The sequence below is a fragment of the Sporolactobacillus sp. BBK16-2 genome (assembly GCF_059878335.1).
In genome coordinates this window covers 1,208,779-1,266,449 of sequence record NZ_CM187611.1, presented here as the reverse complement: position 1 = coordinate 1,266,449, position 57,671 = coordinate 1,208,779, and the positions used below count along the sequence as shown (strand labels likewise).

The following is a 57,671-nucleotide window of genomic DNA, read 5'->3' as shown; positions in this document are numbered from 1 at the left end:
GGAGCATCGTTCATCATTATATAAAATCGATTACATGGGGAGATGATTTACCAATGTTAAAAAAATGGGGCAAACTATTCTTTACCGCTTTTCTATCATTGATGCTTGTATTCAGTTTACTTCCTTCTTTTGCAGCTGCAGCATCGAGTAAAGCAGATCAAGAACTGACATCTGTAAAACAAGGAACCGGACAATCCGTATTGGAGAATGCTGATTATTTCGGAGATCTTCCAAATGAAACGCCGGTTTCTGTAGATATTGTCTTAAAAGCCGGAAATGAATGCCAGCTGCAATCCTATATAGAAAAAACAGTTGATCCTAGCAGCGCATTCTATCACAAGTACCTGAGTGTCACTCAATTTAAAAAAGCATTTGGTGCACCTGATATCACTGTTAAAGCCCTCACTCAATATCTGAAAAAATACCATATTCATTCAAAAGTATACGATAATAACTTGATTGTCTCCGCAAGTGGGACAGCAGGAGATTTCAACAAAGCATTCAGCGTCACCATTCGAAAAGCAAAGTTCAGAGGCAAAAGCTTCCATGCTGCCAAAAAAGGACCAAAGCTGCCACGCTTTCTCGCGACTCATGTACTGGCGGTTCTTGGCTTAACCAACTATTCCGAACTGACACCTCGTGCAGTAAAACGGCCGCTTAAAATGACACCGAATTCAAGCGGCGGGCCGCTTAATCTTGATCCTTCCGATTTAATTAAGCAGTACAATGTCGGTCCATTATATGATCAAGGGGCCAAAGGCAAGGGACAGACGATTGGCATCGTTACCTTAGCAGATTTTAACACTGAAGATGCCTATAGTTTCTGGAAGCAAGAAGGTATTGATGTTAAAGCAGACCGTATTCACAAAATTCTTGTCGATGGCGGATCCGATTGGAACGGATATGAGGAGACATCGCTCGACGTTGAGCAATCCGGGGCACTCGCACCGCAGGCGGACGTTAATGTCTACGTTGGACCGAATACAGATGCAGGCTTTGTAAACGCATTTGCTACGGCGATTAACGAAAATAAAGCCTCTCAAATCTCTGTAAGCTGGGGACTCAGTGAATCAGCCATCAGCGCCGCGATTAAAGACCAAACGGAAGATCCGGCTTACGCACTTGTCTTTAATCAGTTATTTGAACAAGCAGCAGCACAAGGCATCTCGATGTTTGCTTCCGCCGGTGACGCCGGTGCATATGATGCAAGCCGCGATATGGGCACCTACAACTTAGCTGTTGACAATCCTGCCGACAGTCCTTATATTACCGCTGCCGGCGGAACAACATTGCCATGGTCCTACACAACGAAAACGGGTGTGCAGCTTAATGTATCGTCTGAACGTGCCTGGGGCTGGAATTACCTTTATCCATACTTTGATTCACTCGGACTCAGTACACCGGAAGGATGGGCAAACTATTACTTTGTCGGCGGAGGCGGAGGATTCAGCCAGCTATTCCGAACTCCTGATTATCAAAAAGGAGTTTCCGGTGTGAATCGATTTACAGCCGTTCAGCAATGGCAGCCAAGTACTGATTTTGGTTCAGTCACTCCGCTCAGTGATCCAAAAATCGTTTCAGGAACGTCAAGCGGTCGAAACATGCCAGATGTGTCGCTTAATGCAGATCCATATACAGGTTATAAAGTGTTTCTCTCCGATCCTAATGCGCCAGGCAGTAATTCCGGTTTTAGCACATTTGGCGGAACAAGTGTCGTATCCCCTCAACTTGCCGGCCTGACTGCATTAATGAACAGCAATCAAAAAGGTCGCATCGGATTTTGGAACAGCCAAATCTACCGATTCGCAAAGCAAAAGAGTTCTCCGTTCCATCCGCTGAATGCGACGGGAACGGAAAATACCAATCTCTATTACACCGGTACGAAAGGAACCATTTATAACCAGAGTACCGGACTCGGAACAATTGATGTCGCTTCACTTGCGAAACATTTTAAATATCCTTATACGCGCTAATCCTATTTTCAAATAGACCCGCGAATAATCAAAAAAAGAACAATACCTTACTAGAAAAAACGGCTCGACCATTCATCCAAACAATGGTGGAGTCTTTTTTTTATTCATTACTGTACACTGATTTTCTCCAATACAAGCCAGCGAACCCTAAAAAGAAATCCTCTAATTTTGAATAATTAGAGGATTTCCTTTGAATTCTGTTATTGATCAAGAATATTCACATTGTATGTTTTAAGCCATTCGTTCATTTGCGCCATATGGGCAATCAGCTGAGGACCGGACATCAGCTGACCGAACCATGGTGTTTTAAATGAATCGCCTTTCGTATCAATGAGCGCCTGCAATTTCTGTTTGTCTACCAATTCAAGTAATGGCGAACTTGGCGTATTAATAACTTTTTGCAGCCATGCCGAGACAGCTTCCGTATACTTTGGATGATACGTTTTTGGATACGGGCTCTTCTTACGATAAAGCACATCATCGGGCAGATAGCCTTTGAGTGCCGCTCGCAAAATACCTTTCTCATGACCGTCCAGCATTTTCATCGCCCACGGAACATTCCACATATATTGTACGATACGATGATCGGCAAATGGCACACGTACCTCAAGGCTGGCACCCATACTCATACGGTCTTTTCGATCAAGCAATGCAGTCATAAACCAGTTCATGTTAAGATAGAACAATTCGCGCCGTTTTGCATCGATTACCGATTCACCCTCGAGCTTAGGTGTTTCGGCAATCGTTTCATTAAATCGTGCCATTTCGTATTCTTTTAGATTTAATTTACTTCCCCATTTGTCATTGAGCAAATCCTGTCGCGCACCGATTGAACGCATCCATGGGAAGCCTTCCTTAGCTGATGTTTCCGGGCTGTGAAACCAAGGATAGCCTCCGAAGATTTCATCGGCGCACTCTCCGGAAAGTGCGACAGTAAATTCTTTGCGAATTCCTTCGCAGAGCCAGAGAAGTGAAGAATCGACATCAGCATAACCAGGCATATCGCGAACGACAATCGCTTTTTTTAGATAAGAAACAAGGTGTTCATTATCAATGATAAGATTATGATGTACCGTACCAAGATATTTGGAGACCTCTTCAATAAAAGGCGCGTCACTGTTTGGCTGAAATTTACTTGTTTTAAAGTAGTGATCATTGCCAACATAATCAATTGAAAAAGTGTGAAGCGGCGGACGTTTCTGTTCTTTAAAATATTCGGAAGCAATGGCCGAAATACCGCTGGAATCCAGCCCACCAGACAGAAAGGTTGCCACCGGAACATCCGCATAAAGCTGACGTTTAACCGCGTCAGTAACAAGATAACGCAGGTTGGCAATCGTATCCTCCAAACTGTCAGTGTGAACATGACTCTCCACATTCCAGTAGCGCCAAATCTTCATACCGTCTTTTGTATACGTGAATGCATGAGCCGGGCGCAGATCGTCCATTCCTGCATAGACACCATGCCCCGGTGTTCGCGAAGGACCGAGTCCGAATACTTCATAGAGCCCCTCGCGATCAATTTCCGGACGTACATCGGGATGTGCCAGAATCGCTTTCAATTCAGAACCAAACAGCAGCCTGCCTCCCGATTTCTTATAGAAAAAAGGTTTAACACCCATGCGGTCGCGTGCACCGAACAAGGACTCTTTGGCGGCATCCCAAATAGCAAAGGCAAAAATACCATTAAAATGATCGACGCAGTTTTCCCGCCATTCAATGTAAGCGGTCAGCAGCACCTCAGTATCCGAATGTCCTTGAAAGGTGTACCCTTTTTTTAATAAATCCGAACGTATTTCTTCAGTATTGTACAATTCACCGTTATAAACGAGCACATACTCGTTATGATTCACCGTTTTTTTCATTGGCTGACAACCGCCTTCCGGATCGACGACAACCAGACGCGCGTGTCCAAGCGCTGCATGCTCCGACAGCCATGTATTCAAATCGTCTGGCCCACGATGATCCATCGTCTCAGCCATTCGTTTCATTGTCTTTCCCTCGCCGCGTAAATCCTGCCGCCAGTCAATCCAGCCTGTGATTCCGCACATTTTTCATGTCATCCTTTCTTGCCGCCATTGGGCATTAACCTCAACACATCTTATGCAGAACTGCTGGGCACGTGAGAAATGATGCCATTCAGGTATTATCTGACGCCTATCTGACCAGTCAATAAACGATAGAATCATTCAATTTTTAATCAGACGGACGAAAAATGCGATTTTCATTGAAAAATATAATGAACGAAATGAAAAGGCAGAGGAATAACGGATGACCAAAATCATTAAATTAATCGTCTCTTCTTCACTGATCATCGGTATTGCTTTTGTGCTCCTCTATATCATTTCAAGCATGTATAGTCCTCAAGCAGATCATGTACCGCTTCTTAATGACCAGCGAGTCATCAGCCCTGAGGTTGAACATTATCGCCCGATTATTGCTCAAACAGCCAAAGCGAATGGTGTCGGACAATATACAGATATCATTATGGCGATTGCCATGCAGGAGTCAAAAGGAAAAGCTGCTGACGTGATGCAAGCCTCTGAAAGCTTGGGGCTGCCCAGGAATGCCATAAATTCCCCGCAAAAAAGCATTCAGGCAGGAACGCACTATTTTAAAAAAGCATTGACACGATCAAACGGGAATCTTGAGCTTGCTCTCCAAAGCTATAATTTCGGCCTTGGCTTCGTCGATTATGTTGAGGCACACGGCGGTAAATACACGCCAAAACTTGCTCGCCAATTTTCAGAAGAGAAGTCTAAAGAACTCAACTGGAGCAGCTACGGCGATCCTAAATATGTCGAACACGTCATGCGTTACTACACCAATGAAAAACAAAAACGCGCATTAACGAAAAAAAAGGATTAAAAGAATCCCGCGAGTTGGCATTCATCTCGCGGGATTTCTCTATTGGTTTAACGAGTATGTGCGGATTCTGAAAAATGTTCTTCCTTCGTCAGTCGACCGTTCTGAAGCCAGTAAATTTTGCTAAAACATTTGGTCAAAAAATAACGATCATGGCTCACTGCAAGTACTGTTCCCGTAAAATGGTTCACAGCTTCTTCCAAAACTTCGCGCGATTCAATATCTAAATGGTTTGTTGGCTCGTCAAGTACGAGCACATTGATCTTCTTCATCATCAAGTCAGCCAGGCGAATGCGTACACGTTCACCGCCGCTCAGTGAACCGATCTTGCGGAATACATCCGAACCGTAAAACATAAACTTTGCAAGTTCGTGTCTCGCCTCCCCTTCGGTCAAACGGGCATGCTCGCGAAAGACATCGATCACACGCCGCTCCTTTTCTGTTTCCTGCTCAAACACATGCTGTGACAATAGCCCAATATTTAAGTTGGTTCCTTGATGAATATTTCCGTGGCTTGGCCTTAATTTTCCAAGTAAACAGTTTAATAAGGTGGTTTTCCCGGCTCCATTTGGTCCAGCGATCGCTACTCGGTCTTGATAACGAATATCCATGCTTACATGTTCAAATAAAGGGTTATGATTAAAACCTGCGGACAGATCAAGACAGCTGAGCACGCGATTTCCAGTGCGGCTGCCACGTGCGAAATCGAGCGCCATTTTATCAGTCTCCATTTTTGGACGCTTCAGCCGGTCAATTCTGTCCAGCGCCTTTTCCATGCTCTTTGCTCGTCGATGCAAGGCAGCATTTGGCGGCTTTGCCTGATTTGCCCATTCTTTCAGACGCTTGATAGCCTCCTTCATTTTTTTGATTTTCTTCTGTTGATCTTCATAAGCAGCAAATTCATTCAGCAGTCTTTCTTGTTTTTCCTTAACAAAATAAGAGTAATTTCCATTGTAAGCAACCATTTCGCCCTCATCCAGTTCCAGCACCTTAGTCACCGTACGATCCAGAAAAAAACGGTCATGCGAAACAAGTAAAATGGTTCCTTTGTATTGCTTGATGTACTGCTCCAGCCATTCTAAAGCAAGAATATCCAGATGGTTCGTCGGTTCGTCAAGTAAAAGCAGATCGGGTTCAGATAAGAGCTGAAGCGCAAGCCCGACTTTTGTTCGCTCACCACCGCTCAGCGAGGCAAATGAACGTCCCAACAATCCCTTAATTTCAAGGCCCTCGGCGACTTGGTCAATTTTGTAATCCATCTCATAGCCGCCCATTTCCTGAAACTGTTCTTGAACACGTGCATATTCAGTCAGCAGCTTTTCAAGCCGTCCTTCGATCGTACCCGCCAATTCCCTTTCCAGCGCTCTCATCTTTTTCTCAACCTTTATGCATTCCGCGAAAGCATGCATCAGTACTTCGCGCGCCGTACTTTCCTGCCCGTCCGGAAGCTGGCGCAAATAACCGATTGATGCCCCATTTTTTATCGCAATAGCGCCTTGATCCGGGGTATCAATTCGTGCGAGTAAATTGAACAAAGTCGTTTTCCCGCTTCCGTTCGGTCCGACAACCGCAACTTTTTCATTATCCAGCACTGAAAAACTGACATCCCGCAATATTTCATTTCCCGCTATATTTTTTCGTACATGATCTGCTTGACATATCATCATTTTCTCGTCACTTCCTTATTTTTTGCATGCAAAAAAATCCACGGGCGCTCATTTACCCATGGATGATTTTGATCTTGATTCAATTAAAAAAACAATTGAGTTCCGCTTCAGTGGGTCACGCGTCCATTCACAAAGCTATGCTGTTTTTTAAAAAAGGGCAGACTGATCCCTTGAATAAAAATGCAGCAAAAATCGCGCGAACTGTGTACAAGAATGATTCCAATGTTGCGCGATACTTCGTGAATAGTGACAATAGACCCACCTCCTTTTCTGCTTTACACAAAGTTTATCAGATCGATCGGTTAAGCGCAATAACCTAGTCAATTCCTTTTTCAAAGCTGTTTTTCATTCCGCGATCATAGAAGGAGTTCGGCCACTTGAGCACTTCTTCACGGATATCCTCGCTTATTTCATTCATTGTTTGCCTCAAGCTCAGTGATCTCTTTGTTGCTTAATCCTGTCCACTCACTGATTTGCCCATGACTTATTCCATTTTGCAGCAACTTTCGCGCGAACTGCTTTTTGGCATTTAATTCACCTTTTTCAATTCCTTTTTTAATTCCTCTTTCCATGCCGTCCTCCACTCCGCGATCATAAAAGGAGTTCGGCCACTTGAGCACTTCTTCACGGATTTCCTCCGGGAGTTTTTTCGCTTGATCCATCAATTGATTCACCTCTTTCTCGTTTAATTGAAGATAGGTTTCAAAAAATCCATTGATCATGCTTTCACGCGCTTCTCCAAGATGCATGCCGATCATCTGCCTGATAAAGGCGAGCCGAACCTGCACACGTTCCTTTTTTGAGTAGTTCATCCTGCTCATGAGCGCGGCTGCAACCGGATTATTGCTGCGCATAAATTTTCGCCAATTCATTTGGGCAAGCTCAAGCTTCAAAAAATGGAATTCACTGATAATCATAAAATGAGGTACTTCTACCACAAATTCATCCGGTTCATCTCTTACTCCATCATAACTGAAAATGGCAATCGGTAAAACAGGTTTTCGAAATTTCAGATAGATCATGATGTAGTAGAGATACATCCGTTCAGAAAAATCATCTTGATAATAGTTTTGCGCCTCGATATGGACAATCAGGATGACATCTTTTTTGGATTTAAGCTTCGTTTCCGCAATGATGTCCGCCCTCTTCTTGTCGCCCTCGATTAGATCCGGAAACAGCTCCTCCGAAAGGAATGTTTTCTCAGACAGATCAAGCATGTGATAAATCTTTGGGAAAAAGGCTTCGAGAAACTCATCAAAAAATTCGTGAAGCAACACTTTGAAGCGCCGATCGTGGTCTGTAGGCATATGAGGCCTCCTTACGCGGTATGGTTGTCGTTGTGCAAGAGGGATTAGGAAGAAAATTTGGAGATAACAGAGAACAAGTGATCGTATACATAAAGGATAACCGAATCCGATTCATAATGTCTAGATAATTCACCAGAGTTTAATCCACACAGTATTAAAGCGCAGATTGGGAATTTTGCATCCCATCTACGCTTTTTTGTGCATTTACTGTATTAGTTCACATCAAAACTGACATGCCAATTGGCTCACATGACAGCCCATTCTTGGTCACAGATTGGTTCACACTTTCCGATTTTAATACAGCAGCGGAAGATTCACCAACATAAAAAAGAAACGGATTTCTTCGCCACTTCATTCACGCATTTTCCCATCATGCATCCTTCTTACGCACAAACAACCCGAAAACATCCGTCGTCTCGACAATATTGGTAAATGCGCGCGGATCGACTTCTTTGATGATCTGCTTCAACCGATACAGTTCATAACGAGTGAAAACAATCATCAGCAAGTCCTTATCCTTGTTCGTATAGCCGCCCTTTGCCGATATTTTCGTAATCCCCCGGTACATTTGAACGGAAATCGCTTTTTGAAGTTCGCTCGCCTTATCGGTGACAACCCAGGCAGTTAGTTTCACATAACTTGTGTGAATGGCATCGACAACACGAATGCTGACGTAGAGTTGAAGAAGCGTATACAACGCACGCCGCCAACCAAACAGAAAACCGGCGGAAAGAATAATTACTCCATTAAGTGCGAACATGTAAAAGCCGATCGGTCGATCCTTGACTCGCGTCAAAATCATGGCGATGATATCCATTCCTCCGCAGGATGCACCGAATTTCAGTGTAATCCCCGAACCGATCGCCTGCACCACTCCTCCAAAGACCGCATTCAGTAAGATATCATTGGTCAGTGGATGAAGCGGGATAACCGCCATAAAAAATGTTGTTAAAGCCACACTGATTGTACTATATAAAGTAAAACGGCGCCCGACTTTAATCCAGCCGGCATAGATAACCGGGATGTTCATCAAGAGAAGCAAAATCCCAGTACTGATATGAAAAGAGGTCGGCTCCAGCATTGAATTAACGAGCTGAGCAATACCAGTAATTCCTCCGGCCAGAACCTTTGCAGGTATGAGAAATAGGTTTAGGGCAGCCGCATTCAGCAGCGCGCCCGTAATAACGACCAATAATACTTTAAATTCTTGATAGAGTGATACTTTCATATCGCCGTTCCTTTCAGAATGGCAGCTCATATTCATCTCGTTCACAAGACAAAGCTGCCGATTCACCATGTATTATTAACAAATTAACACATGGACAGCCAATGCTCAAACCTTTTTATGAATCATTTTTGTAAAATCTGCACAAACTAAGCAAAACTTAATTTGGAGGCTCATTTATGAAACTGACACGTTTGCTTATTCTGCCTATTCTGATGCTTACTATGATCATCCCACAAGCAGGACATGCCGCATCCGGACATAATCCTATGGGTATGCCAGGCCATGATTTTAGGCATCAGTGGCTCTCGCAGATTATCGATCAATATGCACCTGCTGACCTTAAACAGACAATGAAAAAAGATATGGAGACACATCATCATCTGATGAGCGAATGGCGTCAAAGTGCAAATTTCAAAAAAGGTAACCGAGACTGCCAGAATACTTGTGAAAAGCAGGCAAAAAAGATCCAAGCCATAAAAAAAGATCAGGCACAAGGAAAAATTTCAGCTGAGGATGCCCATCAAAAAATAGCACAGTTGTTCCACCATGCTAAATTTGGCGGTCACCATCAAGCATTCGGCCAGTTAAAAACCGCAGTCAAACAAAATGATCGGACAGCAATTATCAAAGCTTTAGAACAGATTGATCAACACATTCAGCAATCCAATAACCGACTAGTCAAAAAGCTTGGCAAAACCGGATGATCGTGTAGATAATAAATGCCATTAGATTGAGTCTTAAGCATCGCAAATTCATTAATTGAGTTTGCAATGCTTTTTGTTTACCGTTTGCCCAGCCCACTAATGGAATAATGCTTTTTCACCGAGGGAAGCACGGTCACCGCTTGGATGGCAAGCCCAAGAAAGATGTAGAAGACATGGATAAACACAATGTCGTGCATAAGATAGGCCTCAATCGTTATCCATCCGATCAGGAGGAACCCAATGTAAAGTGAATGGTTCCACGCACCGGAAGCTGAAGAATCAAATCGGATACGTTCTCCAATAAGCATCGGTTTTTCAAAGATCAGCAGGAATGCGATATAGATCGGATAGAGACCGAGAACAGAAAACAGGATGATACCCGGAATCAGAAATGAATCGAAAGCCGTGTATTTCAGCAACTCAAGCGGCATATGCAGCAGTGTTCCATCTGGCGATAGAATTAATGCACCACCGCCAAAAACTGCACCGACACCAAGAAAGAAATGCAAGATGATCAAAATGAAGCAAGAAATTGTCTTTCCATTGTTCGTTTCGGTCATGATAAATCCTCCAATGAATTAATTTTTAGTCGTACATTTCAAGTCCAGCAAATAAATAGTCGGCGCTTGCCATCATCACGGCTGCGAGTTCAGCTCGTTCTGTGTCCGATGTGCAGTGCGCGTATTGCATACTGAGCATAAGCTGCTCATTGTTGAAAAGCGTTGCAATGAGTTCTTTCCTGCATTTCTTGATTTTCTTTCTCTGCTCCATAATTGTTAAAACTGAAACGTAATAGGCGATATTTTCTTGAATGAGCTCCTTCTTAAATACCTCCCCGGCTGTTTCATTATAAAAATGTTCGGAAAAAATGATTCTTGCCATCTGAGTCCAAGTTTTATTGATCTTCTCGCCATATGCCCTAATTAAGGATTGAAAGAGTTCAACTGCGTTCATTTGATCGAGCATCTGATCAATTTGCGATAAAGGTGGCCGGGACACATCCAGTGTTTGAGCAAATGTTTCACAAATATCATCCATGATTGCCTTTTTTCCGTTGTAATGATTATAGATCGAGCTTCCTTTGATTCCGACTTTTTGCGCAATGTCGCGCATGGATACCCCATTGAATCCGCTCATCGAAAAAAGCTCCAGAGCACAAGCAAATATCTTCTGTTTTGTTAACATATCCATCACCTAACGATCGTTCGTTACCTTCATTATATCTGTTTATTCGTCTTTCGGTCAATTCTGATTTGAAAGATTTACATTCATTTAAAATTTGACAAATAAAAAACCGTCCGTTCGCTATGAACAGACGGTTAACTATCAATAATTATTTTTTCAATGCGGCGAGACTCTCTTTAATTTTTTCTTCCTGTCCGGTTAAGCGGGCATAGTGAAAGAATCTTTTTTCTGCATCTTGTTTCGTTTTTTCAAATAACCGATCAGCGATTTCAGAATTAACCTTTTTCAAGGCAGAAAAACGTGTTTGTTTCATCATAAAATCAGTTAATTCATCAAATTGCGGTCGTTTGAAATCAAGCTGCATCGGCGGTTCGCCTTTGACCTTGCGCTCGGGATCATAGCGGTAAAGCGACCAGTATCCGGATTTCACGGCATCCGTCGCTTCAGCAAGTGCGTTGGTTAATCCACCTCGCAGACCGTGTGATATACAAGGCGTATAAGCGATGACTACAGAAGGTCCCGGATAGCGTTCCGCCTCCGTGAGCGCCTTGATTGTCTGCATCTTGTTCGCTCCCGAAGCGATTTGCGCCACGTAAACATGGCCATAATTAATCGCCATCATGCCCAAATCCTTTTTCGCCGTCCGCTTACCGCCTGCGGCAAACTGAGCAATAGCCGCTGCCGGGGTTCCTTTTGACGATTGTCCGCCTGTGTTGGCGTATACTTCATTATCCGTGATCAGAATGTTGACGTCCGCCCCGCTGGCAATGACATGGTCGATTCCGCCAAAGTCAATATCGTACGCCCAACCATCGCCGCCAATAATCCATTGGCTTGTTTTAATAAAGAGATCGCGTTCTTGGTAAATGGTTTCAAGCAGTGGCAGATGATCCTTCTCCTGAAGCAATCCGAGCTCGAGTTTTTCCGCACGATCCCTTGTTGCTTCGCTTTCCGTCATCTTTTCGATCCATTCGTTCATCAAGTCCTTTAAGCCGTCACTGACTTCATCACATTGCACTACGTCCTTCATTTGATCAGCAAGCCGTGTACGCCTTGTATCACGCGCAAGCTTCATACCGAGACCGAACTCGGCATTATCTTCGAAGAGTGAGTTTGACCAAGCAGGTCCGTGGCCCTGTTGATTTGTCGTGTAAGGAACAACGGGATTGGATGCTCCCCATATTGAGGAACAACCGGTTGCATTTGCGATCATCATCCGGTCGCCAAAGAGCTGCGTTAATAGTTTTATATAAGGCGTTTCGCCGCATCCGGAGCATGCGCCTGAGAATTCCAGCAGCGGCTGTTCGAATTGTGATCCTTGAATGGTCGCTTTCTTCACCGGATTAGTCTTTGCCTTAAGTGTCATCGCGAACGCCCAATTGACCGCCTGATCCTGCTGTGACTCCGCCGGTTTCATAAACAGCGCTGTTCCAGCCTTCGGGCAAGCTTCAACACATAATCCGCATCCGGTACAATCCGCAACGGAAACTTGAATGCGATAGTTCAGTCCGTCTGCACCGCGCATCGTCCGGACAATAAAGCCTTCCGGCGCCTTCTCCATCTCTTCTCCATTGGCAAGAAACGGCCGGATCGCTGCATGCGGACAGACGAACGCACACTGATTGCAATTGATGCAAAACTTCGGGTCCCATTCCGGAACCTGCAGCGCAACGTTTCGCTTTTCATAGGCAGATGTGCCCAGCGGCATACTGCCGTCCGCCATATTTTCCTTCAGCAGTGTGCTTACTTTAATCTTGCCGCCTTCCTCGCGGTTCATCGGCTTTAAGATATTCAAGACATAATCCGGCTGCTTTTTAACTGAATTCATACTCATTGGTTTTGGCTTGTCATCCGCTTCACCCCATTGCTGCGGAATCGTTACCTCATGAAGCAAATCCACCGTTTGATTGATTGCGTCCACATTCAGCTGTGCGATCGCCATCGACTTGCGGCCGTAGGTCTTTATTGCAGATTGCCGAAGCCACTCAATGGCGTCAGCAAACGGTACAATATTGGTCAGCTTGAAAAAGGCGGTTTGCATGATCGTATTAATTCTGCGTCCCAGCCCGATTTTACCGGCAAGGCCGATTGCATTGATTGTGTAAAAGCGAATCCTATTTTTTGCTAAATAACGCTTCATTGACTTCGGTAAATGGGCTTCCAAGTGGTCGTCATCCCAGATCGTGTTCAGTAGAAAAGTTCCGCCTGTTTTCAAACCCTTGAGAAGATCATAGGAGCGCAAATACGACGATGCATGGCAGGCAATAAAATCCGCATGTTCAACCAAATAGGCCGATTTAATCGGTTGATCCCCGAAACGAAGATGCGATACCGTGAGGCCGCCGGATTTTTTCGAATCGTAGGAAAAATAGCCTTGAACATTAAGATCGGTATGGTCGCCGATTAATTTTATCGACGCTTTATTTGCGCCGACCGTACCATCAGACCCAAAGCCCCAAAACTTCGCTTGGAAGGTACCCTTTGGCGTCAAATCCAGACTTGGAAAAGCCGGAAGCGACAGGTGTGTTACATCGTCATCAATGCCGATTGTAAATCGTTTCTTCGGATGCGCGCTGCCAAGATGTGCGTATACGGCTAAAATGTCCGACGGAGTCACGTCCTTAGAACCGAGCCCATAACGTCCGCCGATCACTCGCGGATGGCGGTCGCTTTCATACAGAGCACTTTGAACATCAAGCAGCAACGGTTCTCCTGAAGCTCCCGGTTCCTTTGTCCGATCCAGAACAGCAATATTTTCAACCGTTTCAGGAAGCTTTTCCAACAGCTTTTCTGTCGGAAACGGGCGGTATAAATGGACGGACAGCAAGCCGACTTTCTCGCCTTGTTCAGTCAGATGATCAATTGCCTGTTCAATCACCGAGGTTGCCGAGCCCATGGCCACAATCACACGCGTAGCATCCGGTGCTCCATAGTAATTGACGAGATCATAATTCGTGCCTCTCAACTTATTTATTTCTTGCATATAGTGAGCGACAATTTCAGGCACTCGGTCATAATAGCTGTTAACCGCCTCCCTCTGTTGAAAGAAGAGATCCGGACTCTGGCTCGATCCGGTTGCTGTCGGGTGATTCGGGCTCATGCCTCTCCGACGAAACGCAGCCACCGCATCATGATTCAGCAATCGCTTAAAATCGTCATGGTCGATCACATCAATTTTTTGAATTTCATGACTCGTACGGAAGCCATCGAAAAAGTTTACAAAAGGAATCGATGCCTCAACCGTAGCGAGATGTGCAACTGTCGAAAGATCCATAACTTCCTGAACACTGCCTTCAGCGAGCATGGCAAATCCGGTCGCACGTGTTGCCATGACGTCCGAATGGTCGCCAAAAATGCATAACGCATTAGAGCTCACTGCGCGTGCTGCAACATTAAAGACAGCCGGAAGCAGTTCCCCGGCAATTTTATACATATTCGGTATCATCAGCAGCAAACCTTGCGATGATGTATATGTAGATGTAAACGTTCCTGTTTTTAACGAACCGTGAACCGTGCCGGACGCACCTGCTTCAGATTGCATTTCAACAACACGGACCGGACTTCCAAAGATATTCTTTTTGCCTTGGGCGGACCACTCGTCGACCATTTCGGCCATGGGCGAGCTTGGAGTGATCGGATAAATGGATGCTACTTCGGTGAATGCATAGGATACATACGCAGCCGCCGTATTGCCATCCATCGTTTTTTTATTGGTCATTTTCTCTTCCTCTCCATCAAATCGCGTATTTAGAACACGCCTCTATTAAATCTACTTATCTCTATATCAATCCTTTTCTATTTTAGCGCTTCAAAAGTACAAGCAACTATGTATGCTGTGATAAAAATCGCACAATTTATACAAAAAAAAGACTGTTTCCCGAAATAGTTCCGGAAAACAGCCTTTCTTGCAATTTGTATCGAACCGCATGCTAGTCCATTAATCGTTTTCTTTTGCCGATCACAAGAGAAAGTGCAGCGAAGGCGACAGCGAAAGCAATCACCACAGTCATGCTATAAATAATAGATGAAAGATCAGACCATCCAAATTGAGTGAGCTTAGCGATATGAGCATTGGCCTGCACATACCAATACGTCGGTGTGAAGCTGGCAAGCTTAAGCACCGTATCATTCAAGAATTCCTGTGGAACGAACACCCCGCTTATAAAGCAAGGGCCAAGCGTAATCACATTGCAGACTGCGGACATCGCCTCAAGATTTTTCATCAAAGTACCGATCAAATAACTCATACTGGTCATACAACCCGTAAATACTAAGGAATTAATTAGGAAGTAAATGATATTTTGTGTACTGTAGCTGCCGGTGTCCAGCAGAAAATCAAATGCAATCAAAATGACCCAAGCGATAGCCGCAAACAATAGATTCGCCATAATCAGCTGAGCATTAACGCTGCCGGCGGAAAGCGGCGAGCAGCGATGCCGGCGGCTCAAATCCTGTTTGTTGAAAACAATCATGATCGTCGAAATGCCCATGATAAGAACGGCAGATAAAGCATAGGCAAAATAATTGAAATAGTATAAGGAAAAACTCCCCGAGGTTTTTGCACTCTGATGTGCTTTAATCTGTACAGGTGTCTCGCCGGATAAATTTTCTTGGAGGCGTTCTGCCAGCTCCTCTTGGCTTATACCTGGTTCATGCTTCGCGTAGAGTCGCGCCAAGTTCCAATATTGGTCGACATTAATGTCGACATAGGCATTCTGAATCGATCCGGGCACAACGGTTTTCTTCATTTGCGCCGATCCTCCGTTCAGCACACTGTCCGTGAAGCCCTTAGGAATGCGTAAAATATAAGTGACCTGACGGAAAAACAGGGCGTCCTGGAGTTCTTCCGTACGATCGGGCAAATTGACAAACTGAGCGCTGCGCGACAACTCATGGCGAAAAGCTTCAGTCAGAGGGGTCTTTTCCTCCGAAATGAATGCCACTTTAGCTTTCTTTTGAGAATAACCGTTACTTAGTTCTGACGTGCCATTCGTTGCCAGTGCAATCGAGATGGCTAGAAAGATAACGATATAAATAGAGACTGAGATCCAGTTGTGCAGGAAAATTTTCAAACATAGCTTAAAGACTGGCATATTTCCGCCTCCTGACGATCAGATAGGTCGCGGCGCTGAATAGAACGATAAAAAGGAGCATTGCGCCTACGTTCAAGGCATACCGATTTAAAGAATCATAATAATAGAGCGCGTAGAATGCGTCGGTCAGCAGGTTTACCGGATTCAGCCAAACGAGTGGCGGAAGGTATTCGGCAATTAGTCGAGTAGGACAGCGATTCACATCTTCTGTCCCCTCACGGAACCGTGCGTGCGCTATTTACGCACACGGCTCTTCTTGTTCATGGTTCACAGAATGTAGCTCAGCTCCGACCGAAGTTGATAAATATTGACCTTGATTCGCGGTTGCGGCAGAGGGAAGCGTTTGAGAAATTGATTAAATTTTTCCCATGTGAACGATCGTTTCTGGCTCCTTCTGTTTAACCATTTATACAACAACCGAATCACCTGCAATCGAAAAGCGCTCACGCTTAGACTGTTATCGGTGATACAATAGTAGTTGTAATAGCCGGTCAATGACCTCTTGAGCCGATCCATGATGAAGTCAATCTCTTGGGTCCGATGGCCTTTCAGCCACTGCGAATAGGCTTTGAGTTTGGCACCCACTTTCTTTCGGCTGCTTTTCCTCTTGACTCGAAAATGTCCGCTTTTACTTTGCCCACAATAGTGGGTGAATCCCAGGAAGTCAAAAGTCTTTGGCTTCCTGTTTCCATTTCTCTTGGCATTTTCCTGAGCGAATCGTCCGAAAGGGATGATCCTCGCTTTCTCCTCCGCAAGCGCCAAGTTAAATTTTTCTAGGCGCCGCTTCAGATCGCAATAGAATCGTTGGGCTTCCTGTTTATACTGAAAACAACAGACAAAGTCATCGGCATAGCGCACCAGATAAGCCTGTCCCTGGCACTGTTTCTTCACCGCTTTCGTAAACCATAGGTCAATCACATAGTGCAGATAGACGTTAGCTAGGATCGGCGAGATCAGTCCGCCTTGCGGCGTCCCTTGTTCGCTTGCGTGCCAAGTTTCCTTCTCCATGTAACCCGCTTTTAGAAAACGGGCAATGAGCCTCAGAAAGCTTGGATCCTTGATCCGTAGCTTGAGAAAACGCATCATCCATTGATGGTCGACATGATCGAAAAAGCCCCTGATGTCCACATCAACAATGTAGTTCGTGTACTTCTTTTCAATGAAGACATTCAGGACTTTAAGTGCATCATGGCAGTTCCTATTTGGGCGGAAACCGAAGGAACAGTTAAGAAAGTCTTGCTCATAGATGGCATTAAGGATCTTCGCCAGACCCCGCTGAACAATTTTATCCTCATAGGCAGGGATGCCCAGTGGGCGTTTCTTCTTTGTTCCCGGTTTATCAATATATGTCCGCCGGACAGGGAGCGGCCGATAGCTTTTCTGCTTCAGGCGCTTATCCAGATCGGCAAGGTGTTCATCAAGATGTTCTTGATAGCTTGCCTTCGTCATCTGATCGATGCCCGCTGCTTTGTTTCCCTGCAGTTCCCGGTGACAGACCCTCAATTCCTCTACGCTCAATAAATGAGCCAGAGAGGTGAAGGCCATCTTCGGATTTTCCTTCGCTAGCTCTGCTATTCTTACCTGTTTTGTAGTCATCTCTACTGTCACCTCTGTGTGTGCCGATGTGTCCCAGATAAGATTCATAAACAAGGGAAAACACCTTCCCTCAACCGGCATTACCCGATATCATGGGTACTATGTGCTTCCTCCGACTTCCCAGCAGACATTTAACGTCCTTACATTTGATTGCTTGGTTCGCTATACTTTCTTTCGAAAGACCCGCTGGGATCTCCCGAGTTGCCGTACCTTATTGATGCTCAGCGTGCCATGGTCTCTGACCCCGGGGAACCCCCAGACCTCTTGCCTTAACGATGTCTGGCGTGTTGCCTTCTGGAAGTATAACGCCATCGGCATTCCCATTTCATAAGTTTTCGAGGCTCAATCCCTTCAACCACTTGGCTTACGGCCCACTGGCTCGCTGTCTACGCTTAAAAACCAAAGTTGCCTTTCGTTCTCCAAGACTCGCTACGGATGAGTGGCTAGCTCTTTTTCCGACGGGCTTCCCACCCGCTATAAGGCACGACCTTGCTCGGTCGCTCTATACTTCATATCTAAGAACATCATTCCCGAGAGAAACGAGCCGACCATGGTTACAACCATTAAAATAGCGACTTTCAGTCCTCCGCCTTTTTTAATGAGCGCACTGATAAATGCCCCGAATGATAGGCCGAGCACGCTGCCGACGAGCGCGGTCAATAAGACATACCCTGTGCGCGGACCGAAGCTGATGTTCAATCCGAAGCGCAAATAAGTAAGCAAAATGAGAATTTCTGTGTAAAGAATGACCAGAGCGGCTGAACTGCCGGCAATAAATGCCTTAAGTTTGTGTACCGGCGCCATATTTACACGTGCGGCGCGGTCAGTGATATTCGCCTGAATATCGCTGACCTCTTTCATGCCCCAGAAACTTCCATAGAGACAGGCCATCGCAATTAAGGAATAAAAATAATTCAATATATTATTCGGTTCCGCGCTTCCACCCGAAATCTCCTTGACATAATTTTGACGGTTGCCGACATCATTCAACAATCCGTTCTGCAAGGCTTCAGGATGATCAGACGCGATTTGCATGACAGCGGAGTTACTGGAACGATATTGATCGGCAAAGGTTGTCATTATGCTCTGATTGAATCCGGATTCCTTTACGGTCAATTTAATCGTCTTTCCGCTTGTATAATAACCGTCAATCTTCCCCTGCTTCAGCCATTCAGCTGCCTCTTCCTGATTCGACGCCGCCTTCATATTAAACAAGCGATTTTTCCCTTTCGAAACACTGTTCAATGCTGATTTAAACGGGGCATCGTACTGATTGTGACCGCTGACAACAACTGCTGCGTCAATAGGATGAAAGGCCTCATCGTCATTCAAGTTCATAAAGGCTAAGTAGAAAAATGTAGCAAGCAGAATGGGGAAAAGGAGTGTCCAAAACACCAACTGTTTGTCTCTGATTAAGCACTTAAATCGATAACGGAACACATGCGCAAACATTTGATTCATCTCCTCTCAGTCGCGAAGCTGCTTCCCGGTTATTTCAAGAAAAACATCATTCAGAGTCGGCAATTCAGAATAAATACGACCAAATCCAATTTGATTGTTTTTCAAAAAGTTAAGGACAGACTCGAGATTGTTCGTTCCCTTTCCTGATTTGATGATTAAACGTTTATCAATCTTATCAACCGAAACAACACCGGGAAGCGCGCGCAATTGACACAGCTGCGTTTCTTCAATCGAGAACGTTTCTACGGTGATCTTTTCACCTAGCGTAATCATTGCCTTCAGCTCCTCCTTAGTTCCTGAGGCAATGACCCGGCCCTTGTCCAGGATGACAATTTTTGAGCAGATCTGCTCTACTTCCTCCATGTAATGGGAGGTATAAACAATGGTCGCTCCCTGTGCGTTTAGTTTCTCGATACCCTCAAGTATTTTATTTCGACTTTGCGGATCAACGGCAACAGTTGGTTCATCTAAGAAAATGAGCTTCGGTTTATGAGCGATTCCACAAGCGATATTCAATCGGCGCAAAAGGCCGCCGCTCAATTTCTTCGGATAAAACTTTCGAAAATCCTCAAGCTCAACAAAAGCAATCGCTTCTTCGACCAGCTGCTTTCGCTCTGCCTTGTCTCGAACATAAAGGCCGCAAAAATAATTGATATTTTCATACACCGTTAATTCGTCGAATACCGCGACGTTCTGCATAACAATACCGATATCGCGTTTGATAGCGTAAGCATCCGGCGTCATTTTCTTACCGAAAATTTCAATTTCTCCTTTGTCATAGCTCAGCAATGACAGAATGCAGTTGATCGCCGTGCTTTTACCGGAACCGTTCGGACCAAGCAGACCGAAGATTTCTCCTTCTTTAATATCTAAAGATAAATGATCCAGAGCGACAAGGTCTCCGTACCTTTTCACCAAATTCTTCACATGAATCATCATTTTCGTGTCTCCCTTCCTATCTGTATTCAGTTTAGCTGCTTCGTTATATCGATGTAAGTGCCGTTCATCATCGATGTTCATGACAATTGTCATCATTCCCCATTTGGAATTGTGCGCACAGAGAAAAAATGGTTAAATGAAAACATAAAAGGAATGAACGAAGACGGACGGTGGCTATGAATCATATTATTGATAAATTAATCCTTCTTATTTGCTGTCTTGCCGTATACCTGTTCGGCCGGACGTTTGATAGTGATGTTGTCCCGATTCTGCTTGCTGTCATTTTCACCTGTCTGCTCAGCTATTTTGATCAGAGTCGTTGGCAAATCATTCTGACTGCATTCTTTTTGTTCATCGCACTGCTCTTGCCGTGGGCTTGTGTTTTTCTGCCATTAGTCTGCTATGATCTGCTTTTTTCAAAGAAACAATGGTTTTGCTTGCTAGCGCTGCTGCCTTTAACACTCTTTTTCCCGAATGCTCCTTTGGCTGCGGATACAGCACTCTGCGCACTTTTTGTTTTTTCCGCTCTATTAAAATACAGAACGATTGCATTTAACCAACTTGCAGAACGTTATTATAATCTGCGTGATACGACAAAAGAAATGTCTTTGCGTTTAAAGAAACAAAATCAGGATTTGCTGAAGAAACAGGATACCGAATTAACAATGGCAACGCTTGGCGAACGCAACCGAATTGCGCGTGAAATCCATGACAGCGTGGGACATCTGCTGTCGCGTGCACTGCTGCAAATTGGCGCTTTTCTCGCTGTGAAGCAGGATCCGCAAACGAAGGAAGCACTCTCCACTCTGAAGGATACCCTTTCAGAAGCGATGACGAGCATCAGAGCAAGCGTTCACGACCTCCATGACGAGTCCATTGATCTGCGTACTCAGCTCGTTGATCTGAATCATAAATTCACCTTTTGTCCGCTAGCCTTCGATTATTCTGTCCAAAACACGCCGGGAAGCAAGTTAACCTATGCGTTGATCTCGATCGTAAAAGAGGGCTTATCCAACATCGTCCGGCATTCTGCTGCCACACGTGCGGCAATTACGCTCCGCGAACATCCTGCATTTTATCAATTGATCATTTCCGATAACGGGCGGGTGCGAAACTATGATCCGAATAACGGAATCGGTTTAAAGAATATAAGAGATCGTGCCGAAGCATTTAACGGTCTTCTCAATATCGAAACAAAGAACGGATTTGAACTCTTCATATCGATACCTAAGGAGGAAGAAGGATCATGAATGTACTGATTGTCGATGATGATCGGCTTGTCTCCTCATCGCTCAAAACGATTCTTGAGGCGGATTCTACGGTTCATGTCTCGGGAATCGGCAACTCTGGGACCGAAGCGGTTGCCCTTTATCGCGAACTTACCCCCGACATTTTACTCATGGATATCCGGATGGACGGAATGACAGGGATTGAAGCGGCCAAGGTCTTGCTAGGAGAGAATTCTGAAGCAAAAATTCTTTTTTTGACCACTTTTTCGGATGACGATTACATTGTCGAAGCTCTTCGTATAGGTGCCAAAGGCTATATTTTGAAGCAGAATTTTGAGAGTATCGTTCCGGCTCTGAAGGCTGTTTTCAGTGGTCAGCGTGTATTCGGCGATGCCATCGTCAGTAAAATCCCCTCATTGATGAAACAAAAAGAACAGCCGAATTTCAGCCAGTTTAAACTGAGCGAACGCGAACTTTCTATCATTAAACAAGTAGCAAACGGCAAATCCAACCGTGAAATCGCGCAAAACCTTTTTCTCAGCGAGGGTACGGTACGCAATTATATCAGCACAATCCTTGAAAAGTTGGCGCTGCGCGACCGCACCCAGCTCGCCATTTTCTACTACAAACAGCTTTGAGTAAAATGAACATCTTATTTGGGCAGTGTTGCGTATGATTGCGAATACAGGTCTGCTGCATTAATCGTTAAAAAGGCGGTTCAGCATTCAATTAATGAATGCTGAACCGCCTTTTTTCGGCTTTAATTGATCAAAACACTTTATTTAGATTTCAGAGCATTTCCATGTGCACGCGACTTCCTCTGCCCGATGGGACCGCAGGCGAAACAATTAATCGTCGCGGCAGTCGCTCACGCATCTCAGGCACGTGGCTGATGACACCGATTGCTAAACGCCGCATATGCAGCTTTTCGAGTGCGGTAACCACTGTATCAAGAAGCTCGGGGTCGAGCGAACCAAAGCCCTCATCAAGAAAAAAGAATTGAAGCGGAACATTGCCCCGGAGCTGGATCTGTTCTGAAAGAGACAAAGCCAGAGCAAGCGAGGTTAAAAACGTTTCTCCTCCTGATAAAGACGAAACCGGGCGATAAACACCGCCGTTCCCATTGTCTCGAATAACAAAACCGCCGTCCTCATCTACTTCAAGTACATAACGGTCATGTGTCAGTTCACCAAGCCGTTTCGATGCGGCGGCGCAAACCTGTTGAAGCTGCTCTTCCGCAACGAATTCGACAAATGCATTGCCGCGAAAAACGCGTTGCAATTTTTCATACTGATCGGAAGCCTTCTGATTTTTCTTTCGTTCCGATTCCAGCTTAAGGAACAATTTATGATCTTTCTCTAGATTTTCTCGTTCTTTTGAAGCGGCGCCAACGCGTTCTATCAGTGACTGCACCTTCTCCTTCAGTTCCATCCACTGCTGTCGCAATTCATCCAGTTGATTTTTAGAAACCGATTGATCACCGAGTTTTTCAGAGATTGACTGAATTTCAGAAGAAAGCTTTGTTGTCTTTTCTTCATAGCTTATCAGATTTTCAGAAAGCTTGACCCGCACGTCATCGCTTAAGTGAGCCTTTTGTACTTGATCACGCTTTTCAAATTGGGAAGCAGCGAGCCGTTCCTCCCATTTTGCACTTGCTGATTGATATGTCTTTTCCGCCCGTTCCTCTCGTGCAGAAGCATTTGTACAGTCCTTATCAACACGGTGATACGTGTCTATTGCGGCTTGAGTAATGCGTTCGGCAGATTCCATTTCTTGTTTCAATCGGACCATTTCCTGCTCAACATCGAGTGCCAATTGTTTCAGTGCCATATCTTCGCTTAATTCCAGCGCGTGTAATTGGTCGCGCCACTGAAGCAACGATCTCTCTGCCGCTTCCTGTCTGCCGACCCCTTCGCTCCATTGCTCGTCAAGGCTGCCTAAGGCCTCCTGATCTTGACCAGCTTTTTGTTCAAGTTGGCCAAGGTCTTTTTTCATCCGCTGTACCTCCAAGCGCAAGTGCTCCGCCTTTTGATCAGATTCACGGATCGCGTTAGCCTCTTCCTGTACTTTTTTGAATGAAGAAAAGCGGGTATTCCATTCATTTAACCGCAGATCACGTTCCCGTTTTCTTTCGATTGCTTGGTCTTTAAGGGACGACATCTTTTCTATGTACATGGCAGATCGAGCATCACATGTCGAGTGTTGTGATTCGATAGTACGCGCTCGGTCCAGCTGCGTCGCCAATTGATCCGCAACCTGCAGCTGATCCTGTTTCTCCTCTTTAATCGCGAGCGTGATTCGATTGAGCAGATCCTTTATACCGGAACGCTCCCATTCTGCGAAATCAACTGATTGATCCATGTCATGATTTTCTCGACTAGACGGTGATGCTGCCTGCACAGAAGCGGGAAAGGCTTTCGCCTGCTGCTCTAATTGTGCTGTGCAGATTCTGGTTTCCTGAAGTTGATTCATTAAGAATTCAGTTGTTTTCTGATAAAAAGTTCTCTTTGCATCAATTTCAGTCTCTGAAAGCATTTCATCTCCTGCCACCGGAGTTGGATGGTGAAGCGCGCCGCATACCGGGCACGGCTCGCCGTCACGCAGTGCAGCAACCAATTGCAACGACAGATTATGGCGATTGATCCGGTCGCGTTCTTGCTCAATTCCTTTGTTTTGCATGTCAACAAATGTCTGCGCAGATCGAATGAGCCTGCTTGTATTAACAGCGCGGTTATAAATTTCCTGATTTTGATTGAAAAGCGATGAATCTTTTTTATTAATCTGCTCCTGCTCACTTTCAAGATGCTTGATTTCCTGTTCGCATTTTTCAAGTGTGTCGCGCAGTTGAATCCATTCACCGCGTTTCTCGCTAAGATAAACATCTAGAGTATCGATCTCTTTTTTTTCTTGCAGAGCTTGTTGAATGAGCGTTCGTCTGTCGCTTGGCACTTCCAGTGCCGTCAGTTCACGCTCTTTCTTATCCAGGCTCGCCTTCATTTCATTAAAGTGCTTCTGCTCTTGCTCTAGTGCTGTTCGCGCCTTGCCTCGTTTTTGCTCGAGCGATTTTTTTTCTGTTTGGAGCTCTTGCAAAGCGTTCAATTCACTCTTAAGCTGATTTTGAATCGATGCGCCTTGGAGAAATTTTTGTTTACTCTCATCAAGCTTCGGCATTTGCTCATCCAAATTTTTCTTTATGCCTTCACGTTTCTTTTTTACCGCTTCAAGCTGTGCCTTTTCAAGATCAAATCGGCGTCGTGCTTCCACGTGTTCATTTTTTGCCTTTGTCGCTTCCAACTCTGTATCGCTCAACGCCTCTAGGTAAGGCATCAACTTATCCGCTGCCTCATTACGATCAAGCTTGATCCTTATTGTTTCATAGTTGTCCTTTTCCCGGATCAACTCCTGAAGTACCTGAGTCTTTGCTTCCTTGTCTTCAATCATGCTGTAGATCTGCTCAAATAATTGCTTCTCAGCTTCCACGTGCTCAAGCTTAGTCCGCGATAAAGTGAGTTCATGCTCAATCTCTGTGCATCGTTTGATTGCCGCGTTGACCGCCTCTATAGATGCATCACCAAGCATTGCCTGCTTCTCAACAATAATCTGGAGCTGCTGTTTCCGTTCGTCGAATGCTCGTTTCAGACGTGCAGATAATTCATCACCATATTTTTCAAGATGAAAGAGCCGTTGGAGCATCTTGCGACGATCATTACCTTTGAGTGTCAAAAATTCAGCGAATTTACCTTGAGGCAGCACAACCGCCCTTGTAAAATCATCATGTGTCAATCCAAGAATCTCTTGTACGGAACGCGTCAAATCACGTTCTTTATCAGCAATCACCTCATTGACGGCGTCAAGCTTCAGCAAACGGCAGCTTGCCAGACGCAAACCGCCGTCCTTTGTGCGCTTATAGCTGCGTTCCGCGCGGTATCGTTCCGTTTTATCTCCGGAAAGTTCAAAGGTGAAACCAACCGACATCTGTTCTTCAAGCTGATTTAAGATCCCGGATGTGTTATTTGCCGCACGCTCCACCGTTCCATAAAGTGCGAGCGTAATTCCATCCAAAATCGTCGATTTTCCGCTTCCTGTCGGACCGAAAATGCCGAATAATCCGTCCGCACACAACGCTTCAAAGTCAATATGCTGTTCCTCACGAAAACTATTCAATCCGTTTAAGGTCAATTCAATCGGTTTCATTCGGAACCCTCCCCGCCGCAACTTCACGCGCGGCTTCATCCTCGTCAATCAGCTGCATGAATAGACGAATAAGATCGGTACCAGGCTCAGCGCCATCTGTCTGCTTTTTATAAAATCGAACAAAAAGTTCATCAATAGGCAGATTAGAACGTTCAGAACGTTCTTTGTCTTCTTCAACACTGTTGTATATCGGTCTTATGGTGACGATCCGCGGACGTGCTTTACGTAGTGCTTGAATGTCATGCATGCTCATGGCTTCATCCAGCCGGATTTCCAAATCAATCCATGCTTCAGGATCACGTGCTTCATCAATCCACTGATGCACTTCATTTAAGCCATTCTCCGCATGCCATCGAGTCAGCGGACGACCCGATTTAAGTTCAATCTCTCTTAATGCAAGCGGTGCACCAGGCATACCCTCAAGAATACTAATTGATTTAGGCCTGCCGGCTTCTGAAAAACTATAAGCAAGCGGCGATCCGGCATATCTTGCCGGAACCGGTGAGTCCAATAAGTTTTGCGGTCGGTGCAGATGTCCGAGCGCAACATATTGAGCAGAACGAGGAAAAGCAGATGGATGGACTGTATAAGCACCGCCTACTTGAATCGGCCGTTCAGAATCAGATTCTTTGCCTCCTGCTGCAAAAAGATGAGTCATCAAAATGTTCACTGCATCCTTATTAAACGACTTTGCCTGCTCACGAAAAAGCGCAGCAAGACGTTCGTTATATGCAGCCTTAATCATGTCTTCATCATTGATTTCACTGAGACATTCATTTAAGCGGGATTCGGAAGGATAAGGAACACACCCGAGCACGAGTGTCTCGTCTGTCCTTTTGATCGGGATGACCAGGGGCTTAAGCACTGGCCGACCGACAATGGTTATGCCCTGCCTTCCGGCGAGTGGCCTGGAAGCCTCCAGCCGCTCCGGACTGTCATGATTACCGGCAATGATCAGAACAGGACGTTTTCCGCCGAGTGACAAGCGCTGCGCGGTTTCGTAAAAAAGTGCTTCGCTAGCAGCAGGAGGATTAACCGTGTCAAAGACGTCGCCCGCCATCAGAATCGCGTCGACATTTTCTTCGTCCGCAATGCAGCAGATTTCATCCATAACCTGCTCCTGTTCCTCTGCTCTTGAGCGGCCCTCAAGACTGCGCCCAAGATGCCAGTCGGCTGTGTGCAAAAGTTTCATGACTGATTCCCCCCGCTTGTCAGATCGATAAAGCAGCCAATATCAAAAGCATAAAGACCGACAAGTGCTACTTTCTGCTTCCAAATTTGTTCAATGGCTTGTCTGTACAGATCGAGCTGCACTTCATAACGACGTTTCAGTTCAGCTGCAGCAGTTTCCTGATCAGGAAAACGACCGGAAAGGTGATCGGTTTTATAATCCAAAAGAATTAATCCGTCTTTATCTTCAATAATGCAATCAATAACGCCTTGAACGAGCACCGATTCTTGATGATTTGATCGTTTCCATGTTGGATAAACATCATCTGTCGATAAAGCAAGACTGAACGGACATTCTCGGACAACTTTACTCGCTGCTCGCATCTTTTCTCCGATCGGTGTCTGGAAAAATTGATATACTGCTTCATAATCGAAACTCTGCTCCTGCACGTCAGTAATCACTTCATTTTCTACAAGCACGCGGCCTTGTTCCTGAAGCTGCTCCTGATCATCGACTTTATTTAAATTTAGATGCTGCATAAACAAGTGAAGTGCGGTACCTCGCTCAGTTGCAGAGAGTGCAGATTGCTGCAGGAATTGTGGACGGTCTCTGCCGATCGAGGAAAAATGTTCCGGGTCGCTAAGCAGGCGATCATCGGTCCCATCGCTGAAGTAGTCTTGCTGTGCTTTAATTTCCGTAACCGTCTGTTTCGCCATTGATGTGGTGGCCGCAAAATCGGGATACGACCACTCGAGACGCTTTGCGACCTCATCCTGAAATCCGGAATGGGAAACGACAGCTTTACCTTGATGAAGTCTCTGCAGACGTTCCCGATTCACGGCCTGACGATGATCCTCTGCTTGAGTAAGTCCTGAAGCAGCAATAATCTGTACGATCCATGAAGAGGGGTCCATTGATACTGCTCTCTTATCAGGCTGATCATCCAGCAAGTCATGAAGTGCTTCAGCTGCGTGATGACGCGCAACTGCCGGGAGAATCCAATCAAAGAAGGTTACGGCAGACGCACGCGCATCTTCCGGAAGCAGCCACTCCCTGGTTTGCAGAACAGGTCTGAATTTCTCTATTTGTTTTTTCGCGTCTTTAACGGTTCCAATCAGAATCAGTTTTTCTTTTGCCCGCGTAACCGCGACATATAAAATACGTAATTCTTCAGCAGTCGCATCCGCTTTCATTCGTTCTTTGATCGCCAAATAAGGCAGCGTGGGAACACTGGTACGCATGTCGGGATTAATCCATTTCGTACCGAATCCCAAATCTTTGTGCAAAAGTGCTGGTTCAGCGGTGTCACGCATGTTGAACCGTTTATTCATACCCGCAACGAAAACAACAGGGAATTCCAATCCCTTGCTTTTATGGATGGTCATAATGCGAACAACATCTTCCTGCTCACTAAGTGCACGTGCTTCCCCAAGATCGCCGCCGTTTTCTCTCATTCTTTCAATAAATCTGAGAAACCGAAACAGTCCGCGAAATGTCGTTTTTTCATATTGACGCGCGCGATCGTAGAAAGCTTTCAGATTTGCCTGGCGCTGCGTGCCTCCAGTCAATCCGCCGACATAGTCGTAATAACCGGTATCGCGATAAATTTGCCAAATTAATTCAGCAACCGAATGATTTTTAGAAAAATCACGCCACTCTTCAACCTTTTCAAGAAATAAACTCAATCGTTGTGCTAAATCTTGTTCATTGTCTTCTGTATAACGTTTTAAGGCATGATAAAAACCTGATTCCCGATCAGACATACGGATGGCAGCCAATTCATCCGCGTTTAACCCGATGATCGGGGAACGCAGAACTGCCGCGAGCGGTATATCCTGCTCCGGGTTGTCAATCACTTGCAGAACAGAGAGCATGACCGACACTTCCACCGTGTCAAAATAGCCTCTGGATAACTCTGCATAAGCGGGAATAGCGCGGCGTCCGAGCACATCTTTCATGACTGCCGCGGATGTGCTTGCAGAGCGCAGCAGAATCGCAATATCTCGATAGCGGATTTGACGCATATGTCCTAAATCACGATCAAAGACTTGGTAGGACGGGGATGTTCCGTCGCCGATCATCGCCTGAATTCGATCGCCGATCGCACTCGCCTCAAGTTCCGAGGAGTCCAGATCGTCTGCGCCCTCCGAATCTTCATCTTCAGCACCAGCGCGATTAATCATTTCCAGATCAATTGGACGGCTCTCCTGAGGGTAGCTCGCCCCGCAGCGCAATTCTGCTGCGGCATCATAAATCACACCGCCGACCGCCTCGTCCATGGTTTGTCGAAAAAGAAAATTCGCTCCGTCGACGATTTCCTGCCTGCTGCGGAAGTTGTTTGACAGATCAATAACTTGTCCATCGCTTTCCGGCGCGGAAAACAGTTTATATTTTTCAATAAAGAGTCCTGGTTCGGCTAATCGAAATCCATAGATACTCTGTTTTACATCGCCAACCATGAAGAGATTGCCTCCATGGGTACTGTCTTTAGTAATTAATTGAATAATCGTTTCCTGAACACGGTTGGTATCTTGATATTCGTCAATCATTACTTCATTGAATTGCGCGCGGAACTGTTCGGCAACCACAGACGGCACCTCGTGATTCGTCGAAGACCCTTCGCCGCGCAAAACAGTGAGACATTCATGCTCCAGATCGGAAAAATCGAGAACGGCTTTGCGCCTTTTTTCCTTTTTAAACTGCTTGGTGAATGCCTTTACAAGCTCAATGATCAGATCAACAGAAGGTGCCATATCACTTAGATCGTTCAGACATTCTTCAGAAGAGCGCGAAAACCATTGCTGCTGCAGCTCAGCAACTGTGGTCTTAATCTTATCTCGTATTTTCTTTACTTGATCCTTGAGCGCTGCGTCAACCTCTTTACCGCGAATCGCCTTCAGCTTGCCAAATGACACGGTCAGACACACAGAACGAAGCGTCTCCCAATCTGAGTCTACCTTAGATAGAATTTGCTGCAGTGCCGCCAAATCTTCAGTCAAAGTCTCCGCGTAAGCCGCAGGACCTCCCGGTTCGCCGCACAACCGTATCGCATCTTGAAGACTATGGACTGCTCCGGAAATCGTGCGCCATAATGCCTTCTTCAAATCAGACAGCCATCCGAATTGATCCAGTCCCCTTGCACTGTCCACACGATAGGCTTCAGCCATTTGATCCAGCCAATGCTCCGGCCAGGGATGACTCATCGAAAATTCATAAATACGTAAAAGCAAATGATTCAATGCATCATCGCTTCGGTCACTTGAATAGCGATCCACCAAACGATAGAATTCCGGATCGTCTGCTGCATAATACTTTTCGAGAAGATCATCCAAGACCTCCTCACGCATCAGCGCTGCCTCCGTTTCATCAAGCAGGCGGAAGCCTGGATCAAGATCAAGAAAATAATAGTATTGCTTGACGACCGACATGCAAAAGGCGTGCAGAGTCATGATTGACGCTTTGCCAAGCAGCCCCTGCTGCCTCCGCAAGAATAAATTTTCAGGCTCATCAACCAACCGCTTTTCGATTGCCTGTCCAATACGCTCGCGCATTTCAGACGCCGCTGCTTTTGTAAAGGTAACAATCAGCAAGTCATCGATATTCACACGTTGATCCAAATCCGTCATTTTTTGGATGATACGTTCAACAAGAACTGCGGTTTTTCCGGAACCTGCTGCTGCAGCGACAAGCAAATCATGACCACGTTCTGTTATTGCACGCCATTGTGCCTCTGTCCATTTTCTTTCTTTCGGGTTAGTGCTCATCCGGTTTCTCCTCCAACTTCGCCAATTTGCCTAAGACATCCTCGTCCTTCATCTTTTTCAACAAGCGATACTGATTGCCAGGTTGTGATTGATCAAAACGGCAAACCGGACGAAATGAGCAGTAGGTACATGGGACTTGCCCATTCATTTTAAAGGGGGTGATCGACACATCGCCGTCAATAATTTTACAACCGACGTCCGTCATCACCTCGCGAGTGTAGCGTCGAAGTGTTTTGAACTCCTGCACACCTGCGAGTGACGAACTTTTGTAGAAATCCCCGTTCTTTTTAATGCCGAATGGCGCAACATCCGAAATCTTTCCTTCTGCAGTCTTATCTGTCAGGAGCAGCGCGTCTTCATCTTCAAGAAGTAAACCTTTCATTTTAAAGTGCTTGTAGAGTTCACGTTCCAGCTGATCCTCCGGCAGTTTTTCATCCAAATTCAATACAGGGTTATGCACATGGAAATAAAGCACACCTGCAGGATCAGCTTCAGAACCCAGCCATTGTTTCGAATACGTGATGATGACATCAAGATAGGTCAGCATTTGAAGCGCAAGGCCGTAAAAAATCTCTGACAGATCAAGAGTTTTCGAACTCGATTTATAATCGATTATTCGTAAAAGCAACCGCCCCTGTTCGTCTTTGGCTTGATCCACACGATCGATTCGCCCGACAACATCCATTCTCGCTCCGTGTTTTAAAGGAAAGCTGAGCGGAGGCAGCGGTCGGCCGGGACCGAAAGGAAGCTCAAGACTCACTGGGGAAAAGCCACTCGACAATGCGTGACGGCGGAGGACACGTGCCACACGTGCCACGACCTGTGCCAACTTATGCTGCAGATATCGATAACGGTTCGAACTGGTCAGAATCTGTCTCTGCAGACTCGGTGCAAGCTCATTTACTGTGCCTGCTGCCAATTGATCGCATTCCTCCGGCGATAGATCTTGCCAGCTTCGATTTTCCTTCATAATCTGAGCGGTCATCTGTTTAATCGCCAAATGAAAAAGCTGACCGATATCAGGAGCGGCTAATTGAAAAGCTTCCCGTTCCTTGAGATTGAGCCCATAAGACGCAAATTGCGAAAATGGACAGGAATTGAATTTTTCCATTCGTGAAACGCTCGTCTGGATCGTCTGCCCATATAAGGCAAGAGCCGAATCCGGGCTGAGACGCTCATCATTGCGTGCAAACAGACCGGCCAATGCCATGTGTGCCGCACTGCCCCACTCGCGATGCACCGTAAACCAGTTATAGGCATCCCACCATAGTTCGGCAATCGGATACCCATTTTTCCATTCGCGAATTTGAGCGGAGAGAATACTTACCGTTTTTCTTGGTGTATTGATGAATGCAAGCTGCTCCTCATCCTTCAGGGTTCTTGGTTCTGCGGGCGCCAGCTGCACCTGCAAATCCGGGTAAAAGTGCCGCAGTCGAGAAATGAGTGGAGAGGGTCTCAGCGACTCGCCGTCTTCAGAAGCGAGCGGATAAGAAATAAAAAGGCGCTTCCTTGCTAGTGTCAGTGCGCGATAAATCAGTTCATTCTCACCAGCCATTTGTTCTGATTCGCCTTCAGCCACCGTTACGCCTTCATCGAGCAGCAGTTCACGATCCTTACCGGAGAACAGTCCCTGATCTGTTGGTTTCGCCGGCAGTACCCCTTCATTAACGCCCAGGAGGAGGACATCCTTCATTTCTGACGACCGCATCCGATCTAAACTGCCAACCAGCACTTGATCCAATGCCGGCGGGACCATCGCAAATTCCAGTGCATCAAGCCCCGTGTCGACAACCTTTATAAACAGATCGAGCGTCATCTGCTCGTCTCCTGCTGTTTCCACACATTGATCAAGCAGATCCACAACTGCTTTCCATGCCTGTCCGTGTGCCTTTGCTTCGGAAAGCTTTTGCTGTTGGTCCGCTGTTCTTGCCAGCCGTTCGAGCTTTTCGGGAATGGTCATATCGATCAGAAAACGGTAAAGTGCTTCGCATTGTTCGGAGACCGTCGTCGCATCTCCTAATCGTCGCTCCAAGGAAGCAATCGGCTGTGCAACAAGCATGCGGTATTTATTGATCGTCTTTTCTGCATGTTCTTCAGCTTCTGATTGTGCTCTCGTTTGCTCCTCCAGCCCCCTGTAGATCCGATAATGCCATGGATCTTCATCGGTCCACTTTTTCCCATAATAGCCGCGTGCGATTACATAGTTTTCCAGCTGATCCATGCCTTCGCGGGCTTCCTTTAAATTGAAATCAAATGGAATCAAGAAATCAGTTTTCACGCAGCGGAAGATCGGTTCATAACGCCAATTTTGTTGGATCGTTTCCAGCACTGAGCGAATAAATTCAATGAGAGGATGGTGTTTCATCGGACTTTTTTGATCAATAAAAAAAGGAATCTGATAATCTTTGAAAATCGTTTCAACAAGATCGCGATAGTCTGCCAGATTACGGACAAGCACCGTCATTTCACGGAAACGGTCACCATGGACACGTGCACAGTGAATGATATTGCGTGCCGCCTGCTCCACTTCCTCACGGCGATTTGCAGCTTCAGTCATCGTGACTCCATCCGTTTCCAGGCTTACTTGAGAAGGATACTGTCCGAAATGCAGACACATATTTTTTAAAGACACTGACTGATACCGTAATGCATCGGTTTGAAAGACAATGGGTTCAAGCATTTGATCATTCATCTCTGCTCGTTCCTTGAGCTGCAGAAACAATAGTGCGGGATGGCGAAACACAGAAAATTCATCCGGTGCCCGATCGTAGATCTGATCCGTTCCTAAAGCAATGGTGACCCGTCTGCATGTTGCCATCAGCCGTTCAACCACCAACATTTCCTGCGGCGTCATGGTCTGAAAACCGTCAATCCAGACTTCCGCCTGTTTCAGAAAATCAGCGTGATCCATTCGCTCCACCATGAGCTTTAGATAATCCTCACTATCAATATATTTTCCTTCCAGAGCTTGGCTGAACGATTGATAGATGAGCGACAAATCATGAAGCTTGTCCTTCAGAAGGAGCCGTTCCGCGCTGTCTCCTTTAAGTTGTTCCGCTTCAGTGATCATTGCTTCCGGTTCAAGACAAAAACGTTTAAATTCAATCAGCGTATCGCCAAGCAGATCGTAAAAGCCGTTCTGCTGAGATGCCTTTTGAAAGAGTCGAAGTTTCGTTTTATTCTGCTCAACAATTTTGCGCAGCAGCATCGACACACCGGTCGCATTCAAGTGTTTTCGCGTGGCTCCGCCTGCCTGCTGCAAGACGCGCAGTGCAAGACGCGGCATGCTGTACACATTCAATCGGGTCATCCCGCCAAGTCCCGCAGTGGATGCCAGTGCATACTCCATGCTGAATGTCATATGTTCGGGAACCAAATAAATGAGCGGTTCCCCATCCGGCCGTTCACGCAGATGGCTGCGAATTTCAGATAAGCACATCGCCGTTTTACCCGTTCCCGGCCGTCCCAATATAAATCGGACAGACATCAGTCTCCCCCCGTTTCATTGTATCTAAATAGATCTGAACAGATCGTTAATTCGAAAGTTAATTACTATAATTATAGCATATACAGAACATCAGTTCTTTTCATTCGCTTGACCAGCTAAATGAAGATTCATTGACAAAAAGCCGCAGAGATTCGCGTCTCTGCGGCTTTAGTTATACTCATTCAGTTATTCCTGCACTTTACTTCCGGTATTTCCCTACTTTTTCTTCGATCGAAGTACCTTGAGGGCGGAAATGAATTTTTACTTCCGCCGCGACTTCATCAGCACCCGCTTCGACCGTTGCATATACCGTTTTTTTCACGACATCGAGCAGCTCGTCAAGTTCTCCTTCAAGAATCGTTTCGAGTGCTGTTACCTCATACTTTACACCTGAGTTCTGAATGACTTTAATTGCTTCATCAACCAGTCCGTATGTGTCCTTTTCTTTTGAAAAGGGAAGAATTTGGAGCCCTACATTGCTGATTGGCATGTGAAAGTCCTCCTCAACACTGATTTAATCTTCGTCCCAAACTTTTACAGCCTTCATGACATCGCCGTTCTGCATTTTAAGAACTGCATCGAGTCCGCTGGTTACTTGTCCAAATACAGTATGCACGCCGTCCAAATGCGGCTGGGGTTCGTGAACAATGAAAAATTGGCAGGAACCGGTATCCTTTCCTGCATGTGCCATCGAAAGCGCACCGGCAACATGCTTATGCGGATTACCGTCAGTCTCGCATTTAATCGTGTAGCCGGCATCGCCCATCCCTGTTCCTGTCGGATCGCCGCCCTGGCTGACAAAACCCGGAATCACACGGTGAAAAGTTACCCCGTCATAGAAGCCTGAGTTCGCAAGCTTTTCAAAATTGGCTACTGTATTCGGTGCTTCCTCCGGGAAAAAATCAATAGCGATCACGTCGCCGTTTGCCATTGTAATCGAACCTTTTTTCATAAACATCCTCCGCTCTAACGCCTTTTATCGGCGCGTTTTGTCTCAACCTTTCTATTATATACAAAAATGAGAACAATCGCTGAAATACCGACTAAAAAACCGCCGACGCAATACCCCGCGAGAATATCCGTAAAGTAATGGACACGTAAAAAAGGCCGGCTGAATCCAATCAGCAAAATCATCGTCAGGCCGATAACAGCCCACGCGATTCGAATCCATTTTGTTTTTATTAACGGAAGAATAAGCAAAATGAGCAATCCATAGACAGTAGACGCATTCATTGCATGTCCGCTTGGAAAACTAAAGCCGGTTTCATGCACAAGGTGCTGGAACGGCGGACGATCACGCATCACCCAATTTTTCAGTACACTGTTCAGCTCACGCTCAAACAAAAACACGCAGGGAAGCAGAATAGACGAAAAAAAACGTTTGTAAACGAAGAGATAAATCATGAAGAGAGCAATAATCCAAAGCAGCAGTCTGCTTGAGGCAAAATCGGTAAACTCTGAAAAAAAAGTGACCAATATGGGAATTCGTATTGGATTAAGGCTCTGAACAAGTGCACGATCTGCCGCCTGAACAGCAGGTTGCCGGATCGCAATAACCAAAATTAAAAAAAGCAAAATACAGATCATGCTGAACCATAACCATGGAATGATTGATTTCTTTTCGTTTTCTGTCAATGCCACAATCGCTACCTCCTAATCTTAAGCATGATCCGTTGCAGAGCGTTTGATTTATGCTACGATAACAGAGATTCAATGCATGTCTCTCTTTTATTCATAGCTAAGGGGATGAACATTATGACAGATTTTCATTTTGAACTGAACGGTTCATGGACAGGATCCTGGGACGGCGAGGGAAAAATACAGACAAACGGTCTATCATCTGCGATTTCAGTTGATCCGGCCATGTCGGGAAAAGGCATCGGAACAAACCCGGATGAATTATTAATCAGCGCGCTCGCGTCCTGTTACATGATCACCCTGGGCATTCGATTAAAAAAAGAAAAGATTGCTTATCACCGTATCGATATCCATACCAAGGCGACGGTCACAAAAAAAGGCGGCCTGCATTTTGAGAACGTCACCCATTACCCGACGATCCGTTTAGCTGAGCCGCTTACTAAGTTACTTAATGACCATCTGACAACCTGCATCCATAAAGCGGAACAGGACTGCGTCATTGCAAAAGCAGTCAAAGGAAATGTGAAGGTCACCGTTGAACCGACGTTTATCAGCGAATCTTAATTTGAGTGTTTTTCACAAATGCTTTTCCTTTGTAAAAAGCAACTTGTGCAGAAAGAACCGATTGTTTTGCCTGACGCGCTGCATCTTGGATCTTGCCTTTTTTCTGAGTGATATCCGATTGAATGCGTGAAAGATTGCGTGTGAGTTCATCTTTTTCATTCAGAATTCCTTCAGTTTGATCTTCTAATTTTGCACTGGTCTTTGAAATTTTCTCAATGGATCCGTTCATCAATTTAACCGTCTTAGCAGCGGAAACAATGAATGCGATGATTGATGCAACAACAAGCGCAAGACTTAGGTAAACGATAATCATTAAAAATACGCTCCTTTCAGAGTTACCGGTAACTATTCTAAACGTATCATACCCTATTACAGGCAAAAGATCATGGTGCGATGATTCGTTTTTAAATATTTTTCTTGTCCTTCTTTTGAACCTTTTGTTATACTAAATCCGATTTATTTTAAATCGGATGGATGTTTTTAAAGGAGATTAACATGGAAAATAAAGTGGCATTGATTACGGGCGGGACCCGCGGGATCGGAAAATCAATTGCAGAAAAATTTGCGCAGAACGGATACAACCTTATTTTAAATTATGCACGTAAAAGTACGAACGCCGAGCAAACGAAGGAAGCGATTGAAAGTCAATATGGCGTCTCTGTCCATATTATGAAAGCAAATGTCGGTGAACTTGATCAAATTGACCAGCTTTTTGATGCAGTTGAATCTGCATTCGGTCGTCTCGATGTCTTCATCAGCAACGCAGCGTCCGGCGTTCAGCGTCCTCTTATGGACATTCAGGAAAAACATTGGGACTGGACGCAGGATATCAATGCAAAGGCCTACTTATTCGCAGCCCAGCAAGCAGCAAAACTGATGAATAAAACAGGCGGCGGCCATATTGTCGCACTGTCAAGTCTTGGCGCAGTCCGTGCGCTGCCGAACTATGTCGTCGTTGGTGTTTCAAAAGCGGCTGTTGAAGCGCTCACTCGTTATCTGGCTGTAGCGCTGGCGCCAATGAATATTACAGTGAACACCGTTTCCGGAGGCGCTGTTGACACAGATGCACTGAAGCATTTTCCAAATCGCGACGAACTACTCGATCAGGCAGCAAAACGCAATCCCGCCGGTCGGATTGTCGAGCCTGAAGATCTCGCTGAGGCCGTGTATTTTCTTTGTACTCCTGCGGCATTCATGATCCGCGGTCAAACAATTACAGTCGACGGAGGGCTTTCCCTTCTTGCGGATTAATCCGCGTTACGTCTTAAAAACCAAATACATTCCCTGTCGACAATCGCCTGTTTTCTTTCAGGCGATTGTTTGACGTTCAGTCCACCTGCTCTCAATAAGAAGTATCGGAAAATGCGGTCGTTGGTAATGAAATTTCATCATGTTCAATTCGAATGTTCAAAAAAGAACCGGAGGATAAATCTCCGGCTCATCTTTTTCTTATTTAATTACACCGCATAATATTCTGTCTCCTGAGTTTCCGGAAGGATCTGTCATCTGATCGTCGCCTCTTTCATGAATGATTAAGGCGGAACCATCGGCATCTCTTAACGAATTTGGTTTACCCTCTTGCAACGTTACCATTGAATTGAAAAGTACCGTTTTTACATGACCATGGCTGTCCGCAAAGATATTCATCATATCTCCCGCATGAGGTCCCATTGGATTCTTCAACCCATGTTTTTTGTGTTCAGGATTAAAGTGACTGCCGGCAGACATGAAATCTGGAGGTGTACAGCTGCCATATTCATGAAAGTGAATCGCATGGATACCCGGTGTTAATCCGTCCGCCTCCAGTTCAATTCGAACGCCCTTTGGTGTCTCAGTTAACGTTGCCGTGCCCATTTCTTCATTTTTTGCATTAATTAACGAAACAATCAGCTTCCCGCTATGAATATCCTTAGCGTTCGCTTTCATTTCGGGGTAGTGCTCATAAGCGATCGTTGATAATGCGACAATCGCACAAAGCAGATATATGAATTTTCGATACTTCACCCGAATCGACCTCCTAACTGTAGGATGCACCGATTCATTCTGTTTTACTCTAGAAGATAAAGAAGAGAAGGGATTTCTTTAAAAAAAATGGCGAAAATGCTATGATTTTATTTATAGTCATTCTAAAATTTCACAGAAACCGGAGGACACTTATGAAAACAATGAATGAATTCAAAAAATTTTTGGCACGCGGTAATGTGATTGACCTTGCCGTGGCAGTGATTATTGGGGCTGCTTTTGGACAAATTGTCAGTTCTCTTGTTAAAGATATTGTGATGCCGCCAATCGGCTTGTTGCTTGGAAAAGTTGATTTCAGCAATTTATATCTAAATTTATCCGGTCATGCATACAGCAGTCTCAGTGCAGCTCAGAAAGCTGGGGCTCCAACCATTAATTATGGACTCTTCCTTAACAATGTTATCAATTTTCTCATTATCTCAGTGGTCATCTTCTTTGCAATTAAGATACTGAATAAGACAACACCGAAAAAAGAGACAACAACAAAAAAATGTCCATATTGTCTATCATCGATTCCGATTAATGCGACAAAATGTGCAAACTGCACAGCTGATCTTCCGGATGAGACAACTGAACAGCCTATTCATTCTCATTAAAATAATAAAAAGCTTCGGAATTGATATAATTCCGAAGCTTTTTCATCTCGAAAAATTTACATTTGATCTCCCATTTACGACTTCTTTATGTATAATGAACTGTGGTGAATGAAAATTGAACGAAGGTTGATGTCGTCCTATGAATCGTTTGACAGTATTGGGCATATTACTCATTGCCTGCGGATTTTTCCTTTTCTTCTTAAAAAATAACACAGCCTTCACACGTATCATTCATTATCGAATAAAAAATCCGAGTCGTTTTATTTTGACGAGCAGCATTATGATTCTGCTCGCCGGTGTTTATTCAGTCTTAGCTCCCGTTCTGTCTGTCATGATGGGTGCCGATTATTGGATTCTTTACTTTATAGGACTTCTCGGCTGTATGATGCTTCTGATCCTGTTCTTGCTTCCTAAATCGTAACGAACTCCGGTAAGGGTCGAATCTCGGTTTTAGCAATCACGTTTCCTTCAAATGTACAATGGTAATCTGCAGGATCACTGCTCCCCACATCAAGCACGCGTCTCATAAAAAAACGAATAGTCGGGACGGTACCGAAATTGTCTTCTGACAAAACCCAAGAAACATCTTTGAACGCAAGAATGCCTTCACGAGTCGCACGCGGCAGATCAGTCAATTCATCACGCGACACATTGGCAATAAACACATACATTCCTTGAGCAGGCTCAACGTCTGGATTCCATGTGACAATTCCGCGAAATACGGGTGAAGTTAATTTGATGCCTGTCTCTTCCCACACTTCACGAATGACACAGTCCTTCGGAGATTCACCCTGCTCCAGTTTACCGCCGACACCATTCCACGCACCTTGCCATGGTGATTTTTGACGATTAATCATAAGCACTTTATCTTCATATTTCAAGAACGCTAATGTGTAGCTCAACATTTAGCTGTATCTCCTTTTCAGCGAATCTTTTCTATAAAACTACTATACCGTAATTGTCATTTAATTTTCTTATAGTATACCAAAAATGTGATCAAGTCATGAACAATGTAATTCCCATAAATAATTATCTGATAAATGCAATTGACAGAACGTTTGTTTGCATATAAACTATTATCAGAACATTTGTTCAAATAAAATGAAGAGGTGATTGTCGTATGGCGGATTCAAATTCAGAAGTAACCTTCAACATCGTCGAACACTATGGCGTACTTGCCACTGAAAACAGTGGCTGGACAAAGGAATTAAACCTTGTCAGCTGGAATACCCGCGAAGCTAAATATGATATTCGGAGTTGGGCTCCCGACAAGAAAAAAATGGGACGCGGCATTACGCTGACCGGAATTGAATGTGATGCGCTGAAAGGCTTGCTGAATAAACATCACACTCAGTTCACAAATCCTCCGGAAACAAGTCAAGCCGCACAATCATAACACAATTTTTTCTTCGTTATTTTCATTCCAAGCGGTCTTCCTCTCTGCCCCATATCTTTCTTTTGCTCATGCATCATAACCTTATTGTTGAACTCCTTAATTTTGAACCATTTTCCAGATGCATCTTATTGACACCAACAACTTTATTCCATAAACTTAAAAAGAAAATAGTGTCGAATTGGTGACAATTATTAGAAAAGCTCGTCCTTTGAATCTATGAAACTAAGGAATGAGTTCAAAATAGGAAACACGTAAGAATTTTGTAGTGGGAGAGATTATAATGGGGGAATTAGCACCCGAAAGAAATACTGGCTTTAAAAAATGGTGGTTCATGCTTCGGCCCCACACATTATCCGCTTCTTTTGTTCCGGTTGCACTGGGAACCGCACTCGTACTGCCAATAAAAAGTCCTGATTTAGCTTTGTTTCTTGCCATGCTGACCGCCTCGATGCTCATTCAAATTGCAACGAATTTATTTAATGAGTATTTCGATTTTAAGCGAGGTTTAGATAATGAGGAGTCGGTAGGAATTGGCGGAAGCATTGTCCGCGATGGATTTCATCCGAAAACCATTATTCGACTGGCGTTCACGCTTTGTTGCATTGCCATGCTTATCGGCATCTATATTTGTGCAAACAGCAGCTGGTGGATCGCTCTTGCAGGTTCAATATGCATTCTCACCGGCTATCTTTATTCCGGCGGTCCTTATCCGATTGCTTATACACCCTTCGGCGAATTAATCTCCGGTCTTTTCATGGGCGTATTCATCATCTGGATCTCCTTTTTTATCCAGACCGGAACGCTGACTTTGAATTGTGTGCTGATCTCGATACCGATTGGCATACTGGTTGGCGGAATTAATATGGCAAACAATATACGCGATCTCGCTGGGGATCAGCAAAAAGGCAGACGGACGCTTCCGATCTTACTCGGTCGGCCAAAGGCAATCACATTGCTTGCAGGTTTATTCACCTTTTCTTATATCTGGATCTTTGGATTAATGATCCTAGGTGTCGAATCAGCTTGGATGCTCCTCGTATTCGCCAGCCTCCCAAAGGCAATTCAAGCAACCAAATTGTTTCGTAAGAAAACGAAAGCCATCCAGATGGTGCCTGCAATGAAAGCCACTGCACAGCTTCAAACTTTATTCGGCATCCTCCTATCTCTCGGACTTGTTCTCGATTACTTTATCTGAAACAGTCTGAGATCAAATTATTAGATTTGCATCGATAATTAAAGTCGATTATATTGCTGTAGCAGTTAAATTATTGTATAATACGAGTGTAATTAAATACGAAGTTCCTTCAGGGCAGGGTGTAATTCCCGACCGGCGGTATTGACAAACAGTCAGAGTCCGCGAGCCGCAAGGCAGATCCGGTGAGAAACCGGAACCGACAGTAGAGTCTGGATGAAAGAAGGATGATGCGACAGTATTTTTGTATTCTTCGCATTCTTTTCGCTGTGCTTCTGCACATCGATTTTGTTGAGCCCAAAGGAACGTTCCTTTGGGCTTTTTAATGCGTCTGGAACATGAAAATCCTGAAGAGCTGTACGGTTTTTACCACGAACCGCGCATAAGCCAGAAATGCTGCGCATGATCCCCAATACTACATTTATGGGGGTAATTACATGAACACATCTTTGAAGAAATTGGTACTGATTTCATTACTTTCTGCACTTGGTTTTCTGATTATGTTGATCGCTTTTCCCATTCCATTGTTTCCAGTATTCTTAACCATGGACTTTAGTGATCTGCCTGCATTGATCGGTGCACTTATTCTTGGACCGGGTGCAGGTATCGCCATTGAAGCGATCAAAAACATCCTGCATGTCTTGTTGACCGGATCGCTTACTGTTGTTCCAATCGGTGAATTTGCCAATTTTACTGCGGGCTCACTTTTCATTTTAGTAACTTGGGCATTTTATCGCCGTAAATCAACGTTTGTCTCGCTCTTGCTTGGCATGATATCGGCAACCGTAGTCATGACTGTGATTATGTCCATCCTAAACTACTACTTGATCTTCCCTGGATATGCTCTGTTTCTCGGTTTCAGCATCGACGCCACTGTTGGAATGGCACAATCTGCGAACCGAAGCATACACAACCTGCTCACGCTGATTGTTTACGGAGTCATGCCGTTTAACTTGCTTAAGGGTGTTGTGCTGACATTAATTATGATCCCGATCAGCCAGCGACTAAAGAAATTTATTCAAAAACGTATCGCAGCATAATTATATAGAAATAAAACACCCGCGGAAATCAATTCCGCGGGTGTTTTATTATTTCAATGTGCTCTTTTGCTTCTAGTCATTAATAAACGTAGGCTGTGCCCACAATGATCAACAAAATGAACAGAACAACGATTAACGCAAAGCTGCCGCTATATCCACCGCTTGGTGCACCCATATCGTCACTCGCCCCTTCATATATATTATTGAGCATGTGTCCCTTACTCAACACTACATGTTATGCTTATGACGCCATTTGGTGTGGACACAAGACAGTTATTCCCAAGGCTTCTTCAGCGTCAGCTCTGAGGTGAATTTCTTCGTTTGCTGTCTGCGCTCTTTCCGATTCAAGTAACGTCCTTCTGCACTTTCAAATAGCAGCTGCTCTTCTTCGCTCTCAGGAATGACTTTAGGAACAGCATTCGGCTTTCCTTTATCATCAAGTGCTACAAAGGTCAAAAAACACGTTGTGCATAATTGACGTACCCCGGTTCTAAGATTTTCATCAATTATTTTGACGAATACTTCCATGGATGTATTGTGGCTCCAGGTGACAAATGCTTCTAAACAAACCGATGAACCGGTATAGATCGGCCGCAGAAAATCAACCGAATCAATTGAAGCTGTAACGACAAGGCTTCTTGAATGACGTGTTGCAGCAATTGCAGCAATATTATCCACATACATCATGAGCTTTCCGCCAAAAAATGTACCATGATTGTTCGTGTCATTAGGCAGTACGTGTACTGAGGTTACCGATAATGATTCTCTAGCTTTTTTCGCTTGCATCGTTATCCTCCATTCATAATCCATAAATAATAGGAATGCCATCTTCGATCAAGGCATGTCCGTCATCAATGTGTCCATGCAAAAAAAATCAACGTTCTTAAATAAAAAACCTATTTCTAATACATCATAACTCTTCTTAAGATTATTTGCGTTCACTTATTTTTAAAGAAATGAAAGTTTCTGTCGAAAGATCTGCGACTAATCATTAACTTGGACAGAATTCTTCTTTATTTCCAATTTAAATAGGTCCTTAGGCCCTTTTACCACTAAAAATAGTAAAAAAATTAGCGGAAAATGTATTGACAAAATGATTAATAGTGATCTTGTGTTACAGAACTGTAATGTTGTTAAAACATGCCTGAGACATTCAACGTCTAGAATAGCCCTTGGATGTTAGCCATGGATTCAGGCCATGGCTTGATCACCTAAGGAGGTTTTCACTGAATGAATATCATTAAAAGGCTGACGGCAATGACGAGCTTAACGGTATGCCTCGGTGTGCTCACACCAACGACCATTGTTTTCGCCAAAACGAACAGTACAAATGATAATCACATCATGAAAAGTAATGATTCTGAACAAACACATGCAGTTGGTTTTGCAGCAAACGCTCCGAGCAGTCAAACAGACAATCAGGAGATCAACATAATTTTCGGAAATAGTTTGCTTCAACAGGGCGATTCCGGTCCGGAGGTGGCGAAGCTGCAAGATGAGTTGCAGCAGCTCGGTTACTACGGCGGAGATGTCGATGGTGTTTTCGACGAGCAGACCTATGAAGCCGTTAATGCTTTAGAGTCAAATCGTCAGGATTCAGAAAACGGTATAATCGGTTCAGATACAAAAACTGCTCTTTACACCGTTTACCGTAATACGGATGAATCCAAAGAAAATCAAAAAAAGCTTGTTGAAATTAAAATTCAGGAAAAAAAAGATGCAAAAGAACGCGCGCGTAAGGCTGCAGAAGAAAAAGCCAGGAAAATAGCTGAAGATGCGGCTCGACAAGCAGCTAAAGATGCGGCAAAAGAAGCCGCGAAAAAAGCCGCTGCTGAGCGTGCAAGCGCAAATGCATCCAAAAAGCCGCAAGTCACTAATACTTCCTATAAACCGGCAAATCCGCAGCAAGAACAATCTGCTCCATCAGGTAAATCAATTACCGTTGAGGCAACAAGTTATTCGCTCGGCGGACGTTCAGCTACAGGAATTGATTTCAGCAGCAATCCGAATGCCAAAGTGATTGCCGTTGATCCGAGTATCATTCCTCTCGGATCTCGAGTTATGATTCCGGGCTACGGTGTTTATACTGCCGGGGACACTGGTGGCGCGATTAAAGGAAATCGGATCGATGTCCATTTTGCTTCCCGTGACCAAGCGCTTAATTTTGGACGCAGGAGCATAACGATTACCATTCTCCAATAATATTATGAATCTCAAAGGCTTGGCTGACATATTCAGCCAAGCCTTTTCTATAACCCTTGTATTCTTTGGGCTGTGGACTGAAGGTGTTTAGACAGCCATACAGCTCGTCCAACCTGATTAAGCAACTTTTAAACAAAAGCAAACAAGAAAGAGCTTCTGCCATGCCACAGGGCTGCTGTAATGGACTGCTCAACCGAATCGTCATTTCATCTCTTTATGTACATGCACATCAAAAACACCGGTGATCTTTCTCACCGGTGCCTTTGCCGCTTTGGAGATATCCTGCTACTTTTCAATTTGATAATGAATGTGCTGTTTATCCTGATATATTTCCAATCCGAAGTCAACAAGCTTTTCAATTAATTGATGATAAGGGAGCCCTGTATGCTGCCAAAGCAGCGGGAACATGCTAAATTGCGTAAATCCGGGCATTGTATTGACCTCATTGACAATGACACGCTGATCCTTTTCACGGATAAAAACGTCAACACGTGCAAGCCCCGAAAGGTTCAATGCGACAAATGCACGTTTCGCCATCTCTTCAAGCTCCGCTTTTACTTTATCAGGCAAATCAGCTGGAATCACTAAAGTACTGTTTCCTTCATGATATTTCGACTGATAATCATAGAATGCTGCATTCTTCGTAATAATCTCGCCCGGAACAGAGACAGACAAATCATGATTGCCAATTACGCCAATTTCGACTTCGCGCCCGGCAATTCCCTCTTCAACAATAACCTTTGAGTCATAAAGGAATGCTTCCGTAATTGCTGCTGAAAGCTCTGTCTCACTTAGGCATTTGCTGATCCCGACGCTTGAGCCTCCGTTTGCCGGTTTGATAAAGCATGGATAGCCGATTGAATTTTTCACCTTAAGAATCATTTTCGGTGCATCATTTTTCCAATTAAATCGAGTTATGGATTCATAATTCGGACCGGGAATGTTGTGCGCGCTGAGTACATCCTTCATCATCACTTTATCCATAGTGACGCTCGATCCTGAAACACCGGAACCTACATAGGCGATATTCAGCAGTTCAAACATACCTTGAACCGTTCCATCCTCTCCATTTGGACCATGGAGGAGCGGAAAGACAACATCCGGTCGTCCAACAGCTGCGCTTGCAGGTGCTGACGGCGCAAGCCAGTGCTCAGCAGATGACTCCGCTGTGGCGTTTTCCTTAAGAAGTAATTGATGTTTGTACTCAATTTTTCCTTTGATTTCATCGCCGGCAATCCATCTTCCGTTTTGCTTAATATAGACAGGAAGCACTCGATACTTTTCTTTATCCATCGCATTAATTACGGAAAAAGCCGTAAGCAATGAAATTTCATGTTCTGTCGACTTTCCACCGTATAAAACTGCGACTGTCTTTTTCTCATTTTTCATCATAAATTCCTCAATTCCATAGCTGTAATGAGAATGCAGTATTCCATGTAATCGTTACCATTCAACAGTTACTTAGTTTATCACAATCCACTCGGGAGAAGAACGCTTTCTTGAAAAAATACAGGCTTCATTGGCTCAGATGATTATTTATTGATTTTTACATGCTCTAAATAAATAATACGCTCAAGCATCGTTGGATGATCATACTGAATCCATTTTACCAATGCCGGTGGATCCATTTCGCTAAGACTTGACGCGGACAGTTTCTGAAAGGAAGAGATGGCTGCTTTTTTATTTTGAGTCATTTCAATCGCATATTCATCTGCTTGGTGTTCAAAATGGCGAGACACCATATTTTGAACCGGATCACCTGCAAAAGACAAAAGTGACAAAATTAACAGCAGCATGGGCAGTGCAGAAAGATCACCGGGATGAACAATGTTCATTTTTGTCCCCCAACGTGCGCTCGCCCATAAATGTACTTTAGCAGCGATCCATAATGTAATCAATAAACCAATCAACGCCGCCGCGGTGCCCCAAATGATATGATGCATCACATAGTGTCCCATTTCATGTGCCATGATAAAAAGGACTTCAGCATGACTGAGCCGATGAACAGTCGTATCCCACAGCACAATACGCAGGTGAGACCCGATTCCGTTAACATAGGCGTTCATTGCGTTGGTCTCATTCGACATGTCCACCTCGTAGACATTATGCGCGGGAATGCCTGCTTTCGAAGCCATTTGAAGAATTTCCGACTTAAGCTCGCCATCTTGAAGACTCTGAAAATGGTTATACAATGGATCAATGACCACTGGCTGCAGATACATGATAAATAAGATGAATGGAATCGACAGCAGCCATGCCGGAAACCACCAGTTTTTCGGATATCGGCGAATCAAGAAAAAAACGGCGCTCATTGCAACAAAGCCGATCAGCGTTCCAATAGCGGTGCTGATCCCTTGATCTTTCAGCCAGTCCGAAAGCGGCTGAACAGAAACCCCGTAATGAAGTGAGAGCTGGTAAGACGCAAATTCAACCGGCAAGAAAACCAATGCAGAAATAACTGCCAAACCGACGTAGCATAGGAACATCTGTACAATAAAAAATGATGATAAACGCTCTGAGCACTTTCTCAGCCACAATGAGAATCCGCCGATCAGAACAAACAGATAGACACCCCACTCCAGCGGTATGGAAGCAAAGGAAAGAAAATGCCGCCAAGCATTAAGACTGCCGCTTTCCGCCAGCTGTTTCCTGTTCATGAACAAGGAGGGATCAGCTGCAGTCCCTTTCATAGTTGCCGGTATACCTGACTTCGACCAGACAAAAAAATAAGCAGCCATCACGAGAAGATAGACGGTATATAAAGCGATAAACCATCCTATCACTTTTTTTCTCTTCAAGAAGGATCCTCCTCTTCTGCTACACTAATGATTGTCCGTCTTTAAACTGGGACGGGCTACTATCAATTTAGTCTTAGTGAGGTCTATTTAGAACATATTTAGAAAAGAGCAGCGAGCAATTCCTCTTCTCCCAACTTTCCGAAATAGTGGTGACAATCAATCGACGTTAGTTTTTCAGAAAGGACACTCTGATCATATCTTACCCCAATCAGTAATTTTTCAAATTCACGAACATCACCAACACCGAAAAAATCGCCAAAAACAGAGATTTGTTCAATGACACCCTTTTTTACATTCATACGAAAGTCCACACGTCCACCCGGAAAACGCTTTGCTTTATGCACATTGAATTCAGGTGACTTCCCATAAACCCAGTCCCAATTGCGATAGCGTCGTTTGGCAATATTGATGATGTTTGTCCAGTCATCGTCAGTCAGCTGGTATTCAGGTATATGATCCTCACCTTCAAAAATATAGTGAAGCAGTTCTGCTTTAAATTGGTGAATATCCATATCTTTTGTTAAATGCTCGCGAATATTGGTCACCCGGCTACGCACCGACTTAATGCCTTTTGATTCATATTTCGCCTTGTCCGGATGCAAGGCTAGTGTTACATGATCCAGATCGACATCAAAAAGCAACGTTCCATGACTGAAAATCCGTCCTTGAGTGACAAACTGTGCATTACCCGAAATTTTTTTCCCGTCAACCGTAAGGTCATTGCGGCCCTCAAGCTTTGCATCGACGCCCATATGATGTAGCGCACGAATCACTGGTTCTGTAAATTTCCTATAATTATTAAAGCTGTCTCCGTCGTCCTTCGCAATAAAGCTGAAGCTTAGGTTGCCCGGATCATTGTACACAGCACCTCCGCCTGACAAACGGCGAGTCACCGTGACCTCATTCTTCGTAATATAATCCATATTAACTTCTTCCACCGCATTCTGATTGCGTCCAACAATAACCGTTGGAGCCATTCGGTAGAACATTAAATAGGTTTCATCAATTGATAAATGCTTTAATGCATATTCCTCAAGAGCGAAATTAAGCGTTTGATCAAGCATATCGCGATTATTCAAATAAATCATGTTGTGTAGTACCTCCCTTTACTTTTTGGGTTCTCCTTTTTCATCTTAATTCCCTTTGTGATTCGCGTCTAGCAGGATCATGTAAGCAGATACAAATTCTTTCGTTCTTAAAAAATCGCTCACACCTCGCTTTACAAGAATAGGCAAGTTAGGATAATCTAAAATAGATTGATTTCTATAGAATGACAATAAAATCGCTTTAAAACTGTCAATGGGAGGATATAAATGAAAACCATTTATTTCGTAAGACATGGACGGACTTTATTCAATCAACTTTGGAAAGTACAGGGTATTTCGGATACCCCGTTAACGGACATCGGTGAACAAAAAGCTGCTGAACTTGGTGCGCTTTTTAAGTCACAGGACATTTCTTTTGATGCTGCTTATACAAGCGATCTGGGGAGAACAAGGCGTACATCCAGGCTGATACTCGATCACTCGTTAAATCCCGAACTCGTACCAATCGAAACGAATAATCTTCGTGAAGTGAGCTTTGGCAAGTTTGAGGGGGATTCGAATGACTTGATGTGGGGAGCAGTCAGTGATGCCTTGGGCAATTCGGAACTTCGCGGCGACTCTCCTGATGAAATAAAAATTAATTCTCTTGAATCACTGAAAGAATTGGACACAACCGGATTGGCCGAAAGCTATGACGATGTTAAAGGACGTATACGCGCTATTCTCAGTGTTCTGGCACACAGCGAAGAGGAAACCATTTTAGCGGTCAGCCATGGTCTCTATATCAGTTGTCTTATTTATATGCTATCCGATGAAAAAATACATGTTTCTTCTATTGAAAATACAAGTGTCACAAAAATTGTATTCGAAAACGGTGTATTCAAAATCGCTTATATCGGTCGTACTGAAAATCTATAAGAAGCAAAAAAAAAATGCCTTCAGGCTATACGGCCTGAAGGCATTTTTTTGTGTTATAGCTTTTGTGGATTCATTGATTCTCATTTTGCTGCCAGAAACAGATGCGACCGGCAAACGTTCAAAACGGCTGAAGACAATGCGTCGATAAAGAGCGGATCTGTGTCAGGCATCTGCGGACGATGGTAGTTTGCACCAAGTGATTCGACAAGTGCACGACATTCTTGATCATTATCATAGAGTACCTCTAAATGCTCAGCGACAAAACCAATCGGGCAGAAAATAAAATGCCTATACTCTTCTTTTTTGTGAAGCGCACGGATTTGATCAAGTACATCCGGTCCAAGCCATGGATCGGGTGTTTTTCCTGCACTCTGCCATGCCTGAGCATAATGCTTTATCTCCGCAGCATGCACAATTGCTTCCGCCGTTTCCTTTATTTGTTCCGGATAAGGATCACCATTTTTAATAATTTTTTCTGGAAGACTGTGAGCAGTAAACAGGACAACGGTTTGATTACGTTCACTTTCTGAAATGTCTTCAAAAGCCCTCAGCACGGCCTGCTTCCAAAAATGGATAAACTGTGGTTGATCAAACCAGCTCTTTATCGATGCAATAGTTATCCCGCCAAGCTCCCTTGCTTTAGCTTGAGCGCGATCAATATAGGATTGAACACTGAATCGAGAATAATGCGGCGCCAGTGCCAAAGAAACCGCTTGTTCAATACCATCACTGCGCATCTGAGTCACGGCATCTTCAATAAACGGATGGATATATTTCAAACCAAGGTAAGCGTGAAATTCATAGTCCACTTGTGCCGCGTTCAATTGTTCAGCTAGTGCATCAGCTTGATCACGCGTCAACCTTGCTAACGGTGAGACGCCACCAATCGCTTCATAACGGCGAGCAAGATTATCTATTTGTTTATCACTCGGTTTTCTGCCATGACGAATGGCGGTGTAATAGGGAATAATATCTTCTTTTTTATAGGGTGTGCCATAAGCCATCACAAGCAAACCAATCTTTTTTCTACTCATTGTATACAGAACCTTTCATTGCTTTTTACGGAATTGGCAATTACTTTAGCCTCAACCACTGAGGCTTCGAACGATGTAATAGAGAATATTTTTTCACATGCTCTATTTTATATCTTTTTAGGGTAAATGACGAGAAATCCGACAATGGACATGAAATGAGACTAGAAGCTTTGTATGCCAAATGGAAAATGTTTATCGGACATCTGCGCGACAGGTCGTCCATTCTGAATTATCTTTTGAACCCAAATGAAAACGGAATGGGAAAAGCAGCAAAGAAAGTGCACTGTACTGTACTTTTCTTTGCTGCATTATTCTATCAAAGCTTGGAGAACCAATTGAGTTCGACTGAAGGCGATGCTGCTCCAGTTTTCCCTGTCTGCGAATTGTAAGGGACGACATAGTAATTCTCTTTGCTCATCGGATTAACAAAGTCAATTCGATAGGTGTTTTTCCCTTTAACTTCACCTTTTAATATTTTCTTTCCATCCGATTCGGCATAAACTCGATAAACAATTCGTTTATCGGAACCTCCATTCCAAGTAAGCTGCAGTGCAGGAAGTGCATACTTACCAAGAATTCCTTTTGCCTGCAGCTGTGTTACCGCTGCCAAGCGAATCGGCTCATCGAGATCGTTGACATGCTTCGGTTTCTCGAACGTAAGCTTGCGTTCATTAGGCATACTGTTGATCACCGATTTATATAGTCTGACCGCGTCATTGCTTGAACCCGTTAAATACTGATTTTTATTCGTTTGGTCATAACCGATCCACACAGCACCAACCGCATCAGGTGTGTAACCGACAAACCATGCATCACGCAATCCATTTTTCGTGTATGCTGTTGATCCCGTTTTTCCAGCAATCTCGGCCTGACTGTATCCTGCTTGGCCTGTTCCGTTTTTCATAACCGACTGTAACATGCGAGTCATGTACCATGCCGTTTGTTCCGAAAATATTTTCTTTGCTTTCGGTTTTGCCTCGCCGATCTTTTTCCCTTGATGATCATAAATTGCCTGAATAAAATAGGGATCAGATTGACGTCCGCCATTATCGAAAGCTGTATACGCAGAAGCCATTTGCAGCGGTGAGACACCTTTAGATAAGCCGCCGAGCGCAATCGCCAAACCGTTGTCCGGCAGATTAATACCCATCTTCGATAAATAGGACTTACTTTTCGAAATACCGATCCGGTTGAGAAGCCAAACCGCCGGTGCATTTTGCGAAACAGTAACCGCGTCATACATCGTTATTTCACCGGTATAACTGCCGCTGTAATTTGTCGGCTTGTAGCTGCCGTAAGCGACTTTTTTATCTTGAAGCATTGAATAAGGCTGATACTTGCCCGAATCGAGTGCCGGACCGTAGACAGCCAACGGCTTAAAGGATGAACCCGGCTGCCGCTTGTCATTCACTCGATTGTAACTGCCTCGAACATAATTTCGACCGCCTTGCGCCGCGAGCACACCGCCGTTTTTATTCATCAGGACAAAAGAGCCTTCTGGCGTTTGATTTGGATTGCTGCCTTGAAAATAAATGTTGTTCTTAAATGCATTATAAGAAGCAGATTGTGCCTCCCGGCTCATCGGCACAACTATTTTATATCCGCCGCGGATCAGGTCGTCCGTTCCAATGTGATACTTTTTCGCCGCTTCTTCTTTGACTAGATCCATATAAGAATCAAATTCAGGATGCGTTTGAATCTTATGGATGTTCAGCCCCAGCGTTTTACCTTTCAACCGCACCGATTGTTCGGCAGTCAGGTAGCCATTTTTCTCAAGCAGCGACAGGACTAGATTGCGCCGCTCCAATGCCTTCTTTGGATGCAAAATCGGTGAATAGCCATTTGGTCCCTTTGGAAGTGCTGCCAAAAGAGCGCCTTCTTCTTCTGTTAACTGGCTGACATCTTTATTAAAGAAAAACTCAGATGCCATTTGAACACCGTAAATGCCATGACCAAAATAAACTTGGTTTAAGTACATTTCCAAGATTTGTTTCTTGCTGTATTTTCGCTCAAGACTGACGGCTATGGCCGCTTCCTTGAACTTTCGAAACCATGTCTTTTCATTAGAAAGATAGGCGTTTCTTGCCAGCTGCTGAGTAATCGTACTTGCGCCTTCTGCTTTATCACCTGCCATAACATCCGTTACCAATGCACGCATGATGCCGCGAAGATCTATGCCTGAATGTTTATAAAAACGCTGATCCTCAGTCACAATGAACGCATTCTGTACGTGCTTCGGAATCTTTTTCAAGGTGACTGGATCACGATTTTCAGCATAGAGCCTTGAGAGTTCATGCCCTTGCTCGTCAACCACTACTGATGTCCTGCTCAACACCAGCTTCTCATCATCTGTATAATGGTTGCCAAGTAGAAGAACAAAGAAATAGAAGAGAAGTCCGACGATTGCCGCGCCTAATATGAAATAACCAATTTGGAATAAGCGCGTGTACAGTATCTCCCTGTCCATTCGTCTTCCCCACCTTTCAATCAACCGTTTAGATCCTTACTATGTAGTCTTTACCATATCTCATTACACATTAGCAAAAAATACAAATGAGACATCATTTTACAAAAATTTTTCACAGGTTCATTGCTATAATTTCATCGTTAAGAAAAAACAGCCTGTATCCACAAGGGAAACAAGCTGTTCTCTCTATTCTTATTTAAAATGTTATCCGATTTATCAAGCTTTTTCTTGACTGGATGATTGGGTATCGCGAAGCAGCGTGCTGTGACGACGACCATAGAAGAAATAAACAATCATACCAACTATGAACCAAATAACAAAGCGCCAGAGTGTCGCTGTCTGCAAGTGAATAATCAGATAACCGCAGGACAACACGGCGAGAATAGGAACAAGTGGTACCAATGGTGTTCTAAAGCCGCGTTTCAAATCAGGTCTTCTTTTACGAAGCACAATGATGCCAATTGAGACAATAACAAAGGCGAACAGCGTGCCGATATTAGCGAGTTCGGCAACAATTCCGATTGGCAGAAAGCCGGCCGTGATGATCGTGACGACAGCTACCAAAAGTGTTGAAGTTACCGGTGTCTGATGCTTCTCACTGACCTTGCCAAGTGCTTTAGGAATCAATCCATCACGAGCCATAGCGAAAAAGATACGCGTTTGGCCGTACGTGATGACGAGCAATACTGATGTAATGCCGCAAATCGCACCAACAGAAACGAGTGCCGAGCCCCAGTTAATTCCAATTTGCTGCAGAGCAAACGCAACCGGAGCAGCTGTATGCTTGAACAAGCTGTATTTAACGACACCTGTCAAAATTCCTGATACAACAATGTATAATGCCGTACAGATTAATAGTGAATAAAGAATACCTTTAGGCAGGTTCTTTTGAGGATTCTTTGTTTCCTCAGCAGCCGTAGATACGGCATCAAAACCAATGTAGGCGAAAAAGATAACCGCTGCGCCGGAAACGACTCCGTTGAAGCCGAACGGCATAAACGGATGCCAGTTTGCAGGTTTCACATGCCAAACAGCCAGAACAATGAACAATGCAATAACGATCAACTTTATTGCAACGATAACGCCGTTTAAATTTGAAGTCTGGCGGATACCAGAAATCAGCAGCCAGCAAATTAATGCAATGATAATCATCGCCGGCAAATTGACTACACCGCCGTCTAGAGGTGCCGCAGTAATTGCCTTTGGTAAATCAATGCCTAAACTGCTCAGCAGCGTGACTGCGTAGCCTGACCAGCCAATCGCAACTGCACTGATCGCAACGGCATACTCAAGAATTAAATCCCATCCGATAATCCATGCCCAAATTTCACCAAGTGCAGCGTAGCTGTACGTGTATGCGCTGCCGGCAACCGGAACAGTAGAAGCAAATTCCGCATAGCATAAAGCAGCAAAGAAACAAGCCAATCCGGATAAAATGAATGAAATAATTAGTGCCGGTCCGGAGTAGGTTGCTGCTGCAACACCGGTAAGGACGAAAATGCCGGTGCCGATAACAGCTCCGATGCCGAGCAGAGTAAGATCCATCGCGCCAAGCGCTTTCTTTAATCCCTGCTTACCTTCTGTTTCCGCAATCAGGCTGGCAATCGGTTTTGTTTTAAAAATACTCACTACCAACGTCTCCTCTTATATGGATTAAAAAAAATTTCATAGACAATTATAACTCTAATGTTAGGAAATGTGACGTAAAAAGATTATATTTTATTACAAAATTTAAATATTTTATTGACTAAAGATTTAAATTTTGGTAATATTTTTAAATTTCGTTTATTATTTAACACAATCTCATGATATTTTAAAATAAATGCTAAAGTAAAAAGTTTACATCCACAAACAGATAATGATATAACCGCCTTTTTTGATACAGGGTTGACCAATTTTTCTCTCGGCAGTATAATCTTTGTCGTGGTCTTTTATGGGGCATTAGCTCAGCTGGGAGAGCGTTGCCTTCGCATGGCAGAGGTCAGGGGTTCGATCCCCCTATGCTCCACTTTCTAGAGAGCCGTTGCATGATTTTTGTGCAACGGCTTTTATTGTATCCGGAAACAGTTGAATACATGCTAACCGTTCATTCACGCTTAATTAAGCCAGTGATCAATGACGCATTGTTAGATGGCGGTATATCTTTTTCCCTGCTCACCTTCAATCCTCTCAGACCATTCTTCCATCAGATTCTGTAACAGCCAACTTAAATATTTCTTTTCCACTTTCTGATTTTGGTCCTGAAACTCCTAAATGGTGCGACAGAATTAATATGAATCCATTTCCACATCGGCCAATTTGCACTAGTCACCGTCCACCTTCGTATACCCGGAACAAAAAGTTCTTCATCACTCAAGCCATTAACCCATCCGCACCATGTTTCAATCTTATCTCTAAACAATGCACGAAGCTCCTCCAATGAATCATTGGCGTAGTGCTGATAAAACTGCTGATAAAGCATTCCTAGTTGATTCCATTTGTAATCAGGGGTTGGTGTAATCACCTGTTTCCCAGCTAATTCATCTTCCTCCCAGCTCATCACGAGCGTCAGCCATCCAATCTGATAAGCAAGCATTTCCTGTGGTGTTCGATCCACTTCATCAAGGCGAATGTTCCGGTTCGCTTCAGGAACATTTTCAAATTCTTGATCAAAAAGTCGATATGTTTTTCGAATTTCATCAATTAATGCTTCTTTGTTTTCATAACCTGTCATTTCAAAACTCCCTAATTATTTTTTTAAACTATTATAACAAGATGAACAGGACAACGGACTAATGTATCACGGACAAACAATCGTCGGCTGATTCATTGAGTAGTTATGGGAAGTTCAATAATTGGTGGAACGCATGACAATTGTCATTTCTAATTCGGATAAACATCACTATTTTGCCAAATTCCTATTGGTTACACTTAAATAGCGATGAGAATACGTCTTTAGGCTTAGAAACATTTAATGCCTCAGCACGGTTAAACATTTCATATCATCCATTATGCTATGGATGGGCAGTAAAACATAAGAATAAGAAACTCTCGCGAACATTCAAGCGGGATAATAACTGGAGGAACCCAATGAGCTACATTGAATTAAAAGACATTCATAAGTCGTACAAGCTTTCCGGAAAGCAGACATTTCCCGTTCTTCATGGGGTCGATTTAAAACTTGAACGTGGGGAGTTTGTCTCTATTCTAGGCGAATCCGGCGGTGGAAAATCAACGTTGATGAATATCATCGGTGGTATGGACAAGGATTACACTGGTGATGTCCTGATCAACGGCAAGGCATTGCATCAGATGAAAGAAAAAGAGCTGGATGATTACCGTAAGACAAATGTCGGTTTCATTTTCCAAAGCTTCAATCTGATCAATCACATGACTGTTCTGAATAACGTGCTGATCACTCTGAAAATGACGACGATGTCGGAAAAGGAACGCGTGGCGCACGCCAAGGACCTACTAACGACTGTCGGACTCGGTGACCATCTCCACAAAAGGCCGAATCAGCTCTCCGGCGGTCAGAAGCAACGCGTGGCGATCGCCCGCGCACTAGCGAATAATCCGGATATTATCCTTGCTGACGAACCGACAGGAGCGCTTGACAAGAAGAACAGTGAGCAGATTATGGAGCTTCTTGACACAATTGCCAAGCAAGGCAAATTAGTCATCACGGTCACACACTCGCAAAAGGTTGCAGACTACGGAACACGCATCATAAAAATTGACGACGGGCGGATCGCTGATGACATCCGTCTCAAAGATGCCTATCCGCTGCCTGAACATCGCGAGGAACCGAAAACAAAAAATTTGAGCATGCCCGCAACATTTAAAATGGCCCTTGACAATATTCGCCACAACTTGAAACGAAATTTGCTCGTTACGATTGGCGGATCGATTGGTATATTCAGTGTCATCATTATGCTAGCATTGGGCAGCGGTGTGCAGACCTACCTTCACGACGAAATCATGAAAAATATAAATCCTACGGTCGTTCAGCTCACCAAGAAAGGAATCTCGCAGCAAGACGGCGAGAGCAGCCAAATTAAAAAATCCGCTGCAGTTTCAGAAGACGATCTTGCGAAGATGAAAAAGATCAATCATGTCACATCAGCGGAAAAAGTACTCTGGCTCTCCTCAACACGCATTAAGCTAGGCAGTAAAATCGCTATCCCACAATATTTTCAGACTGTAGATGGAGCGATTCCTGAAAAAGATTTAGCTAAGGGAAGCCATATCCCAGGGGCAAACGAAATCGGGTTGAGCAAAGACATCGCTAAGCAGCTTTCGAAAAAACCAAACAGTCTGATTGGAAAAACCGTTACTTTCTATGTCAACATGACGGACAAAAATCAACAGCCGATCGTCATGCAGAAAAAATTGAAAATCTCAGCCATTTTTAACGGAAACGCGCAAATGGGCCTGCTCACAGCTGACTATGGTACATTGCAGGATATGTACGATAAGCAGAAACTGACGTTAAAGGCGAATATGGCAACCGTCAAGATCGACAAAATTGAAAATGTTAAGACCGTCCAGAACTACTTTAAAAAGCATGGCTACACGCCAAACGGAGCCGGCGCATTTCTTGATTCACTGACACTCTACATTTCCATCGCATCCTATGTCCTTGCTGCGATTGCCGGTATTTCGCTTCTGGTCTCAGCAATCATGATCATTGTCGTTCTGTATATAAGTGTTTCTGAACGGACAAAGGAGATCGGCATCTTACGCGCGATCGGCGCACGGCGCAAGGACATTCGCCATCTTTTCTTCTCGGAAGCGAGTTTGCTCGGCTTATTCAGCGGAGCAATCGGAGTTGGGTTGGCATTTATTGCCGCCGCAATCGGCAATTATTTCGCCCGTCCGCATATGCACGTGTCCCTGCTTGATGTGACACCGGG

The 57,671-nt window shown here is 44.4% G+C and carries 47 protein-coding genes, 1 tRNA gene, 1 pseudogene and 1 riboswitch (1 of these 50 running past the window's edge); of the genes and pseudogenes, 17 read left to right on the top strand and 32 right to left on the bottom strand.

Features of this window, described 5'->3' with window-relative positions:
• Positions 1 to 53: 53 nt before the first annotated feature.
• Positions 54 to 1,973 carry a S53 family peptidase gene (locus AC6F33_RS06315; RefSeq protein ID WP_500777981.1) on the top strand — a complete coding sequence of 640 codons (1,920 nt, stop codon included), beginning with the start codon at positions 54 to 56 and terminating at the stop codon, positions 1,971 to 1,973.
• Positions 1,974 to 2,173: 200 nt separating this feature from the next.
• Here AC6F33_RS06315 and asnB read toward each other — a convergent pair whose 3' ends face one another.
• Complete coding sequence (gene asnB, locus AC6F33_RS06310) at positions 2,174 to 4,024, bottom strand: asparagine synthase (glutamine-hydrolyzing) (protein ID WP_255747062.1); 1,851 nt, start codon at positions 4,022 to 4,024, stop codon at positions 2,174 to 2,176.
• A gap of 220 nt (positions 4,025 to 4,244) precedes the next feature.
• On the opposite strand from asnB, the gene AC6F33_RS06305 reads away from it, so the two are divergent.
• Positions 4,245 to 4,841 (top strand): lysozyme family protein, encoded by a 597-nt coding sequence (locus AC6F33_RS06305; protein WP_255747061.1) that lies wholly within the window; start codon positions 4,245 to 4,247, stop codon positions 4,839 to 4,841.
• A gap of 47 nt (positions 4,842 to 4,888) precedes the next feature.
• Here AC6F33_RS06305 and abc-f read toward each other — a convergent pair whose 3' ends face one another.
• From abc-f to AC6F33_RS06285, 4 genes are all read right to left on the bottom strand, one after another.
• A complete protein-coding gene (gene abc-f, locus AC6F33_RS06300) occupies positions 4,889 to 6,505 on the bottom strand; it encodes a ribosomal protection-like ABC-F family protein (protein ID WP_500777980.1) in 1,617 nt (538 codons plus the stop codon).
• Positions 6,506 to 6,632: 127 nt separating this feature from the next.
• Positions 6,633 to 6,767 carry an RAxF-45 family protein gene (locus AC6F33_RS06295; protein WP_500777979.1) on the bottom strand — a complete coding sequence of 45 codons (135 nt, stop codon included), beginning with the start codon at positions 6,765 to 6,767 and terminating at the stop codon, positions 6,633 to 6,635.
• Between the two features lie 148 nt (positions 6,768 to 6,915).
• Complete coding sequence (locus tag AC6F33_RS06290) at positions 6,916 to 7,812, bottom strand: Rpn/YhgA-type helix-turn-helix domain-containing protein (RefSeq protein ID WP_255747057.1); 897 nt, start codon at positions 7,810 to 7,812, stop codon at positions 6,916 to 6,918.
• Between the two features lie 370 nt (positions 7,813 to 8,182).
• Positions 8,183 to 9,040 (bottom strand): YitT family protein, encoded by an 858-nt coding sequence (locus AC6F33_RS06285; protein WP_255747056.1) that lies wholly within the window; start codon positions 9,038 to 9,040, stop codon positions 8,183 to 8,185.
• Positions 9,041 to 9,216: 176 nt separating this feature from the next.
• On the opposite strand from AC6F33_RS06285, the gene AC6F33_RS06280 reads away from it, so the two are divergent.
• The gene (locus AC6F33_RS06280; protein ID WP_255747055.1) at positions 9,217 to 9,744 is read left to right on the top strand and encodes a hypothetical protein; all 528 of its coding nucleotides are present in this window, start codon (positions 9,217 to 9,219) and stop codon (positions 9,742 to 9,744) included.
• A 77-nt stretch (positions 9,745 to 9,821) separates the two neighbouring features.
• On the opposite strand, the gene AC6F33_RS06275 is transcribed toward AC6F33_RS06280, so the two are convergent.
• From AC6F33_RS06275 to AC6F33_RS06240, 8 genes and pseudogenes are all read right to left on the bottom strand, one after another.
• Complete coding sequence (locus AC6F33_RS06275) at positions 9,822 to 10,304, bottom strand: hypothetical protein (protein ID WP_255747053.1); 483 nt, start codon at positions 10,302 to 10,304, stop codon at positions 9,822 to 9,824.
• 25 nt (positions 10,305 to 10,329) lie between these two features.
• Positions 10,330 to 10,929 carry a TetR/AcrR family transcriptional regulator gene (locus AC6F33_RS06270; protein ID WP_255747051.1) on the bottom strand — a complete coding sequence of 200 codons (600 nt, stop codon included), beginning with the start codon at positions 10,927 to 10,929 and terminating at the stop codon, positions 10,330 to 10,332.
• A 154-nt stretch (positions 10,930 to 11,083) separates the two neighbouring features.
• A pseudogene (nifJ, locus tag AC6F33_RS06265) lies at positions 11,084 to 14,647 on the bottom strand (pyruvate:ferredoxin (flavodoxin) oxidoreductase); the annotation flags it as partial.
• Between the two features lie 211 nt (positions 14,648 to 14,858).
• The gene (locus AC6F33_RS06260) at positions 14,859 to 16,022 is read right to left on the bottom strand and encodes an ABC transporter permease (protein WP_255747048.1); all 1,164 of its coding nucleotides are present in this window, start codon (positions 16,020 to 16,022) and stop codon (positions 14,859 to 14,861) included.
• On the bottom strand, positions 16,009 to 16,224 hold the full coding sequence (locus tag AC6F33_RS06255) for a hypothetical protein (RefSeq protein ID WP_480947508.1): 216 nt from the start codon (positions 16,222 to 16,224) through the stop codon (positions 16,009 to 16,011). The genes AC6F33_RS06260 and AC6F33_RS06255 overlap by 14 nt, the downstream gene beginning before the upstream one ends.
• 65 nt (positions 16,225 to 16,289) lie before the next feature.
• A complete protein-coding gene (gene ltrA / locus AC6F33_RS06250; protein ID WP_480947509.1) occupies positions 16,290 to 17,666 on the bottom strand; it encodes a group II intron reverse transcriptase/maturase in 1,377 nt (458 codons plus the stop codon).
• A 426-nt stretch (positions 17,667 to 18,092) separates the two neighbouring features.
• Positions 18,093 to 19,070, bottom strand: coding sequence for an ABC transporter permease (locus AC6F33_RS06245; RefSeq protein ID WP_480952842.1), 978 nt, complete (start codon positions 19,068 to 19,070; stop codon positions 18,093 to 18,095).
• A 15-nt stretch (positions 19,071 to 19,085) separates the two neighbouring features.
• Positions 19,086 to 20,018: an ABC transporter ATP-binding protein gene (locus AC6F33_RS06240; RefSeq protein WP_480948251.1), complete on the bottom strand. Its 933-nt coding sequence runs from the start codon at positions 20,016 to 20,018 to the stop codon at positions 19,086 to 19,088.
• A 176-nt stretch (positions 20,019 to 20,194) separates the two neighbouring features.
• Between AC6F33_RS06240 and AC6F33_RS06235 the strand changes: the two genes are divergently transcribed.
• Both AC6F33_RS06235 and AC6F33_RS06230 read left to right on the top strand, forming a co-directional pair.
• On the top strand, positions 20,195 to 21,268 hold the full coding sequence (locus AC6F33_RS06235; RefSeq protein WP_480948252.1) for a sensor histidine kinase: 1,074 nt from the start codon (positions 20,195 to 20,197) through the stop codon (positions 21,266 to 21,268).
• Positions 21,265 to 21,885, top strand: coding sequence for a response regulator (locus tag AC6F33_RS06230; protein WP_480947511.1), 621 nt, complete (start codon positions 21,265 to 21,267; stop codon positions 21,883 to 21,885). Before AC6F33_RS06235 ends, AC6F33_RS06230 begins: the two co-directional genes overlap by 4 nt.
• A 151-nt stretch (positions 21,886 to 22,036) precedes the next feature.
• Here AC6F33_RS06230 and AC6F33_RS06225 read toward each other — a convergent pair whose 3' ends face one another.
• From AC6F33_RS06225 to AC6F33_RS06195, 7 genes are all read right to left on the bottom strand, one after another.
• Positions 22,037 to 25,441 carry an AAA family ATPase gene (locus AC6F33_RS06225; RefSeq protein WP_480947512.1) on the bottom strand — a complete coding sequence of 1,135 codons (3,405 nt, stop codon included), beginning with the start codon at positions 25,439 to 25,441 and terminating at the stop codon, positions 22,037 to 22,039.
• Positions 25,428 to 26,633 (bottom strand): exonuclease SbcCD subunit D, encoded by a 1,206-nt coding sequence (locus AC6F33_RS06220; protein ID WP_255747036.1) that lies wholly within the window; start codon positions 26,631 to 26,633, stop codon positions 25,428 to 25,430. The genes AC6F33_RS06225 and AC6F33_RS06220 overlap by 14 nt, the downstream gene beginning before the upstream one ends.
• Positions 26,630 to 30,376, bottom strand: a complete 3,747-nt coding sequence (gene addA / locus AC6F33_RS06215; protein WP_255747034.1) for a helicase-exonuclease AddAB subunit AddA — start codon at positions 30,374 to 30,376, stop codon at positions 26,630 to 26,632. The genes AC6F33_RS06220 and addA overlap by 4 nt, the downstream gene beginning before the upstream one ends.
• Positions 30,366 to 33,863 (bottom strand): helicase-exonuclease AddAB subunit AddB, encoded by a 3,498-nt coding sequence (addB, locus tag AC6F33_RS06210; RefSeq protein WP_255747033.1) that lies wholly within the window; start codon positions 33,861 to 33,863, stop codon positions 30,366 to 30,368. The genes addA and addB overlap by 11 nt, the downstream gene beginning before the upstream one ends.
• Before the next feature lie 199 nt (positions 33,864 to 34,062).
• On the bottom strand, positions 34,063 to 34,353 hold the full coding sequence (locus AC6F33_RS06205; RefSeq protein ID WP_255747032.1) for a thiamine-binding protein: 291 nt from the start codon (positions 34,351 to 34,353) through the stop codon (positions 34,063 to 34,065).
• A 24-nt stretch (positions 34,354 to 34,377) separates the two neighbouring features.
• The gene (locus AC6F33_RS06200; protein ID WP_255747031.1) at positions 34,378 to 34,815 is read right to left on the bottom strand and encodes a peptidylprolyl isomerase; all 438 of its coding nucleotides are present in this window, start codon (positions 34,813 to 34,815) and stop codon (positions 34,378 to 34,380) included.
• Between the two features lie 14 nt (positions 34,816 to 34,829).
• Entirely contained in the window at positions 34,830 to 35,504 is a 675-nt protein-coding gene (locus AC6F33_RS06195; protein WP_255747030.1) for a phosphatase PAP2 family protein, read from the bottom strand.
• A 114-nt stretch (positions 35,505 to 35,618) separates the two neighbouring features.
• Here AC6F33_RS06195 and AC6F33_RS06190 point away from each other — a divergent pair, with 114 nt between their 5' ends.
• Positions 35,619 to 36,065 carry an OsmC family protein gene (locus AC6F33_RS06190; protein ID WP_480947513.1) on the top strand — a complete coding sequence of 149 codons (447 nt, stop codon included), beginning with the start codon at positions 35,619 to 35,621 and terminating at the stop codon, positions 36,063 to 36,065.
• Here the strand turns inward: AC6F33_RS06190 and AC6F33_RS06185 are convergent.
• On the bottom strand, positions 36,052 to 36,378 hold the full coding sequence (locus tag AC6F33_RS06185; protein WP_480947514.1) for a hypothetical protein: 327 nt from the start codon (positions 36,376 to 36,378) through the stop codon (positions 36,052 to 36,054). The genes AC6F33_RS06190 and AC6F33_RS06185 overlap by 14 nt on opposite strands.
• A 182-nt stretch (positions 36,379 to 36,560) precedes the next feature.
• Here AC6F33_RS06185 and fabL point away from each other — a divergent pair, with 182 nt between their 5' ends.
• Positions 36,561 to 37,316, top strand: coding sequence for an enoyl-[acyl-carrier-protein] reductase FabL (fabL, locus tag AC6F33_RS06180; protein ID WP_480947515.1), 756 nt, complete (start codon positions 36,561 to 36,563; stop codon positions 37,314 to 37,316).
• 198 nt (positions 37,317 to 37,514) lie between these two features.
• Here the strand turns inward: fabL and AC6F33_RS06175 are convergent, their stop codons facing one another.
• Entirely contained in the window at positions 37,515 to 38,069 is a 555-nt protein-coding gene (locus tag AC6F33_RS06175) for a superoxide dismutase family protein (RefSeq protein ID WP_255747025.1), read from the bottom strand.
• Positions 38,070 to 38,221: 152 nt separating this feature from the next.
• On the opposite strand from AC6F33_RS06175, the gene mscL reads away from it, so the two are divergent.
• Positions 38,222 to 38,683, top strand: coding sequence for a large conductance mechanosensitive channel protein MscL (gene mscL / locus AC6F33_RS06170; protein ID WP_255747024.1), 462 nt, complete (start codon positions 38,222 to 38,224; stop codon positions 38,681 to 38,683).
• A 139-nt stretch (positions 38,684 to 38,822) separates the two neighbouring features.
• Complete coding sequence (locus tag AC6F33_RS06165; RefSeq protein WP_255747022.1) at positions 38,823 to 39,104, top strand: hypothetical protein; 282 nt, start codon at positions 38,823 to 38,825, stop codon at positions 39,102 to 39,104.
• On the opposite strand, the gene AC6F33_RS06160 is transcribed toward AC6F33_RS06165, so the two are convergent.
• A complete protein-coding gene (locus AC6F33_RS06160; protein ID WP_255747021.1) occupies positions 39,094 to 39,588 on the bottom strand; it encodes an NUDIX hydrolase in 495 nt (164 codons plus the stop codon). The two genes, AC6F33_RS06165 and AC6F33_RS06160, sit on opposite strands and share 11 nt — an antisense overlap.
• Before the next feature lie 215 nt (positions 39,589 to 39,803).
• Here AC6F33_RS06160 and AC6F33_RS06155 point away from each other — a divergent pair, with 215 nt between their 5' ends.
• The 3 genes from AC6F33_RS06155 to AC6F33_RS06145 all read left to right on the top strand — a co-directional run bounded on the left by AC6F33_RS06155 (position 39,804) and on the right by AC6F33_RS06145 (position 42,311).
• Positions 39,804 to 40,079 (top strand): YdbC family protein, encoded by a 276-nt coding sequence (locus AC6F33_RS06155; protein ID WP_255747019.1) that lies wholly within the window; start codon positions 39,804 to 39,806, stop codon positions 40,077 to 40,079.
• Positions 40,080 to 40,359: 280 nt separating this feature from the next.
• Positions 40,360 to 41,274 (top strand): 1,4-dihydroxy-2-naphthoate polyprenyltransferase, encoded by a 915-nt coding sequence (locus tag AC6F33_RS06150; protein WP_255747016.1) that lies wholly within the window; start codon positions 40,360 to 40,362, stop codon positions 41,272 to 41,274.
• Positions 41,275 to 41,375: 101 nt separating this feature from the next.
• A riboswitch (FMN riboswitch) is annotated at positions 41,376 to 41,503 on the top strand.
• 205 nt (positions 41,504 to 41,708) lie between these two features.
• Entirely contained in the window at positions 41,709 to 42,311 is a 603-nt protein-coding gene (locus AC6F33_RS06145; RefSeq protein WP_255747013.1) for an ECF transporter S component, read from the top strand.
• A 79-nt stretch (positions 42,312 to 42,390) separates the two neighbouring features.
• On the opposite strand, the gene AC6F33_RS06140 is transcribed toward AC6F33_RS06145, so the two are convergent.
• On the bottom strand, positions 42,391 to 42,486 hold the full coding sequence (locus tag AC6F33_RS06140) for a YjcZ family sporulation protein (RefSeq protein ID WP_093673370.1): 96 nt from the start codon (positions 42,484 to 42,486) through the stop codon (positions 42,391 to 42,393).
• Between the two features lie 98 nt (positions 42,487 to 42,584).
• A complete protein-coding gene (locus AC6F33_RS06135; RefSeq protein WP_255747012.1) occupies positions 42,585 to 43,097 on the bottom strand; it encodes an acyl-CoA thioesterase in 513 nt (170 codons plus the stop codon).
• A gap of 444 nt (positions 43,098 to 43,541) precedes the next feature.
• Between AC6F33_RS06135 and AC6F33_RS06130 the strand changes: the two genes are divergently transcribed.
• A complete protein-coding gene (locus AC6F33_RS06130) occupies positions 43,542 to 44,513 on the top strand; it encodes a 3D domain-containing protein (RefSeq protein ID WP_255747010.1) in 972 nt (323 codons plus the stop codon).
• 285 nt (positions 44,514 to 44,798) lie between these two features.
• Here the strand turns inward: AC6F33_RS06130 and AC6F33_RS06125 are convergent, their stop codons facing one another.
• From AC6F33_RS06125 to lplA, 3 genes are all read right to left on the bottom strand, one after another.
• Positions 44,799 to 45,902 (bottom strand): D-alanine--D-alanine ligase, encoded by a 1,104-nt coding sequence (locus tag AC6F33_RS06125; RefSeq protein WP_255747009.1) that lies wholly within the window; start codon positions 45,900 to 45,902, stop codon positions 44,799 to 44,801.
• A 143-nt stretch (positions 45,903 to 46,045) separates the two neighbouring features.
• Complete coding sequence (locus tag AC6F33_RS06120; RefSeq protein WP_255747008.1) at positions 46,046 to 47,311, bottom strand: M48 family metallopeptidase; 1,266 nt, start codon at positions 47,309 to 47,311, stop codon at positions 46,046 to 46,048.
• 98 nt (positions 47,312 to 47,409) lie between these two features.
• Positions 47,410 to 48,399 carry a lipoate--protein ligase gene (gene lplA / locus AC6F33_RS06115; RefSeq protein WP_255747007.1) on the bottom strand — a complete coding sequence of 330 codons (990 nt, stop codon included), beginning with the start codon at positions 48,397 to 48,399 and terminating at the stop codon, positions 47,410 to 47,412.
• A 225-nt stretch (positions 48,400 to 48,624) separates the two neighbouring features.
• On the opposite strand from lplA, the gene AC6F33_RS06110 reads away from it, so the two are divergent.
• Positions 48,625 to 49,275, top strand: a complete 651-nt coding sequence (locus AC6F33_RS06110) for a histidine phosphatase family protein (protein WP_255747005.1) — start codon at positions 48,625 to 48,627, stop codon at positions 49,273 to 49,275.
• Between the two features lie 80 nt (positions 49,276 to 49,355).
• On the opposite strand, the gene hemH is transcribed toward AC6F33_RS06110, so the two are convergent.
• The 3 genes from hemH to bcaP all read right to left on the bottom strand — a co-directional run bounded on the left by hemH (position 49,356) and on the right by bcaP (position 54,405).
• Positions 49,356 to 50,309, bottom strand: coding sequence for a ferrochelatase (gene hemH, locus AC6F33_RS06105; protein WP_255747003.1), 954 nt, complete (start codon positions 50,307 to 50,309; stop codon positions 49,356 to 49,358).
• 316 nt (positions 50,310 to 50,625) lie between these two features.
• Complete coding sequence (locus AC6F33_RS06100; RefSeq protein ID WP_255747000.1) at positions 50,626 to 52,776, bottom strand: transglycosylase domain-containing protein; 2,151 nt, start codon at positions 52,774 to 52,776, stop codon at positions 50,626 to 50,628.
• 216 nt (positions 52,777 to 52,992) lie between these two features.
• A complete protein-coding gene (gene bcaP, locus AC6F33_RS06095) occupies positions 52,993 to 54,405 on the bottom strand; it encodes a branched-chain amino acid transporter BcaP (RefSeq protein ID WP_255746998.1) in 1,413 nt (470 codons plus the stop codon).
• 306 nt (positions 54,406 to 54,711) lie between these two features.
• On the opposite strand from bcaP, the gene AC6F33_RS06090 reads away from it, so the two are divergent.
• Positions 54,712 to 54,784 (top strand) — tRNA-Ala (locus AC6F33_RS06090).
• 19 nt (positions 54,785 to 54,803) lie between these two features.
• A complete protein-coding gene (locus AC6F33_RS06085) occupies positions 54,804 to 54,974 on the top strand; it encodes a hypothetical protein (RefSeq protein WP_255746995.1) in 171 nt (56 codons plus the stop codon).
• Between the two features lie 8 nt (positions 54,975 to 54,982).
• On the opposite strand, the gene AC6F33_RS06080 is transcribed toward AC6F33_RS06085, so the two are convergent.
• Entirely contained in the window at positions 54,983 to 55,489 is a 507-nt protein-coding gene (locus AC6F33_RS06080) for a ClbS/DfsB family four-helix bundle protein (protein WP_255746993.1), read from the bottom strand.
• Between the two features lie 356 nt (positions 55,490 to 55,845).
• Between AC6F33_RS06080 and AC6F33_RS06075 the strand changes: the two genes are divergently transcribed.
• On the top strand, positions 55,846 to 57,671 hold the 5' portion of the coding sequence (locus tag AC6F33_RS06075) for an ABC transporter ATP-binding protein/permease (RefSeq protein WP_480947519.1). The gene runs 115 nt beyond the window's last position; only the first 1,826 of its 1,941 coding nucleotides appear in the window; it begins with the start codon at positions 55,846 to 55,848; the stop codon falls past the right edge of the window.

Excerpts from the sequence above, each read along its gene's own strand:
- AC6F33_RS06200 (WP_255747031.1), bottom strand. The coding sequence starts at position 34,815 with ATGAAAAAAGGTTCGATTACAATGGCAAACGGCGACGTGATCGCTATT.
- lplA (WP_255747007.1), bottom strand. The coding sequence starts at position 48,399 with ATGATTTATTTGAATAATCGCGATATGCTTGATCAAACGCTTAATTTC.
- AC6F33_RS06165 (WP_255747022.1), top strand. The coding sequence starts at position 38,823 with ATGAATCGTTTGACAGTATTGGGCATATTACTCATTGCCTGCGGATTT.
- AC6F33_RS06100 (WP_255747000.1), bottom strand. The coding sequence starts at position 52,776 with ATGGACAGGGAGATACTGTACACGCGCTTATTCCAAATTGGTTATTTC.
- AC6F33_RS06185 (WP_480947514.1), bottom strand. The coding sequence starts at position 36,378 with ATGATTATCGTTTACCTAAGTCTTGCGCTTGTTGTTGCATCAATCATC.
- AC6F33_RS06275 (WP_255747053.1), bottom strand. The coding sequence starts at position 10,304 with ATGACCGAAACGAACAATGGAAAGACAATTTCTTGCTTCATTTTGATC.
- AC6F33_RS06145 (WP_255747013.1), top strand. The coding sequence starts at position 41,709 with ATGAACACATCTTTGAAGAAATTGGTACTGATTTCATTACTTTCTGCA.
- AC6F33_RS06220 (WP_255747036.1), bottom strand. The coding sequence starts at position 26,633 with ATGAAACTTTTGCACACAGCCGACTGGCATCTTGGGCGCAGTCTTGAG.
- AC6F33_RS06135 (WP_255747012.1), bottom strand. The coding sequence starts at position 43,097 with ATGCAAGCGAAAAAAGCTAGAGAATCATTATCGGTAACCTCAGTACAC.
- hemH (WP_255747003.1), bottom strand. The coding sequence starts at position 50,309 with ATGAGTAGAAAAAAGATTGGTTTGCTTGTGATGGCTTATGGCACACCC.
- AC6F33_RS06235 (WP_480948252.1), top strand. The coding sequence starts at position 20,195 with ATGAATCATATTATTGATAAATTAATCCTTCTTATTTGCTGTCTTGCC.
- AC6F33_RS06290 (WP_255747057.1), bottom strand. The coding sequence starts at position 7,812 with ATGCCTACAGACCACGATCGGCGCTTCAAAGTGTTGCTTCACGAATTT.
- AC6F33_RS06245 (WP_480952842.1), bottom strand. The coding sequence starts at position 19,070 with ATGTTTGCGCATGTGTTCCGTTATCGATTTAAGTGCTTAATCAGAGAC.
- AC6F33_RS06160 (WP_255747021.1), bottom strand. The coding sequence starts at position 39,588 with ATGTTGAGCTACACATTAGCGTTCTTGAAATATGAAGATAAAGTGCTT.
- ltrA (WP_480947509.1), bottom strand. The coding sequence starts at position 17,666 with ATGAATCTTATCTGGGACACATCGGCACACACAGAGGTGACAGTAGAG.
- AC6F33_RS06270 (WP_255747051.1), bottom strand. The coding sequence starts at position 10,929 with ATGTTAACAAAACAGAAGATATTTGCTTGTGCTCTGGAGCTTTTTTCG.
- AC6F33_RS06230 (WP_480947511.1), top strand. The coding sequence starts at position 21,265 with ATGAATGTACTGATTGTCGATGATGATCGGCTTGTCTCCTCATCGCTC.
- abc-f (WP_500777980.1), bottom strand. The coding sequence starts at position 6,505 with ATGATGATATGTCAAGCAGATCATGTACGAAAAAATATAGCGGGAAAT.
- AC6F33_RS06130 (WP_255747010.1), top strand. The coding sequence starts at position 43,542 with ATGAATATCATTAAAAGGCTGACGGCAATGACGAGCTTAACGGTATGC.
- addA (WP_255747034.1), bottom strand. The coding sequence starts at position 30,376 with ATGAGCACTAACCCGAAAGAAAGAAAATGGACAGAGGCACAATGGCGT.
- AC6F33_RS06285 (WP_255747056.1), bottom strand. The coding sequence starts at position 9,040 with ATGAAAGTATCACTCTATCAAGAATTTAAAGTATTATTGGTCGTTATT.
- AC6F33_RS06260 (WP_255747048.1), bottom strand. The coding sequence starts at position 16,022 with ATGCCAGTCTTTAAGCTATGTTTGAAAATTTTCCTGCACAACTGGATC.
- AC6F33_RS06150 (WP_255747016.1), top strand. The coding sequence starts at position 40,360 with ATGGGGGAATTAGCACCCGAAAGAAATACTGGCTTTAAAAAATGGTGG.
- AC6F33_RS06110 (WP_255747005.1), top strand. The coding sequence starts at position 48,625 with ATGAAAACCATTTATTTCGTAAGACATGGACGGACTTTATTCAATCAA.
- fabL (WP_480947515.1), top strand. The coding sequence starts at position 36,561 with ATGGAAAATAAAGTGGCATTGATTACGGGCGGGACCCGCGGGATCGGA.
- AC6F33_RS06315 (WP_500777981.1), top strand. The coding sequence starts at position 54 with ATGTTAAAAAAATGGGGCAAACTATTCTTTACCGCTTTTCTATCATTG.
- AC6F33_RS06190 (WP_480947513.1), top strand. The coding sequence starts at position 35,619 with ATGACAGATTTTCATTTTGAACTGAACGGTTCATGGACAGGATCCTGG.
- addB (WP_255747033.1), bottom strand. The coding sequence starts at position 33,863 with ATGTCTGTCCGATTTATATTGGGACGGCCGGGAACGGGTAAAACGGCG.
- asnB (WP_255747062.1), bottom strand. The coding sequence starts at position 4,024 with ATGTGCGGAATCACAGGCTGGATTGACTGGCGGCAGGATTTACGCGGC.
- AC6F33_RS06225 (WP_480947512.1), bottom strand. The coding sequence starts at position 25,441 with ATGAAACCGATTGAATTGACCTTAAACGGATTGAATAGTTTTCGTGAG.
- AC6F33_RS06125 (WP_255747009.1), bottom strand. The coding sequence starts at position 45,902 with ATGAAAAATGAGAAAAAGACAGTCGCAGTTTTATACGGTGGAAAGTCG.
- AC6F33_RS06155 (WP_255747019.1), top strand. The coding sequence starts at position 39,804 with ATGGCGGATTCAAATTCAGAAGTAACCTTCAACATCGTCGAACACTAT.
- AC6F33_RS06205 (WP_255747032.1), bottom strand. The coding sequence starts at position 34,353 with ATGCCAATCAGCAATGTAGGGCTCCAAATTCTTCCCTTTTCAAAAGAA.
- AC6F33_RS06280 (WP_255747055.1), top strand. The coding sequence starts at position 9,217 with ATGAAACTGACACGTTTGCTTATTCTGCCTATTCTGATGCTTACTATG.
- AC6F33_RS06140 (WP_093673370.1), bottom strand. The coding sequence starts at position 42,486 with ATGGGTGCACCAAGCGGTGGATATAGCGGCAGCTTTGCGTTAATCGTT.
- AC6F33_RS06305 (WP_255747061.1), top strand. The coding sequence starts at position 4,245 with ATGACCAAAATCATTAAATTAATCGTCTCTTCTTCACTGATCATCGGT.
- AC6F33_RS06085 (WP_255746995.1), top strand. The coding sequence starts at position 54,804 with ATGATTTTTGTGCAACGGCTTTTATTGTATCCGGAAACAGTTGAATAC.
- mscL (WP_255747024.1), top strand. The coding sequence starts at position 38,222 with ATGAAAACAATGAATGAATTCAAAAAATTTTTGGCACGCGGTAATGTG.
- AC6F33_RS06080 (WP_255746993.1), bottom strand. The coding sequence starts at position 55,489 with ATGACAGGTTATGAAAACAAAGAAGCATTAATTGATGAAATTCGAAAA.
- AC6F33_RS06240 (WP_480948251.1), bottom strand. The coding sequence starts at position 20,018 with ATGATGATTCATGTGAAGAATTTGGTGAAAAGGTACGGAGACCTTGTC.